We start from the raw sequence: 57671 nt of genomic DNA, 5'->3' as shown, positions 1-57671 counted from the left end.
CCGCTGCAGGCAGGCCCCGTCATCATCGAGGATAACTGCTTCATCGGCGCGCGCGCCGAAGTCGCCGAAGGCGTGGTGGTGCGCGAAGGCTCGGTGCTGTCGATGGGCGTCTATCTCGGAGCCTCGACCACCATCATCGACCGCGCGACCGGCGAGACCATGCGCGGCGAAGTGCCGCCCTATTCCGTCGTGGTGTCGGGCACCATGCCGGGCAAGCCGCTGCCGAACGGCCAGCCGGGGCCGAACCTCTATTGCGCGGTGATCGTCAAGCGCGTCGACGCGCAGACCCGTTCCAAGACCTCGATCAACGAGTTGCTGCGGGATTGAACCGCGCCGGCGATTCCGGCGACTGACCCGTACCGGAAACGGCGGGCCGTCATGAACCTGATCGCGCTGCTCACAAGCTTTGACGGCCGCATCGCCCGCAAGTCCTACTGGCTCGGGTCGCTGATCATCATCGGCGCCGTCCTGGCGGTCGCGATCGCCATCGTCACGACGATTGACGAGGCGGCCTTCGACAGACCCGACGGGGGAAGCAGCGCACTCGGGCACGCACTCGGCTGGGTGCTGCTTTTGGCGTCGGTGCCGATTTCGGTGAAGCGGCTCCACGACCTGAACCGGTCCGGCCATTACCTGTGGCCGATGGTCATCCTCGATGCCCTGCTGACCGCCGGCGACGTCACCGGCTGGACCGGGACGCCGACCGAGCCGAACGCGCTTGGCTGGGCGATCATCGCGCTCTACGGCATCTATTCGCTCGTCCTGCTGATCCATCTCGGCTTCTATCGCGGCAGCACGGGCCACAACGATTACGGCCGCGATCCGCTGGCGCCCGAAGAGATCCCCGCCACCGTCAGCTTCTGATCGAACCGGTCGCTTCCCTGGCGCGACCAACCTGCAGGTTGGAATTCAGGGGACGTGTGATGACGATTTTCTCGCTGCTGTTCGGCTTTCACGGCCGCATCGACCGCCGCCAATGGTGGCTCGGCATGGCGATCGTGGCCACGGCTGCGTCCTCGGCCATCGTCGGGATCGGCCTGCTGAAGATACACCCGATCGTCTTCCTGCCGTCCGCGCTTCTGTCGACGTTTCCCGTCTTCGCGCTGGGCATCAAGCGGCTGCACGATCGCGACATGACCGGCTGGTACATCGCCTGGATCACGATCATCCCCGCCATGCTGCTCCTGCTCGCCGGCCGGACCGGCGACGGCAGCATCGCCGGATTGGTACTGACCTGGTCCGCACTTCTGTTGATCGGTCTCGGCGTGGCCGGGCTCGGTTTCAGCCGCGGCACCGACGGCGCCAACGAATACGACGACGCGAGCGGGGACGAGACCGCTTCCGCTTTCGCCGACCTCTAGGACCGGAGCCGATCATGCCGACGCTTCCGGCGCGGCACCGACGGCGAGAACGAGTACGGGCCCGATCCCTCAGGACGCACGAGGTCAAGCCCGCTGCCGTGTGATCATTGACGGTGTCCGGTGCGTCCCGGTAAAGCCGGGGGATGACACCAGCCGATCCGATCGCCATCGCGCAAAACCTGTTGCGCTGTCCCTCCGTGACACCCGCGGAAGGCGGTGCGCTCAGCTACCTCGAATCATTGCTGAAGGCCGCGGGCTTCACCACCCATCGCATGACCTTCTCCGAACCCGGCACGCCGGATGTGGAGAATTTCTATGCCCGCATCGGCACCGGATCGCCGCACCTGATGTTCGCCGGCCATACCGACGTGGTGCCGCCCGGCAACGAGGCCTCATGGACGCATCCGCCCTTCGCCGGTGAAATCGCGGACGGTGTGCTCTACGGCCGCGGCGCCGTGGACATGAAGGGCGGGATCGCGGCCTGCATCGCCGCCACGCTGGATTATCTCGCCGCCCATGGCGGCAAGCCGCGAGCGGACGGCAAGGGCTCGATCTCGTTCCTGATCACCGGCGACGAGGAAAGCGTTGCGATCAACGGCACGCCGAAGCTGCTCGACTGGGCCGCGCAGCTCGGCGAGACCTTCGATCACTGCATTCTCGGCGAGCCGAGCAATCGCGAAGTCCTCGGCGACACCATCAAGATCGGACGGCGCGGTTCGCAGAACGGCACCCTGATCGTGCATGGCAAGCAGGGCCACGTCGCCTATCCCGAGCGCGCCGACAATCCGGTGACCGGCCTCGTGACGTTGATCGCCGCATTGAAGGGCGAGCCGCTCGACAAGGGCACCGACCTGTTCGACCCGTCCAATCTCGAATTCGTCTCGATCGATATCGGCAACAAGACCGTCAACCTGATCCCGGCCGAAGCGCGCGCGCGCTTCAACATCCGCTTCAACAACCTGCACAGTCACGAATCGCTGAAGGCGTTGCTCGAACAGCGTGCGATCGCAGCCTCCGGCGGCAAGATCCGGTTCTCGTTCGAATGGGAGCCGTCCAACGCCGATGTGTTCGTGGTCGAACCCGGCCCGTTCACGGACGTGGTGGCAAATGCCGTGACCGAGGTGACGGGCCGCAAGCCGGTGCTTTCGACCACCGGCGGCACGTCCGACGCGCGCTTCATCAAGAATTACTGCGCGGTGGTCGAATTCGGCCTGGTCGGCCAGACCATGCATGCGATCGACGAACGCGTGCCGGTGACGGAGCTTGTTGAGTTGACCGCGATCTACCGGAAGATTCTTGATCGCTACTTCGCGTGATGCAGGTCGCGGTTCTCGTCGCGCAGCATTGCCAGCGCGAGGATGATCGCGGCGGCGACGCCAAGCGCAGTGCGCACTGCATGGAGCTGACCCCAGTTCACCAGTAGCGCCCGCGTCGAAGCTCCCGCCTGCGTCGCCGGAGTCGTAAGCAGCGTGTCGTTTAGCGGCATAAGCCAGATCAGCGTGAACGGCCAGTTCGCGACCGCCAACGCGGCCCCAATCAGCCACAGCCAGTTGCGTGTGCGGTACCATAGCCAGCCGCCGAGTGCGGCGCAGAACAACGCGAGCCCGCCCTGAATCTTCATGGCGGCCGGAAACCCCGACGCCCATTGCATCAACGCCGCCTGCGGTTCGAGCAGGAGCCGCGCCGGCTGCTCGACCACACTGATGTAGATGGCGATGGCGGCGAACGCGGCTGCGGCCATCAAGGCGATGAGTTTCAGATACTTGGTCATGATACATCCTCCGTTCGACATGGGCTGCGCGTCAGCGCCCCACACCCATCCGCGCCAGCAACCGGTCGCCGCGGATGAAGTGGTGGTAGAGCGCGCCGGCCACATGCAGGATGAGCAGCGCGATCAGCACGCGCACGCCGATGCCGTGCGGAATGCGCGGCGGCACGTTCCAGAAATCCGGCAGGGAGCCCGATGCGCCGCCAAACACGATCGGACCCGCGCCCGACAGCACCATCATGCCGATGCCGCTCGCGGCCAGCCCGATGATCACGATGTAGAAGATGAGGTGCACGGCGCTCGCCGCGCGATGCGGCAGAGCCGGCTGTCCCGCGACAGGGAGCGGCTTCCGGTCGGCGAACCACCACCACGCGATGCGCCCGAGTGTCAGCGCGAGGATCGCAATGCCCATTAGCGCGTGAAAGCGCAGGAATGCGGCCTTGGCCGCGGGATCGGCAGCGCCGCTCACGCGAAAGCCGGTGACGAGCAGCGCCACGATCAGCGCTGCGGCAAGCCAGTGAATGGTGATTGCGACCGCGCCATAACGGTCCTGCGTAGACTTCAAGGCCATGACACACTCCTATTTCTCGTCCTGCGAGAGGCGTTGCCGCACGCGCCGCAAGGTCGCGAGCGATGTTTCGATGTCCTTCAATGAACTCGCCCCGGCGAGCATTTGCGCCTTCGGCTCCCAGCGCGCCGTGGCCGCGGCATAGGCGGTCTCGCCCTTGCGCGTGAGCAGCACGAGCTTCGCGCGCTGATGATTGGGATTGGGGGCGAAGCGGATAAAGCCTTCGCCTTCCAGTTCGTTGGCGACCCGCTGCACCGCCTGCCGGGTCAGGCCCATGTTGCGGGCGATTTGCGCGATCGGCAGCGGCGTGTTGGCGAGCGCGATTGCGCCGATCACCTGCCAGCGCGCGCTGGTGAGCCCGATATCGCCGACCAGCGCATCGCCCATGGCGATCAGCTCGCCGTTCAGGCGAAAGATTTCGAGCACCAGCTCGGTGATTGCGTCGGCCAGTCGCTGCGGCATGACCCATCCTTAAATCGACAGTATATTGTCAATATGACAGTATATTGTCAATTAAGGCGAAGATCACGAATTGGCGATCCGGAACACGGTCAGCCCGGGTAATCCACCTTGACCAGATACAGCCCCTCGGCCGGGGCTACCTGCCCGCACAAGGTGCGGTCGCGCGCTTCAAGGATGCGGGCGATGTCGTCCGGCGTCCACTTGCCTTCGCCGACATGCACGATCGATCCGACCATCGAGCGCACCTGATTGTGCAGGAACGAGCGCGCCGACACGGTGATGTTCACGTTCCAGCCGTCGGTCTCGATGTCTAGTTGATCGAGCGTCTTCACCGGCGATTTCGACTGGCACTCGGTCGAGCGGAAGGTGGTGAAATCGTGATTCCCGATCAGCCGCGTCGCCGCCGCGCGCATCGCCGCGATATCCAGCGGCCGTCCCACCCGCCAGGCACGGCCGAGATCGAGCGCCAGATCGGGCCGCCTGTTCACCACGCGATAGAGATAATGCCGCCTGGTCGCCGAGAACCGCGCATTGAAATCGTCGCCGACCCGCTCGGCGGCGAGGATCGCGACCGGCTGCGGCCGCAGATAAAAATTCAGCGCATCGCGCACCGTGCCGCCGTCGTGCTCGCTGCGCAGATCGCAATGCGCGACCTGTCCGAGCGCATGCACGCCGGCATCGGTGCGGCCCGCGCCTTGTATGGTGACGCGCTGGCCGTCGAAGCGCGCAATCGCGTCCTCGATCGCGCCCTGCACGCTCGGCGCATCGGCCTGGTATTGCCAGCCGCGATAGGGCGCGCCGTCATATTCGATGAGGAGTTTGTAGCGGGGCATCAGCGCAGAGCCGCGCCGCGGGACAGCCTGTTCCCGCGCAGAAACTCGTCTGCCTTCATCGGCTGCTTGCCGGCGCGCTGCAATTCGATGATGCGGATTGCGCCTTCACCGCAGGCGATGGTGAGATTGTCGTCCAGCACTGTGCCGGGCGCGGCATGTCCGGCAGCCAGCGTCGAACGCAGCGCCTTGACCCGCACCGGAGTCTTCTCGTCGGGCATCTCGAACCAGGCGCCCGGAAACGGCGACAGCCCGCGGATGTGGTTGTGCACATCGCGCGCAGCTTTGGCCCAGTCGATCCGGGTCTCGGCCTTGCTGATCTTCTCGGCATAGGTCACGCCGTCGGCTGGCTGCGGCACGATCTGCAGCGAGCCGCGCTCCAGCGCGCCGAGCGCGCGATGCATCAGGTCGCCGCCGATTGCGGCCAGCCGGTCATGCAGATCGCCCGCGGTCATGTCGGGACCGATGGCGACGCGCTCGATCATCGCCATGCCGCCGGTATCGAGCCCCTCGTCCATCTTCATCACGGTGACGCCGCTCTGAGCGTCGCCCGCCATCACCGCGCGATTGATCGGCGCGGCGCCGCGCCAGCGCGGCAGCAGCGATGCATGCAGATTGAAACAACCCAGCGGCACGGCGTCGAGCAAAGGCTTCGGCAGGATCAGGCCATAGGCCACCACCACCGCAGCATCGGCACCGAACGATGCAAACTCCGCCTGTGCCGCTTCGGTACGCAGCGTCTTTGGCGTTAACACGGTGAGGCCGAGCCGCTTGGCCTCGCGCGCCACCGGCGTATCCTGCAATTCCATGCCACGACCGGCCGGCTTCGGCGCACGCGTATAGACCGCGACGATCTCATGGCCCGCGCCCGCGAGTTCGATCAGCGTTGGCACCGCGAAATCCGGCGTGCCCATGAAGATGAGGCGGAGCGGCATGGATTGGTCCTTTCCCTCTCCCGGCTTGCGGGAAGAGGGAAGACGGTGAGCGACTAGTCGGCGCCCTGCTTGGCCATCTTGGTGTATTTCTTGATGACGCGGTCGCGCTTCAGCTTCGAGATATGATCGATGAACAGCACGCCGTTGAGGTGGTCGATCTCGTGCTGGATGCAGGTGGCGAACAGGCCGTCCGCCTCGACCTCCTGCGCCTTGCCGTCAATGTCCAGATATCTGATCCGCACCTTGGCCGGCCGCTCGACGTCCTCGTAATATTCCGGGATCGAGAGGCAGCCTTCCTCATGCAGGTTCATCTCCTCCGACGACCAGGTGATCTCCGGATTGATGAACACCTGCGGCGCTTTCTCATCGTCCTTTTTCGACAGGTCCATCGTCACGAGGCGCAGCGGCTCGCCGATCTGGATCGCGGCCAGTCCAATGCCCGGCGCGTCATACATGGTCTCGAGCATGTCGTCGGCGAGCGCACGAATGGACGCGTCGACCGTCGCCACCGGCTTGGAGACGAGGCGGAGTTGCTTGTCGGGCAGGATGAGGATGTCGCGCAGGGCCATGCGCGCGATGTAATTATTGGGACAGGCGCGGTCAATTCGTTCTTCGCTGGCCCCTCCTTCTCCCGCCCCGACATTGCGCCCTCTCCCCGCGCACTGCCGTCCTTCCCTCTCCCCGCCTGCGGGGAGAGGGTGCCGAGCGTATGCGAGGCGGGTGAGGGGCTGATCGCCAAGACGAAAACACGAGCCCCTCACCCGGCTCGGACCTCCGGTCCTCGCCACCCTCTCCCCGTTTCACGGGGAGAGGGAAAGGATCGCGGCTTCAGCGCCCCCGGCCATAAGTTCTCTTTTTGTTCTTGACGTATTCCGAATCGTGCTAAAAGGGGCGGATGGACATTTTCGCTCTGATCCGCGACCGGCTCGCCGGCCTCGACCCGCTCTTGGTGGTCGCGGTCATTGCCGCGGTTTGCGCCTTCATCCTCGCCGCCACCATCGGGGTCACGATCCTGCTGATCGGGCGACGCCGGCGGCGGGCCGAAGAGGCCGCCGAAGCCGAGCGCCTGGAGGCGGAGGAGAACGAGGCCCGGATGGCGGAGCTTCGCCGCCTGCAGGCCGAGACCACCGGGCTCGTGCGCGCCATGGGCGACATGCTGGCGAACCGGCAGTCGCAATTCGAGAAAGCCTTTTCCGAGCGGCTCGACACCGTCACCCACCGCATCGGTCAGTCGATCCAGCACACCACGCAGCAGACCGGCGAAAATCTCAACCGGCTGAACGAACGGCTCGCGGTCATCGACTCGGCGCAGAAGAACATCACCGCGCTCGCCTCGCAGGTGACGTCGCTGCAGGGCGTCCTGTCCAACAAGCAGCAGCGCGGTGCCTTCGGCCAGGGCCGCATGGAAATGATCATCCAGGACGGGCTGCCGAAGGGCTCGTTCGAATTCCAGTTCACGCTGTCGAATGCAACGCGGCCGGATTGCGTGATCCATTTTCCCGACCAGCGGCCGCTGGTGATCGACTCGAAATTTCCGCTGGAAGCGGTCACCGCCTTCCGCGACGCCAAGACCGACGACGAGCGCATGATCGCCGGGCGCATGCTGCGCCAGAACGTGACCAAGCACATCGCCGATATCGCCGGCAAATATCTGCTCCCCGGCGAGACCCAGGAACTCGCCTTGATGTTCGTGCCATCGGAATCGGTCTATGCCGAATTGCACGACCAGTTCGACGACCTGATCCAGCGCGCGTTTCGCTCGCGCGTCGTCATCGTATCGCCCTCGCTCTTGATGCTCGCGGTGCAGGTGATCCAGCAGATCCATCGCGATGCCCGCATGCGCGAGGCCGCCGACAAGATCCATGCCGAGGTCGGGCATTTCATGGAAGACCTCAAGCGGCTGCGCGAACGCGTGCGCAAGCTCGAGGCGCATTTCGGCCAGGCGACCGAGGACATCAAGCAGATCGTGGTCTCGACCGACAAGCTGGAGCGGCGCGGCTCCCGCATCCGCGACGTCGAGTTCGACGACGGCGACGACCAGAGCAGCGTCGTGCTTCCGAACCCGGTCGGCGCCCGGCGCGTGGTCGCGGCGGAATAACGCCGTTAACCATCAGATACCGCAACCCCTTCAGTGGCACCCGGGTACGGCGGCGGGCGGCTGGTTAAGCGCGGTTGCTTGGGCTAGATTGACCCGTGGTTAACGCTTGGTAAATGCGTTCGGGGTGGACATTGTGTTGAGGGGGATTGCCGTTTTCGCCGCGCTGGCGGCGACAGTTTTGTGTGCGGGCTGCGCCAACCGCCCGGCGCAGGGCGTGCTGATTCCCATGAAGGAACAGGTCGCCGGTACCACGCAGGTTCCGATCCTGGTCGCGACCACCCGCAAGAAATCCGTCGAAGATCCTGGCGAAATGTTCGGCGGCGACCGCGCCGACGCCATGTCCTACGCGGCCATCACCGTATCGATCCCGCCGGATGCCGACCGCAAGATCGGGCATGTGCAGTGGCCGGACGCCCTGCCCGGCGACCCCAAGCGCAATTTCATGACGGTCTCGGCCGACTATATCGATCAGAAGGCCTTCGCCGCGTCGATCGCCGCGACCGCGCGCAGGACCGGTCATCCGCGCGTGCTGATCTTTGTGCACGGCTTCAACAACCGGTTCGACGATGCCGTCTACCGCTTCGCCCAGATCGCGCATGACTCCAAGGCCGAGGCCGTGCCGGTGCTGTTCACCTGGCCCTCGCGCGGCGATGTGCGGCTGCGGTCCTATACCTACGACCGCGAAAGCGCGAATTATTCACGCGATGCGCTCGAGGAACTGATCGACCAGATCGCCGCCTATCCGCAGGTGAAGGAGATCAGCGTCCTCGCGCATTCGATGGGCAATTGGGTGACGCTGGAGGCGCTGCGCGGCCGCTCGCTGCGGCGCATGGCACGCCCCAACGCCGACAAGGTGAAGCAGGCGATGCTGGTTGCGCCGGATGTCGATGTCGACGTGTTTCGCGCCACCATCAGGCGCATGGGCCCCAACCGGCCGAAGATGCTGCTGTTCGCGTCTCAGGACGACGGCGCCTTGTCGCTGTCGAAGGAGATCTGGGGCGGCGTGGACCGGATCGGCGAAGTCGGCGCCACCGAACCCTATCGCACGCAACTCGAGGGCGAGCGGATCGCGGTATTCGATCTGACGCCGCTGAAGACCGTCGGCAGCAACGCCCACAGCCGCGCCTTCGACGATATCACCCAGGTGCTGGCGATGGTGCGCGAACGCAATGCGCAGCAGCGGAATCAGGTCGCACGCAGCCAGCCTGCACCACCGGCAACGGCGCCGTCGCAGACCGAAACCGTCGCGCTGCGGGATTGAACCGGTCACATTTTTTAGCGGGTATCGCCGGTGTCATGCCCTGCGCCGGCGGGGCATCCAGTAACCCTCTGCGCCGCTTGCATTTACTGGGTCGCCCGCTTTCGCGGGCGATGACAAATTGGTGCCACAGCACGATTCAATCCGTCGCCAACACGCGCTAGGCTCACCACTGCATGACCAGCCTCGAATCACCCGCCGCCAAACCCAAAATCTCATGGTCCGAAGCGCTGTCGGTCTATCTGAAACCGCGCGTGCTGATCGTCATCCTGCTCGGCTTCTCGGCCGGCCTGCCGCTGGCGCTGTCGGGCGCGACACTTGCGATCTGGATGACCGAGGCCAAGGTGAGCCTGGGCACCATCGGACTCTATGCACTGGTCGGCCTGCCCTACACCCTGAAATTCCTCTGGGCGCCGCTGGTCGATGCACTCGACATTCCGATCCTGTCGCGCGCGCTTGGGCGGCGGCGCGGATGGCTCGTCTTCTCACAACTCCTGCTCGCGGCCGCGATCGCATTCCTTGCCTTCCAGGATCCTGCAACCGCGCTATGGCCGGTCGCGCTTGGCGCAGTGTTGGTCGCCACCGCCTCCGCCACCCAGGACATCGTGATCGACGCCTTTCGGGTCGAAAGCCTCGATACCAGCGAGCAGGCGGCGGGGATGGCCGGCTATGTCGCTGCCTACCGCATCGGCATGCTCGCCTCGGGCGCAGGCGTCATTACGCTGACCTGGTGGCTCGCGAAGGTCGGCGTATCGGCTGAGACGGTGTGGATGTGGGGTTACCTCGCCGCCGCTGCGCTGGTGAGCGTCGGTATCGTCGCCACGCTGATGGCGACCGAACCCGCCGCTCCCGAGGGCTTGGTCGACCGGGCGCGCGACCCGATCAGCAGGGTTCTGATCACGGCTTTCGGTGCGTTCAGGGAATTCCTCGGCCGTCCCGAGGCGATCATCATCCTGCTGTTCGTGGTGCTGTTCAAGTTTTGCGATGCCTTTGCCGGCGTGCTGACCGGTCCCTTCGTGATCGGGATCGGCTTCGACAAGGCGACTTACGCGGCGGTGGTAAAAGGTGTCGGATTGGCCTCGGCGCTGATCGGCGGCTTTGCCGGCGGGATGGTCGCGGCTGCGCTGCCGCTGTCGACGAGCCTCTGGATCGGCGGCATTCTGCAGGCCATCTCCAACCTCGCCTTCGCATGGCTTGCGCTGATCGGCCCGAATGTGCCGGCGCTGACCGCGGTCGTCATTGTCGAGAATTTCACCGGCGCGATCGGTACCGTGATTTTCGTCGCCTATCTCTCCGCCCTGTGCGGGGTACGTGCGCATACCGCGACGCAATTTGCGCTGCTGACGGCGCTGGCCGCGGTCGGCCGAACCACCCTGTCTTCGGGAGGCGGCTTTATTGCGGAGAGCACCGGTTGGGTCTGGTTCTTCGTGATCTCGGCGCTGGTCGCGATTCCAAGCCTGATGCTGCTGGCCTGGCTGCAGATGCGGGGACATTTCCGCGAGCTGGACCAGCGCGCGCGATAGCGTTGGCGTGGCGGCCGGACTGCGATCCACGGGAGGGTTCATAGCCCGGCCGGGCTGATTCCGAATCAGGCCGATCGGTTGTAGTCATTCCGGTACGCGCATATCCGCGATACCGGAGCCGCCATGAACTTCACCAGCGTGATCGAGACCGTGGGCTATGCGCTCGATCTCACCGGCGTCGCGCTGATCGCGATCGGGCTCGTCATCGCCTTCGTGCGCTACATCACCGTTCCCGTCATACCGGGTGGCATCGACGCCTATCGCAGGCTGCGTCAGGATATCGGACGCGCGATCCTGCTCGGTCTCGAAGTGCTGGTGGCGGCCGACATCATCCGCACCGTGGCGGTCACGCCGACGCTGGACAGCGTCGCGATCCTTGGCGCGATCGTGGTGATCCGCACCTTCCTCTCGATCAGCATGCAGGTCGAGGTCGAAGGGCGCTTCCCGTGGCAGAGCCGGTCCGAGGCGAAGGAGGGATAAAGGCGTCCCAAGCGCTTCTTCCCTCTCCCCGGAAACGGGAAGAAGGAAGAAAGCCTACATCGCCGTGCGCTGCCGCATCGCCGCCGACAGCGTGCCCTCGTCGAGATAATCGAGTTCGCCGCCGACCGGCACGCCATGCGCAAGCCGCGTCACCGCCACACCCGCGCTGTGAAGCAGATCGGTGATGTAATGCGCCGTGGTCTGGCCATCGACGGTGGCGTTGAGCGCGAGGATCACCTCCGTCACCGCGGGATCATGCGCGCGCGTGACCAGCGCATCGATGGTGAGATCCTGCGGGCCAACGCCATCGAGCGGTGACAGCGTTCCGCCGAGCACATGATAGCGCGCATTGACTGCGCCGGCGCGCTCCAGCGCCCACAGGTCCGCGACATCGGCGACCACCACGATCACACTCGGGTCGCGTTTCGGGTCGGTACACACCGTGCAGGGATTTTGCGAATCGATATTGCCGCAGGTTCCACACACCGTGATGCGCTCCTGCGCCACCGCCAGCGCGTCGGTCAGCGGTCCCAGCAATTGCTCGCGCTTCTTGATCAGGTGCAACGCGGCGCGGCGCGCCGAGCGCGGCCCGAGCCCCGGCAGCCGCGCCAGCAGCTGGATCAGGCGCTCGATTTCAGGTCCGGCAACGGATTTCGGCATGACGCGTTCTGCGACTCGTGACTGCCGGCATATTGCGAGGCAAGGCCACAAAATCAATGGCCGCATGCCGGCCGGTCACTTCGCGGCCGCAAGGCCCCATCCGTCCCGCATCCGGGACAGGCTTGGGCGCATGGCCGGGCTCAGAAAGCCGGTGCTGCCCCATTCCTTGGCCATGCAATTATTCGGACCTGCGGGCGTCTCGCCCTTTCCCTCCATCACGGCCTTGAACCAGTCCCGATCGCGCAACCCGATCACGTCGCCATGCGCCTTCAGGAAATCGTCCTGGCCAATTTTCTTGAGTGCGACGACAAGGGCGGTCTTGTAACCATACTGATTGTACTCGTCGGCCGACGACAGGAATCGCCGTTGCATCTCGGCAATGGTTTCAGCATCGGCCGTACCGATCCTGCAGATCGCCAACACCGGCAGGTTTCGCAAAAACGTCCGGTTCATTTTTCCGGCGAAGAAATCCTGCTTGTAAAACGGCAAGGCATCCGGTCCCGCATCCGCCGCACGGACGTAAAGCGCGGGATAACGCCGCCATATCGCGTTGTGGTTATCCTGCACCTTGTCCTTGCTGACGATTTCGAACATGGCCGTCGCAACAGGCTGGAATGCGGGTTGGGGCAGCGTCACGATTGCGGATTGCAGAACCGACGCGCTGTCGCTCCCGCTTTTCGAACGGTCGGCTTGAAGGTCCGCAAACCGTGCTGCCATCTTCTCCGCGAGCGGGACGAGTTGTCCCGGATTCTGCGAGAGCGTATACGCCATAGCCCAAGGCAGTTGCTTCGGCATCTGACCGCTCAAGATCTGCTGCAACACCTCGAACGCTTCATCATAGACGCGCCCGGGCTCCTCGGCGGTGCGCGCAAGCACAGCCTCGTTCTGCGCAAAGCCCTTGAAGTTCGCCAGGTCGGTCGCCGTATACTTGCGCACACCCAGCATGATGCTTTCAGGTGTGTCGTATCGTGCCTTGTCTATGCTGTCGGGAACCGTGTCCAGCGTCTGAAACTTGCGCAGGAATTGCGCGCCGCATTCCCACGCCGGCTTGCTGCTGATAAGCGAGCAACCGATGAACCCCATCGGCAGCACCGGTAGCCGCCACGCTATGGCGCTGCAATAGGAGCCCAGAATCCTGCCGTCGACCACGATCTCGGTGAGCGACTCGCTGACGCCCGGCTTGCGCTTCCAGATTCCCGCATCTTGCGGACGCGATACCGTGACCACAGCATGGTTCGGGTCTTCCGGGAAACGCAACACGCACAGGTGAAACTTGCCCGAGACGTAAGTGATCAGGATGCGGTTCTGCGTATCGCGTTTGATCGCGTCGCATTGGTCGCGCCGCATCAGACGCACCGATGAGTAGTTTTCCGGCTTGTAGTTGGTGTTCGGCTCGTAAACGACCGGAATATCGTGCGTCTGCACGAAACTGCCCAGTTCCTTGCCGACGACAGAGTGAGCCTGCGGATTGAAGTCGAACACCTTGCCGGGGTTGCTGGCGCGCAACGCCGCCGCGCGTGCGGCGATCTCGCGGCCTTCCTGAACATACGCAACGTAATACGCGCCATAGGCCGCAACGGGCACGATCATGAGAACGCGTGGCAATCGGCCGATCGCGGCTTCCACGAAAAGGCTGATCAATGCCACGTGGATCAGGAGGACCGTGATCAGTCCGGCGCCGAACATCATGAGGTACACGCCGGGGATCGGCAGAACCTGCAGGAGAAACAGCACGACCGCGGCGACGAGCGCCCACAGCGATGGCGACGATTTAATGATACGCATCATGTGCCGGTGTCCAACCATTCGCACCGTAGCGGCGGGCCGTTAACTCGCCTCGAAGTTTCGCGACCGTCAGGCGGCCAAAATGGCCGCGATGGTATGCGGACGATGAATACCGTCCGCAAAAGTCGCGGTTTCGCGGACACCCGCTGGTGGCGGATGGCGTTCGCGCCTCTATATCCTCTGAAGGATGTATATGGACCGAACGATGAGCCCCCTCACCCGCCTTGCCACCCGCGTCGCCTATGGCGCGACCCAGCTCCCCCGCATGGCCTATTATGCCGGGCACGCCTATGCGCTGCAGCGGCTGGCGGCCGAAGCGCGCCGCCGCGAGGGCGAGGAACCGCCATCGCCGCCCCGACCAGGTGACAACCGCGCCCCGCTCATCAGCGACCGCAAACTCTACGGCGACATGGCGGAGCTCCTCGCCCGCGATCTCGCCAATGTCGAAGCCGGCATCTATCCCCTGCCCGCCGACCATGACGGGTCGCTGCCGACCCTGTTCCGCCGCTCGCGGCTGTTTTTCGACGATCTGCCGGATGTGTATCGCCGCCGCAAGGATCGCCGCCACGACGAGGTGCTGACCGAGGACGTTCGCGGCAAGCGGCCGGATTACTACCTGCAGAATTTCCACTTCCAGTCCGGCGGCTGGCTGACCGAGGATTCCGCCGATCGCTACGACACCCAAGTCGAGGTGCTGTTCAAAGGCACCGCAAATGCGATGCGCCGCATGGCGCTGCCCGAGCTGCACGAACATTTCCGCGGCCGCGACCAGCGCACATTGCGCCTCACCGACATTGGCTGCGGCACCGGGCGCTTCCTCGATTTCGTCAAGCAGGCCTGGCCGCGCCTCCCGGTCACCGGCATCGATCTGTCGGACGCATACGTCAAGCATGCGCGACATCACCTGCGGCGCTGGTCGCGCGTGAACACGCTTGTCGCCAAGGCCGAGAGCCTGCCGCTGCGCGACGCCAGCCAGGATGCGGTGACGTCCGTGTTCATGATGCACGAATTGCCGCCGCAGATCCGCCGCGAGATGATCGGCGAAGCCGCGCGCGTCCTCAAACCCGGCGGCCGGTTGGTGATCGTGGATTCGCTGCAGCGTCGCGACATCCCGGATTACGAGGGTCTGCTCGAGCGCTTCCCGCAGAATTATCACGAGCCGTATTTCGAGAGCTATCTCGACGAGGACTTCGCGCATATCGCGCGAGGCGTCGGCCTCACGCATGTGCGCGACGAACCGGCTTTCGTGTCAAAGGTGATGGTGTTCGACAAGATCGCGTAACCTCCGGCAGGAGCGCTGACAAGCCGCGCGCATTGTGTCACTCAGGCCCCTCCTGCCAGCCGGGGCCATGATGGACGCCACACTCAGCGACACGCTGCTCGGAATTATTTTCGTCGCCATTGCGATTGTGTATGCCTCGGTCGGGCAGGCCGGGGCCACCGGTTATATCGCCGTCATGGCGATCGCCGGCCTCAGCCCGGATGTCATCAAGCCGACCGCGCTGGCGCTCAACATCGTGGTCGCCGCCATCGGTACGATCCGGTTCGTGGTAGCCGGGCTTCTCACATGGCGCACCTGCTATCCCTTCGCGATCCTTGGCGTGCCGTTCTCGTTTCTCGGCGGCGCACTCAATCTGCCCGGCATCCTCTATATGCCCGTGGTCGGGTTGCTGCTCCTGCTTGCGGCCTGGCAGATGATCCGGCCCATGCGCGCGGCATCCTCGCCCGAGACCGCGCTTGACGATCCACCGTTCATACCTGCGCTCGCCGCCGGCGGCATCATCGGCCTTATCTCCGGCGTCACCGGCATCGGCGGCGGCATCTTCATCGCGCCGCTGATCATCGCGCTCGCTTGGGCCACCACGCGGCAGGCCGCGGCGATCTCGGCGAACTTCAATCTGTTGAATTCAGCCGCGGCGCTGACCGGCGCCTGGGCGACCTTGCCTGGCCTGCCCCCGCAATTGCCGCTCTGGATGCTCGCCGCCGCGATCGGCGGGCTTATCGGCTCATCGCTTGCGCTCAAGCGCCTGCCGCCGGCGATGCTACGGATGATTTTGTTCGCGCTGCTGACGGTGGCCGGGCTACGGATGCTGTGGACGTGGGTGGAGATGATGTGGGGCGCGAGTTGAATGTGGCGCCTCGAGCAAAATGAAGCGACGCGTGCGTCCCTCTCCCCGTTCTGACAGGGAGAGGGGCGAAGAACTCACACCCCCGATGCCGTCGCGTTCGGGAAGAACAGCTGATTGCCGTTGATCTTGTACTCGGCGATCGCCTTCTGGCCTTCCGGCGACACGATCCAGTCGATGAACGCCTGGCCTTCCGCCTTCTTCACATTCGGGTGCTTCTCCGGATTGACCAGGATGACGCCGTACTGATTGAACAGCTTGTTGTCGCCCTCGACGACGATGTCGAGATCGCCGCGATTCTTGAACGACAGCCAGGTGCCGCGATCGGCGAGCACATAGGCGTTCGCGGCCGACGCGGTGTTGAGCGCGGCGCCCATGCCCTGCCCGATCTCCTTGTACCACGCGCCCGATCCCTTCGAATCTTTGTCGGCGCCGGCGATATCGATGCCGGCAACCTTCCAGAGATTGAGCTCGGCGGAATGCGTGCCGGACTTGTCGCCGCGCGAGATGAACGGCGCGGACTTCGCCTTGATCGCCTTCAGCGCCGCGGCGATGTCCTTGCCGCCCTTGATGCCGGCTGGATCGCTCTTCGGCCCGATCAGCACGAAGTCATTATACATGACCGGAAAGCGCTTCACGCCGAAGCCATCGGCGACGAACTTCTCTTCCTGCGGTCGCGCATGCACGAACACCACATCGGAATCGCCGCGCCGTCCGGTTTCCAGCGCCTGCCCCGTACCCTGCGACACCACCTTCACGTCGATGCCGGTCTTCTTCTTGAACAGCGGCAGGATGTGATTGAACAGCCCTGAATCGGTCGTCGATGTGGTCGACGAGACGACAATGGATTTGTCCTGCGCAAGCACCGGGCCCGCGAGCGCAAGCGACGCAGCCGCACCCAGCGCGACGATGAAACGGCGTGTGATCATGGCAGTCTCCTTTTTTTGTCAGACGAGCAATTCACCGGCGACGAAGCGTCGTGCGGCGTCGGTTTTCGGCGACGTGAAGAAGGTTTGTGCGTCGGCGACTTCGATCACGCGACCTTTATTCATCAACACGATCTCGCCACCGAGGCGGCGCGCCTCGCCGAGATCGTGCGTCGCCATCACGATCTTGATGCCGCGTGCGGCGATGCCGGCGATGATGTCCTCGGTCGCCTTGGTGGCGGCGGGATCGAGCGAGGCGGTCGGCTCGTCGAGAAACAGGATCTCCGGCGCCTTGGCGAGCGCGCGCGCAATCGCAAGCCGCTGCTGTTCGCCGCCCGACATGCGGCGCGCGGGGCGATCGCTCAGTGCGCCGAGGCCGACACGATCGAGCAGTTCCTGCGCCGCCGCATCGCGTTCGGCACGCGGCACACCCGCCGCCGCCAGCGCGTAAGTGAGATTGCCGGCCGCGCTCCTCCGCAACATCACCGGCCGCTGGAACACGATCGCGCGGCCGACCGGCGGCACATTGCTGCGTCCGCCATAGGTGACCCGGCCGCTCGAGGGGGAACTGAGCCCCATCGCGATTCGCATCAGGCTCGATTTGCCGGAGCCGTTCGGCCCGACGAGCATCGTCGGTTCTCCGGCGGCGAAGGTGAGCGATACACGGTCGAGGATCGTCACCTCGCGCGCGAGCAATGACACCTCTTCGAGCATTAACGGCAGATCGGAAGCGGGTGCGCGCATCGCATTCATCCCGCAAAGCGTTCGCCGGCGCGGCGCACGCCCCAGGCCAGAGCATTCACGAACAGCACCAGAACAAGAAGGACAATGCCCAGACCAATGGCCAGAGGCAGGTTGCCCTTGGAGGTTTCGAGTGCGATCGCCGTCGTCATCACGCGGGTGAAGCCGTCGATATTGCCGCCGACGATGATCACCGCGCCGACTTCCGCCGCCGCCCGCCCGAAGCCCGCGAGCAGCGCGGTCACAAGGGAAAATCGCGCGTCGGTAATCAGGGTCGCAATCCGCCGCAGCGGGCCGGCATTCATGGCGTCGAGTTCGTCGCGATACTCAACCCAGAGATCCTCGATGGTCTGCCGCGACAGCGCCGCGATGATCGGCGCCACCAGAATGGTCTGCGCCACAATCATCGCCGCCGGCGTGAACAGAATGCCGAGGCTTCCGAGCGGACCGGACCGCGACAGAAGAAGGTAGACCATCAGGCCGACCACCACCGGCGGAAGGCCCATCAGCGCGTTGAGCAGCACGATGACGCCGTTGCGGCCGGGAAATTTCGTCAGCGCAATCAAGGCGCCGAGCGGTATCCCGATCAGCGCGGCGCAGGCGACCGCGGACAGGGTGACGATCAGCGACAGCTTGACGATTGCGAGCAGAACCGGATCGGCGCGCAGGATCAGGTCAAGGGCTGAGGCATCGGTCGGCACCTGATTTGTGTTGCATTGGACGCCGAATGGGTCAATTTTCGGAGCAAATTCACTTCAATGCAGGCATATTCATGCGCGAGTTTCTCAATACCGACGAAGCCGCGGCGTATCTTCGGCTGAGTGAGCGCAAGCTCTACGAGCTGGTGGCGGCCGGCGCCGTCCCCTGCAGCAAGGTCACTGGGCGATGGCTGTTTCCAAAGGCGGCGCTCGACCGCTGGGTCGTGTCGGGGATGCCCAATGCGTTGAAATCGCTCGAAGAAACCGCACCGCCGATCGTTGGCGGAAGCACCGACCCATTGCTGGAATGGGCGCTGCGGGAGAGCGGCTCGGGGATCGCGAGCCTGCCGGAGGGGTCCGAGGCCGGCCTGCGGCGGCTGTCGCGCCGCGAGGTGATCCTCGCCGCGATCCATCTGCATGCGGGCGAAAATGACGGCTCATCGGCCAATGTTGCGGCGGTGCGCGACGCGCCCGGGCTGCATGATGCGGTGGTGATCGGCTTCGTCCGGCGCGAGCAGGGCCTGCTGGTGGCGCCTGGAAACCCGCATCGGATCGGCGATCTGGCACAGCTTGCCGGCACCGGATTGCGGATGGCGCAACGTCAACCGGGCGCGGGCGCGCAATTGCTGCTGCTGACCCTGTGCGCCAAGGCGCAGATCGACCCCGGCGCGCTCCTTACGGTGAAGCCGGCTTGCGCGACCGGCAGCGACCTCGCGCAGGCGATCCGCGCCGGACATGCCGATTGCGGCATCGCCACCCGCGCGGTGGCGGACGCAGCCGGGCTCGATTTCGTGCCGTTGCTCTGGGAAAATTTCGACCTTGTTCTGCGCCAGCGCGACTATTTTCTGCCCGGACCATCTGCGCTGTTCGGTTTTGTTCGGTCGGACCGTTTCCGCCAGCGCGCCGCGGAGCTTGGTGGCTACGATCTCTCGGTATGCGGCGCGATCCGGCTGGTCGCCTGAGCCAAATCTTTCGAATCTGTCGGAAAATGGTCCCCGGGCGCTTGAAAATGCCGCCCGCCACGGCCACAAGGACGCCCACGGAGAGGTGGCCGAGTGGCTGAAGGCGCACGCTTGGAAAGCGTGTATACGGGAAACCGTATCGAGGGTTCGAATCCCTCTCTCTCCGCCACTTTAATATATAAATTGTTGATTTATAAGTACAATATCAGACAATCTGATTCCTGCCCCAACTTCTGCCCTAATGAGCACTTTTTGCAGGTACCTGCAAATTCGCGATTTTGAAACAACGCCGGCCAGTGGGCTCCAGCGCGCGGCGAATAGCGATCATGTGTCCCTTTGTTTCCCTCACTTATTCCGCGTACATTTCCGGCGCGCCACTCGTAACCGCACTCGCCGACGGATAACCGTCGCTCCTCTTTTGCACCAATTCGTTCGTAGTGCGCTGACCGCGCGCTGACGCTTCTAACTGCGACGCATTCTAATGCCGCCGAAAAATCAAAACCCCGAACAGTTGGCGCGAGACAAGATCGACGCCCTTTTGGCCGAGGCGGGCTGGCACGTTCAGAACATGAAGGACCTCGACTGGTCCGCCGGCCTGGGCATCGCCGTGCGCGAATATCAGACCGACACCGGCCCCGCCGACTATGTGCTGTTCGTGGACAAGCGTGCCGTCGGCGTGATTGAGGCCAAACCTAAAGACTGGGGCCACAAGATAACCGCGGTGGAAGACCAATCGGCTGGCTACGCCGGAGCCAAGCTCAAATGGGTCGCCAACAGGGAGCCGCTGCCCTTCATTTACGAGAGCACAGGCGTAATCACGCGGTTTACCGACCAGCGCGACCCCAAGCCCCGTTCGCGCGAAGTGTTTACATTCCACCGGCCGGAGACGATGGGTGAGTGGCTTTCAAAGCCGAAATCACTGCGGTCGCGATTGCAAGATATCCCTGTGCTCAACACGGCGGGTCTGCGTGATTGCCAGATCACTGCCATCCAGAACCTCGAAAAGTCGTTCAAGGAAGACCGGCCGAGGGCGCTGGTTCAGATGGCGACCGGTTCCGGCAAGACCTTTACCGCCATCACCTCTGTCTATCGCTTGCTCAAGCACGCCGATGCCAAGCGCATCCTGTTCCTGGTCGATACCAAGAACCTCGGCGAGCAGGCCGAGCAGGAGTTCATGTCGTACCTGCCTAATGACGATAATCGCAAGTTCACCGAGCTATATAATGTCCAGCGCCTGAAATCGCCGTTCATCGCTGGCAGCAGCCAGGTTTGCATCAGCACCATTCAGCGGATGTACTCCATCCTGAAAGATGAGCCGCTGGATGAAAGCGCGGAAGAAGACAACCCGGCTGAACGCCTTGTGCGCCCCAGAGACGCGCTGCCCGTGGTCTACAACAAGAAGATTCCGCCGGAATACTTCGACTTCATCGTCATCGATGAGTGTCACCGTTCGATCTACAATACTTGGCGTCAGGTGATTGAATACTTTGATGCTTATCTGATCGGGTTGACCGCGACGCCCGACAACCGCACTTACGGTTTCTTTCACAAGAACGTGGTCAGTGAATACGGCCACGACCGCGCGGTTGCCGATGGCGTGAACGTCGGCAACGAGATTTACGTCATCGAGACCGAGGTGACCAAGCAGGGCGCGAAGATCAAGGCGCAGCAGCAGGTCGAGCGCCGCGAGCGTCTCACCCGCCAAAAGCGCTGGGAACGGCAGGATGACGACGAGGACTACACGGCCAAGCAGCTAGACCGCGAGGTCGTCAATCCTGACCAGTTGCGCACGGTCATCCGCACGTTTCGTGACAAGCTACCGGAGATATTCCCTGGCCGCGAGGAAGTGCCGAAGACGCTTATCTTTGCCAAGACCGACAGTCATGCAGATGACATCATTCAGATTGCCCGCACCGAGTTCGGCCAGGGCAATGATTTTTGCAAGAAAATCACTTACCGATCAGAAGAAGAAGACCCTAAATCGGTGCTGACGCAGTTCAGGAACAACTACAATCCGCGCATTGCGGTGACGGTGGACATGATTGCCACCGGCACCGACATCAGGCCGCTGGAATGCTTGCTGTTCATGCGCGACGTGAAGAGCCGCAACTACTTCGAGCAGATGAAGGGACGGGGAACCCGCACGCTGGACGCGGATAACCTCAAGAAGGTGACGCCGTCGGCCACGAGTGCGAAAACGCATTACGTCATCGTCGATGCGATTGGTGTGACTAAATCGCTCAAGACCGCCAGTCAGCCCCTCATCACCAAGCCGGGCGTTCCCTTAAAGGACCTCGCAACCGGCGTGATGATGGGTGCGCGCGACGAGGACACTGTGAGTTCGCTCGCGGGTCGCTTGGCGCGGCTGGACAAGCAGCTCGATGACAAGGATCAGGACCGCATCCGCGAGGCTGCTGGCGGCCTCTCCCTGTCAGATATCGTGCGCAACTTTGTGGATGCCATCGACACCGACCGCATTGAGGAGGTGGCCACCCAGGAAGCGAAAGGGGCAGAGCCTACCGATGAGATGCGCGCGAGTGCGCGGGACAAGCTGGTCGGCAAGGCGGCCAATGTGTTCACCGGCCCGCTGATCAACCTCATTGACGGTATCCGCCGTGAGAAAGAGCAGACCATCGACCATGATAACCTCGATACGTTGACCGAGGCGGGCTGGAGCGGGGATGCCAAGGAAAACGCCGAGGCGTTGTCTAAGGACTTCGCGGCCTATCTGGAAGAGCACCGCGACCAGATCGAGGCGCTGTCGATATTCTACAGTCAGCCAGCAAGGCGCTCTGAAGTCACTTACGCGATGATTAAAGCGGTTTTGGACGCTTTGAAGACCGATCGTCCTAAACTTGCACCTCTCCGCGTTTGGCGGGCATATGCGCTGTTGGACGAGTACAAGGGAGCCGACCCGGCCAATGAGCTGACCGCGTTGGTCGCGCTCATCCGCCGTGTCTGTGGAATCGACAGTAAGATTGCCCCCTATGCCGACACGGTGCGCCGAAACTTCCAAACTTGGATTCTGAAGCGACACAGCGGGGCGGGCGTGAAATTTACAGGCGAGCAGCTCGAATGGCTGCATATGATTCGTGACCATGTCACGAGCTCGATTCATATCGAGCGTGATGATCTGGATATGGCACCCTTCGATGCCAAGGGTGGTTTGGGGAAGATGTATCAGTTGTTCGGGGAGGGCATGGACGCCGTGATCGAGGAATTAAATGAGGCGCTGGCGGCATGAAGTTGGAGAAAGAACTATCGCCGGGGTGGATTACAACCACTCTTGGTCAGCTTTTCTTAAATCCGAAGGCAAATATCGTTGACGGACCCTTTGGTTCACACTTAAAGGCCTCCGAATATCAACCGCAAGGAACTCCCATATTGCGGATACAAAATATAAAGCGGCTCAAATTCGTCCCAAAAAATATCAAATATATAACGTCCAAGAAAGCCAGGGAGCTTACCCGTCACTCATATCTTCCTGGCGACATAATAATTACCAAGTTAGGGGACCCTCTGGGTGAGGCATGCATTGTGCCCTCCACCGTTAAAGAAGGCGTAATTGTCGCTGATTTAGTACGCCTTCGACTGGACAATGGACACATTGACAATAGGTGGTTGTGTTACGCGATAAATGCCGACGGCATCGCGAATCAATTGAAGATCGCAACCAAGGGGACGACCCGCCCACGTGTCAATCTTACGCACATTCGAGAACTACGGATTGATGTTCCGCCGCTCAACGAACAGCGTCGGATTGTTTCCAAGGTCGACGAGCTTTTCTCTGAACTTGACAAGGGCGTCGAGTTCCTCACCGCCGCCCGCCAGCAACTTAAAGCCTATCGCCAATCCGTCCTAAAAGCCGCCCTCGAGGGGAAGCTGACTACTAACTGGAGAGCCAAAAACAAAGGCAGAATTGAACCTGCGACCAACGTCCTCGCAAAGCTCAAGGCAGACAAAAGCAAACGTGCGAAAGCCAGAAAAGACGTTCCCAATCTCACGCAAGACGAACTTTCTGAACTACCGAGCATCCCGAATGAATGGGGATGGTGCAAATTGAACGATCTTGCGGTCAAGATCACGGATGGAGAGCATTTCCGACCTGTAACACAAGAGCGAGGCGTATATTTCCTATCGGCAAAAGATGTAAGAGAGAGCGGCGTCTCGCTTGAGGCCCCCTTGTTTGTTTCCGAAGAGACGGCGCGCAAGGCCCGCAAGAGATGCGACCCTGAAAAGGGCGACCTACTAATTGTTAGCCGGGGCGCTACGGTTGGGAGAATGTGTGTAGTCGATATTGATGATACGTTCTGCCTTTTGGGAAGCGTCATTTTAATTAAGGTCGCGCCAGGATTGGCAACGTCGTTTCTAATTTCGGCCCTGAAGTCTCCCCGGATTAACCGAACGATCGTGACAACCTCTGGATCTACTGCGCAGCAAGCAATTTATCTGAGAGATGTGCAACACGTTGCGGTGCCCATTTGCTCATTGGAGGAGCAAAACGAGATAGCGCGGTTGTTGGATGAAAAGCTCACAAACGCTGATGAATTAGAAGCGGCAATCGATCGTGAAATGATGCGAGCTGAGAGCCTTCGCCGATCTATTATTAGACGTGCATTCTCCGGTCAGATTGTCGCGCAAGACCCGGCCGATGAATCAGCGTCGATTTTACTGGAACGCATCCGCGCCGAACAGATCGATCGCGGCGAAAGAAGGCGGCGCGCTAACAAGAACAACAAGAAGGAGGCCGCATGAGCACATCCCCCATAGTTTCCAAGGTTTGGAGCTTCTGTAATACGCTGCGCGATGACGGCGTGGGCTATGGCGATTACCTGGAGCAGCTCACCTATCTCATCTTTCTTAAGATGGCCGATGAGTACGCGAAGCCGCCCTACAAGCGCGATGTCGGCATTCCGGAAAAGTACAGTTGGGCTGCCTTAAAGGCGAGGCGCGGCGCGGAGTTGGAAGTCCATTATATTGAGCTGCTGCGCGAGTTGGGTAAGCGCAAGGACGTGCTCGGACAGATTTTCACTAAGGCGCAGAACAAGATTCAGGACCCGGCCAAGCTCTACCGGCTCATCGATATGATCGATGAGGTTCAGTGGGTGAGCATGGAGGCCGATGTAAAGGGTGACATTTACGAAGGGTTGCTGGAGAAGAATGCCGAGGACACCAAGTCTGGTGCGGGGCAGTACTTTACGCCTCGTCCGCTTATTCGCGCGATGGTGGAGTGTGTGCGGCCCGAGCCCGGTAAGACCATTGCCGACCCTGCTTGCGGCACCGGCGGGTTCTTTCTGGCCAGCTATGACTTTCTTATCAACCCGAATAACTTCGAGTTGGATAAGGCGCAGAAGGCCCAGCTCAAGCATAAGACGTTCTACGGCAACGAGATCGTCGCAAATACGCGCCGTCTATGCCTGATGAACATGTTCTTGCACAACATCGGTGAAATCGATGGCGACGTCATGATTTCACCGAATGATGCCCTGGTAGCGCCGAGCGCCCAGTCCTATGACTACGTGTTGGCCAATCCGCCGTTCGGCAAGAAAAGTTCAATGAGCTTTACCAATGAGGAAGGCGAGGAAGAGACCGACGACCTGACCTATAACCGCCAGGACTTCTGGGCGACTACGTCAAACAAACAGCTCAACTTTGTTCAGCATATCCGGACCATGCTGAAGATCACCGGGCGGGCCGCCGTGGTCGTGCCGGACAATGTGTTGTTCGAGGGTGGGGCGGGCGAGACCGTGCGCCAGAACCTGCTCAAGACCACCGAGCTTCACACCATCCTGCGCCTTCCCACCGGCATCTTCTATGCCAATGGCGTGAAGGCGAACGTCATCTTCTTCGATAACCGGGAAGCGAGTAAGGACCCTTGGACCAAGGAGGTCTGGTATTACGACTACCGGACCAATATCCATCACACGCTGAAAAAGAAGCCGTTGCGTTTCGAACACTTGGCTGAGTTCATTGAATGCTTCAATCCGAAGAACCGGCATAAGCGCAAAGCGACCTGGGACGCTGAGAAGAATCCGGAGGGCCGCTGGCGCAAGTTCACCTACGAAGAGCTTGCCGCGCGCGATAAAACCAGCCTTGATGTGTTCTGGCTGAAAGACAAAAGCCTTACCGACCTCGATAACCTGCCGGAGCCGGACGAGCTCGCCGAGGAAATCATCGAGAACCTTGAGGCGGGGCTCAACAGCTTCCGCGAGGTGTTGAGCGCGCTGAAGAAGGCGTCTTAAGCCTTCGCACAGCGGCTTTTGCAGATACCTGCAAACTAGGTAGAAAACTGTATGCGACTATGGATGGTTCGGCTCGGCAGGCACGGCGAACAGGAGGCCCATGCGCTCGCAACCTCCGATCTTACGATCGGGTTCAAGGTGGGGGACCTGCGTGGTGCAAAAGATCGGGATGCTATACTAAAGCTGTTGTTCTTAAATAGTCCCGACGGCTCACGCAAAACGCTATTGAACTTTGCCGCGCAGCTAAACCAGTTCTGCAACGAAATGAAAATTGGCGATCTTGTAGTCGTCCCGCTGAAGACAACGCGGCAGATGGCTATTGGAAAAATTGTCGGCGACCTCACTCTTATCGACGGACGGCCATCTCGAAAAGTCAATTGGTTGAAGACCGATTTGCCTCGCTCAGCATTTAAACAAGACCTACTGTTTAGCTTCGGTGCCGCAATGACCGTTTGCGAGATTAAACGCAACGATGCGCTCCGCCGAGTAGAAGTCGCGGCTAAGAAAGGAATCGATCCCGGATACGAGACAGCTATTACAATTGTCGAGCCCGGGCACGTTGCCGATATCGACGCTGACTCAGCAAATTCGGATTTAGCTGAGATCGCACGCGATCAAATTGAACGTCGCATCGCGAGCACATTTGTCGGACATGACCTTACGCGGCTTGTTGCAGCCATTCTCACCGCTCAAGGCTACCTTGTAAATGTTTCACCACCGGGGCCTGACAAGGGAATTGATATCGTTGCGGGTCGTGGACCCAGTGGATTCGAACCCCCGCGGCTGGTCGTGCAAGTAAAGTCCGGCAATGCGCAAGCAGATCAGCCTACTCTACAATCTTTGATCGGGGCTGTGCAGGACACGCATGCAGATCAAGGCCTTCTCGTGTGTTGGAGCGGGTTCAAAAGCACGGTAGAGTCCCGAAAAAACGAGCTATTCTTCAGAATTCGGCTTTGGGGGCGGGTCGAGATAATCGATAACCTTCTTAATGCGTACGACAAGCTACCAGAAGAAATTCGAGCAGAGCTTCCGCTACAACAAATTTGGACCCTCGTATTGACCGAGCAAGAAGAGTAACGCTCGCCTGGTGCACGTCACAAGGTAACCGCACTGAACAGTCCAGGCACCTACAAAAATGGCGCGACGACCTTGATTGGTAAGCAAGCGACTGCGTTCAGGAGCGCTCGTGTTAAAAGGTCTGAACGCGCGGACTAGTTCTGGGCGCGTCAGTCAAATCCATCGAATCACGTCTAGCGCGGCGATGTAAGTATCCTGTTGCAGTGATCCGGTGCCCGAGCTTCAGTAACCCAGCCTTTTCCATCTCGGTAAACGCGTTGGCTTCCATGGTGAAGGTGACTTCCTTACCACGAACCGATTGATACACGACGGTTGAACGCTTATCGTTGACTTGAATGATGCGGCCGGTGTCGGTGATTGGTCTAGCCTCTACCAACTTTCGCGCCCTAACAATTTTATCTCCTGTCTCATGGGAGACCAGAACAAACGATCGTCGCTCATCGGTGTTTGAGGTTATAGCTAATTCTGTCAGCTTGTTCCGTTCAGTTGGAACTATTGATTTAATTTGCTCAAGTGTTGAAAATTTTGCTTGAGCAACTGCAAGCGAAATCTCACCGTTGGACGCAGAATCTGACAACTCAGCGATGTTTTGCACGAACTCATCGCTGTTGCTTTCGATCTCCGAGGTCAGCCCTTCAATCGCGTTGTCCTCTGGGCGACGATCAAGGACGCTTCTCTTGAATAGAGGATGTTTCAGTGCAAGGACCAAACTACTGAATTTGGGCGGTGAAATTTGAAAATCGATGCTGGCACTCTTCAGGCCAGCTAGATCCGGTGGCACAAGAATTCGGCGGGCCGCTTCGTGCGTTTTGCTTATGAGGGCGGTGAGCATACCGAGCGGCATTTCCGACCGTCCCAGCGAAACTCCTCGGAAAGTCAGCGCTAACAGCGCTCTCGCTTCGTCAAGAGAGTCCCAGATTGGGCCCGCTTTCGCGGATAGTCCAACCCGCCTCACCGGCAATAAGCTTTCCGACCACTCTCCAATCTCTTCTGGCCAATAGCGCGCAACGCGAAAGTCCTGACCGATCTCCACGACAAAAGCTTGCCCGGAAAGCAATGCGCCGCGTAGGGAGAGTTCGTTAGCTTTTAGAGCCTGCAAGTATTCGTCGCTGATGGGACACGCATAGAAGTAGTTTGCATGGTCGTCAGTTTCGGCAAACTTTACAAATAGCGTATTTGAAAGCCCAACCCGTGAAGAGAAGACTATAGGCTCATCGAATGCGAAGAGCACTTCTTCCGGAACGATCGGAGCATCCGTCCAAGGAGCCAAGCCCGGCCCTTTTGGCTTCCAGATCATGTGCTTTCTGGCTCAATAATGCTTGCAAAGCGTTCGCTCGGTAACTGCAAGCCGTGCCTTTTCCAATAAGTGTGATGGCCGGGTTGATCGTCTGAAGGTGTTGGCAGCAGAACCCCGTCGGTCAATCCAAAATCAACACGGACAATATAACACTTTCGGAAAAACGGCACTAGCGCACGCGCATGAAGCGCGTCCTCTTTCTCCAACCAAACAGATAGACCCCAGCTCTTGCAATCGCTTGGGTTACACTGGCGACCCTGCTCCCAAATCGACTTCATGTCTCGCTCAGACGGCGGCATAGTCCTGGCGGCTCGGAGCACCGGACCTTTGAATGCCTTCGCAGCGGAGGGCGGGCAGTGCGTTGGGCATTCAGGATGATACGGGCTGACCATTTACGATTTCACTTATCTGCGTATGCCTCATATCCCATAGTTGCAGTCGTATCAAGATGCCACTTTGGGGACACTACCGTGTTTGTCCTTCGAACCTCGCGTCTTTGTTGGGAGGCTGTAGTGCCCCTTTGCCCAGCTCAGCATGGCATTCGAAGTGAACTTCGTCCCGTTGTCTGAGACGGTCAACCTAGCTTCCCGCGCGCCTCGACCAGCATCCTCGCGGGCCACCAGTTTGCCCGAGATCAAGGTGTCGCAGATTGGTGTCAGGCGTTAACGCGTGACGTCGTCCACCATGTTGAGGATGAGAACGCGACGGCTCCCGGCGAACTGGTCATGCACGAGTCGAGCGACCAGCGAGCGTTGACCCTGGCTTCGATCAGGATCGCAGTGCGCGTCCCGCTGGCCCTGCCCTTGCGCACTGTGAGTCTTTCATCGCGGCAGATTCGATAGATGCGGTTGATGCCTGACGGTTCACCCTCTTCCCACAGCAAATTGAATAGCCAAACCGGCGACGCTGGTTGGCTTGATCGCGCAGGCGACTGTCCATCTCAGAGGGCAAGAGCGATAGCGGACCTCCCTGCGATCGGCAGTTATGAGCGTGCAGGCGCGACACTCACTTTTAAGCACCTTCCGCACGTGAGCGATAGCACCACTCTTGGCGGCGGGCCTACCTAATCTGTCACAGCCCCTTCAGCGCCGCCTGGTTGAGCATCGATTTCGCCAGCAGATTCTTCAGCTTCCGGCTTTCGTCTTGCAGCGCGCGCAGGCGTTTCGCATCCGACACGTCCATCGCGCCTACTTGGCTTTCAATTTGTACAGTGCAGCCTCCGAGAGCCCGTTCTTGCGACCAGGTCGGGAGTCTTCGCACCAGCCTCACGCTCTCGCAGCACCCGCTATGATCTGCCCCTCGGTGAACTTCTTGCGCCTCATCGTCCGTCCCCATTCCAGCGGCCCGTCATCTGATTGCAGCTAGCTGCAATTAGTCGCTGATCAGACAAAGTGGTTTTGGAACTCACAATTGCTGGATATCCATCAAAAGGTGCACCCCACGCAGATTAGAAGCCGGCCTTTTAAGCCTGAATTCGAACGGCCTTATGCGCGATTGCACACGACCTTCCGTTATTGCCCCTGCTTAACTTCTTGGCTAAAGTGTTCGAGTGAGTAGTTTTGACTGCGGACATCTGCATGACTGCCCTTTAAAAAGCCGCGAAATCAGTAACGGGCCTATAATCCAGAACTGAACAGTCATGATCATCAAACGCGAATTCAATCGGCGTTCATTTTTAAAGCAGCTTTTGACGACAAGCGCATCGTTAGGCCTAGCGTCGCCAGCTGTGCTTCTCGCTCAGCCGGCGAGAGCGGTTGACCCCATGACGACGGCCGCTGTGGCCATGGCGGTTTATGGCGCTATCCGTTCGATGAATGCTAAGGGGGGTGGCATCGGGCTGCAGTTTGCTGCTCTCAATTTGAAAATCGATCAGATTTTATTGAATCAGATCTACACGCTGCAAGCTATTGCAGAGGTTCAGAAATCAATTGAAATCCTTGAACGTCAAGTAAGCGGGCTGTTCGTACAAAATCGATACCTCGATCTAACGATCGATATCCTTGCCTTAGAGTCCGATACAAAACGTTTCTTAGAAAGCCTGCTCTTGCTGCCCGAAGGCGCTAAACTGAACCAAACCAAGGCGTTTGAGTACAACAAACTTATAAGTGAGTTGGGGCATCTCATCTCAAAAACAGAAAGGACTGTGACTCTTACTAAGCTTGATCGCATTACCACCGAGCAGAGGGGTATTGCCGCTCTGCTCGCTCTTCTGCCCGCGCTGCCGATACTGATAACTCTACTCGACGCGTTCCGACAGATCGAAAACTTTCATTCCGATTTCGGTTGGGAGAGGTCCGCTTATCTGTCGGCGTCCAGATCGCTCAAACGCACGATGATAGCACTGAAAGAACAGCGCATGACGGAGGTGTTGAGCGTTCATGTTGACGAAGCAACCAACGCTTACAAATTAATGTCCGCAGTCCCGTTTTGGGGGGCCATTTCAAAGCATTTTCCGTCTGAAGACGAAGACGAAGAAAAGCACCGGTCGGTGACGCGATGCTTGAAAACACCCGAGATGTCCGGTGTTTCTCATTTAAATTATCCCTACATGTACCAATATTCCCAGGAACTAACTTATCACTACATCAGCACTCGAATTCCTGGCGCAAAGCCTTCCGAGATTGTGTTTCTGAACGTTAGGCTGGATGATTTGAAGGCGCATGAGGGTTTTTCATGGGGAAAGCAAGGGCAGAATAAACCAAGAGAGACAATCGCGCATTGCGAGGACGGATTGCCGACGTTTCAAGGAAGAGAGGACTGGGTTGAACCTAACGGAATCGTCCTAAAGCAAACTTTCGACCGATTCGCTCAAAGCTTACCTGCGTTCAATCAAGCCCTCATATATCAGGGTCAGACAATCAAGATGCAAGAACTGATGGACGTCCTGGTTCGGGCACTCGAAAAATTTGACTCTGCGGTTATAAGCGACAAAAACCTTCAATCGCCTTCGAGCTTGCCATGAACAAGAGGCTATTTACCTTTGGGGCGTACCTTTTAGGCTCCGTCATTTTGACTCAGACTCCGGTCCGCAGCCAAAGCTTGGATATACATTTATCTGAAGCAATAGCGGGCGTTAAAGATAAAGACTTCAAGACAGCGATCGAGGGCACGAGCAAGGCTGTCGGAAGACTTCGGGAGCTTTACAGGGTTGCCGAAGACTATGCGCAACCAGTCCAAACGCTCGCTGATGAGCTGGAGAAGGGACTTGACGTCTTCACAGGAGCTCCCAGGGAGTTGGAGCAGCTCAATAACCTGATCAGAAACGACACAGCGATCATTGAGGCAAGGACAATTAGCTCTCCCACGTTAAGCGATCCAATGCAGGGAGTGTCGAGAGCTGATTTATACGGTTCAGATTCCGCTAAACATCGCGAAGCACTCGGGAGGTTGCGGTCTCAGACAAGGGAGTTGCGACGGGAGCACGGACAACAGTTAGCTCGCCTGCAACGAGAGCGAACGGAAGCTGTCAGATTGCGTGACGAGTCCAGGGAAACCCTTGATCGCGGACTCCAAATGGAGCGGGTACTCGAAGAAGTTAACAGCAGTGCGGCCAGCCCCCTCTTGAATGCATATGGTGGTCGTATCGGATTCATGCTCTTAGATGTGACGGAACACATTAATCCGTCTCTGACTGAGCGTTGGCAGGCCGCCACCAATTTAGTCAGAAAGTACGACCTTGTTATCGGTGAGGTTGAAGATGCTGGCAAACCAATCAAAGCTTTAGAGGATTGGACAGGATTTTATCAGTGGCAGGAAGCTGTACGCACCCAGGCCCCATTTACGAAAGAAATGGACGAAGCGAATCGGCTTCAAGAAGAAATTCAGTCTACAGGGCGACGGAGTGTGCCGGGAGCGTCAGCTCAGGCCCAATTCATTAACAAACTCGCTGAGCGAATGCATCAAGAGACGGGCATTGCAATCACCAGGGCGAAAGATTTGATCGAGCAGGCGCGTCGGCGTGACGCTGCCGCTGCCAGGCAAGCTGAGATGGATGCGTTGGTTAACCTTGCCGCTACCATTGGGGGAGCCGCAGCTTCGGGACCACGCAGTACCGCCGCACCTTCGCCGCCCGCGCGAAACAACATTTTAATCGAGTCTAGTCCGCCCTATACGCCTTCAGAACCCGCGCCGACCCTCCGTCCGCGTCTTTAGATTCAAAGGACAAGTTCAATCAGGTTCAAAGCGCCGGACCAGCGCATCTAGACGGCAAATAAGATTTGCACGTTACTGCAAATGGTGGCTGATTCCATGCAACCACCGTTGCATACAATGTCATGGAACGCCTGCCTTGCCTCTCAAACGGTACGTCGCCTACTACCGGGTCAGCACCGAGCGCCAAGGACGCTCCGGACTAGGCTTACTGGCGCAGCGGAGCTCCGTAGCTGAATACGCGGCGGCCCAGAGAGCTACCCTCATCAACGAGGTTACGGAGGTCGAAAGCGGCCGCCGTAGCAGCCGCCCGGGCCTCGCAGAAGCGTTAGCAACCTGCCGCGTACACCATGCCACCTTGTTAATTGCGAAGCTCGACCGGCTCGCTCGAAACGTTGCCTTCGTGTCGAACTTGATGGAGGCCGGGGTCGACTTCGAAGCCGTTGATTTTCCTCAGGCCAATCGTCTTACCATCCATATTCTCGCAGCGGTAGCGGAGCATGAAGCAAAGCTGATCTCTGAGCGAACGCGGGCAGCGCTAAGAGCGGCGAAGGATCGCGGCGTGGTGTTGGGTGGCTTCCGAGGTAGGTCTGGCAGCAAGGACGACTGCGAAAAGGCGCGGGCGATGCGTACGAGAGCGGCCACTCAGCGCGCAATCGATCTACTGCCAACCATTGAACGCCTCAGGCGAGGCGGAGGGGTGACCCTAGCCAAGGTAGCGGCTGAATTGAATAAGGCGCAGATACCCACAGCCCGGCGCGGTTGCTGGTCTGCGGCGCAGGTTCGACGCGTATTGGCTCGTGGAAGGCAGGCGGTTAAGGATCAGCCAGTTTGACACTAACCTAAGAGCCGCGACGTATAAGGCCTTAGCATGCGATCGGGCAGTCAATAACGCACGTACGTCAATTGTAAGCAGGAGTCAGAACAAGGGTTTGCGGCTCAGAACGACGAAAAACCATCATCCTTCCGGATCGCGGGCAGGCTCGCAGCTGCTCAGCAAAGAATTCGATAGTTTAGCTCTTGCGACATAAGGGAAAAACCGTCACAGACCACAGATACCCTCCCCATTTGTACAGATACAAAAATTTTCGGCGAAAATCCGCACAGCTGGGGTGTATTACAAATGACATACCAGCGACAGCAGCTAACTGTCATTTCGGCGCAGCAAAAGGCGGCGTAGCCTCGGCGACATCAGCCGCCGTATGGTCTCTCTATAGTCCTCCATGAGGCCCCTGCTGGCTTCGCATAGTACGAACGCGCTCGACCATGAGCAAATTCGAGACCATGAATCGAGGAGCTCGCGATCGTTCCTCGCATTAGCAATCCGTCCAGTAAATTCGGTCCTTTTCTGCTCTAGCTTTGCTGCAGGCACAAAGGCGCGAGGCGCTCGGCCCCTGGAGTTGACGAAATTGTAGCCGAGAAATCGAAATGGCGTGTCTACTCGGCTCACACTTGCTCTTGTTTGAAAACCACCGGCTTCATGCGCCGCGAACGACGCAGTCAAAGACTCCTGCAATACAGCCGCCTCTCCAGATTGACATAAAATGCCAAAGTTGTCTGAGTAGTTGATGACGCGACACATAGCGAGCTGACCAGCAAAATCTCGCAAAATTGCCGCAACGACATACTCAGCGACTAAGGAGGAGGCTGCCGAGCCTTGGGGAATACCCAGCCGGTGGCTTTCTCTGTCTTCCTCGTGCCGCAAAAAGGCATGAGCCTCCGCACACCCATTAAAGGACATATCATCCCACATTAGGATGGTATTACGTATCCGGTTGATAGGTAGCGGTAGATTTCCCCCGAGTAGCCATCGGTGCGATATCCGATCATAGAACGAACATACGTCGATGTGCAGAAACACTGCGTCGTTCGACGCCGCATCTAGCGCCCTCAGGAGATCTTCGCAGGCTGCTGATCGTCCGCGCCTAGCAGCGTACTGCGAGGGGTGGAAGCTTGCGAAGGGAACCAGGGCAAGAGCGGAAAGCTGCCTTTGCGCTCTGCCCAATGGGGTAAATCTGTATATGTGGCGAATCGAGCCATCTTCCTTGCGCTTTGGTGCATATTTGGCATCTCGGATAGGCTCGCAGCGTGCAAGCTGGTTCGCCAACGGGACCACTCTTGCGAGATCGCAATTGCTGAAGCTCATCTCCCAGCCGTACCGGGCAGCGTACACCCGGGCACTAAAGCACCTTAGTAGTTGCCTTTGCTCGCGCCGAGCTAGCCTAAAGCGGCCCGCGGAAATGTAATCCCTTATCCTTTGCTGCCGAAGGCGCACCACTTCATGCGCGTGTTTGGACACCAAATATGCTTCTGGCGAGGTAACGGAATTAGGGTCTATTTGACCCGTTGATAAGCCGCGAAGCAGAGAAGCAATAGGCCGCGTCATATCGAGCGCTCCAGAACTAAACGCCAGTAATGCACCGCTAGCGCCGCGTTAGGATGTGCGGGCCTGGTAGGCTGGGAGGGAGCGCAACCATTCCTCGGCTGCGTCTTCAGTAATTAGAAGAACGCCGCCGGATTTTTTAGCCTTCAGTTTGCCTGCCTTCAGCTCGGCGTAAAATTTTGTTTCCCCGATGCCGTACCTTGCGCAAAACGCTTTGGGACGGAGAGCGCCGCGCGTCGGTTCGTGAGCCATGATCGCCATCCTTCGTGCCAGCTTGGATGGCCTCGTTATCGTTCAAGTGCGTCGCGTTGTCGGTAACTTTATTTCTTTTGATTATTGTTACGCTGCCTCAAACCTAGCAACACCTTGGCGTCTTCCAAGGCTCTATCCTGCCTCATCTGCGCTGCTACTTCGTCCTTGTATCTGCGGTACTGAACTCGCAAACTATCTGCACCCGCCTTCCATTTGATGGCTTTTGCGATTTCTGGAAAAGTTATCTGCGGCTTATCCTGCCGCATGCGGTGCACTTTCAACATATCGGCTTTGTGCTGGACCTTTACGCTCGGCCGACCGACCCTGGTTAATCCAAACAATTTTTCAATATTCTTCCCGCGCAAAACGATCCCAATCGTATCCACCAAAAATTCCGCTAAATCACGCCTGAGAACAACACTTATTCGATCTTGATCTTGGCATTCCTTTAACGTGTCGTGCACTTCGACGCGAAGGCTCTCTAGCCTCGCTTCAATCGAGGCGCGAGTTACGCCATCGCTCTTATTTGGCAAGCGTCCGTCCCTCACAAAAATCCGCCCAATCTTTCATCAGCGACACGCGTTTGTCGAACAGGTGACCGCGGCGATACGCGGCCTCTGCCTTATCTTTGATGCCATGTGCCAGAGCCTTTTCTAATACCTCGTTGGCATAGGGCGTGGTCTCTGCCGCCCAATCCCGAAAGGAGCTTCTGAAGCCGTGCACCGTAACATGGGCGCAATCCATCCGCCTCAGCAGCGCAAGCATCGTGTTCTCCGACTGAGGAATGCCGGGTTTCGCTCCCGGGAAAATCAGTCCATCGGACTCTTCACCAAGCTGCTTCATTGCATCTAAAACCGCAGCGCAGCTTGCACTCAATGGAACGCGGTGCTCTTTACCCATTTTCATACGCTCGGCTGGTATTATCCAAAGGCGTTCTTTTAGGTCTATTTCGCGCCAGCGCGCCCCTGTCACCTCAGATGTTCGGGTCGCTGTCAAAATCAAGAAAGAAAGCGACCGAGCAGCGATGCCATTTTGCATCGCCAGCCGTCTGAAAAATTCAGGCACCTCGCTGTAAGGCATTGCGGGATGATGCCTAACCTTGGATACCGCAGCACGTTTAGCCAAAAGCTTTTGAAGATGTCCGCGCCATCGCGCGGGGTTCTCGCCAGAGCGATATTCACTCACCCGCGCCCAATCTAATATTGCCTCAATCCGACCGCGCAATCGGGCAGCTGTTTCGTTCTTGTCGGCCCAGATGGGCTGGAGGCAACGCATCACCGCTGCGGTATCGATCTCGTTTACAGGCTCAAGGCCAATTTTCGGGTAAGCGTATGTGCTTAGTGTGCTAGCCCACTGCGCCGAGTGTTTTGAGTTCTTCCAACCAGCTTTATGGGCGGCGATATATTGCTCTGCGCATTCTTGAAAGGTGAGGCCTGCCTTCCGTCGTTTCACCGATAGGGGATCGGAGCCAGCCGCTAGCTCGGCTCGATGCGCCAGCGCTTTCTTCCGAGCCAGCGCGAGACTGACCTCTCGCGCGCTGCCCAAACCCAATTCTCTAAGCCGTCCACCTCGGCGATAAAGAAAGACCCACCGCCGACCACCGTTTGGAGAAATTGAAAGGTAAAGCCCCGCTCCGTCAGCATGCCGACCGACCCTGGTTTCCGTCTCTACCTTGCGAGCCGAAAGTCGGTTAACCGCCCGTGCCATAGATCGTGCCCTAATTTCTGCCCCAACTTTTTACGCCGGATCATAGCGAAGTGGAACGAAGCAGTGCAATGCGCTTAAAGGAAAAAATCCATGTTTCTGAGTGACTTCGCGAGGGGCGGCGAAGCGCGACGATCGCCTGCGGTCCCCTATTAGGCGGACTCTCTCTCCGCCACCGGTCCAGACAACTGCCTTCTCTGCCTCGCAACTCTCCCTCCAGAATCGCCGCGATAGCCGCCGGTTGGCCTGCAGGCTCTGTACTCTCGAACGCCACCGGACGAGCCAATCCATTCTCTGTCGCGCGAAGACGTTTCTTCGCAATCACGCTGATGCGATAGCGGCTATCGATATGTTCGTCGTACCGACCCTGAATTCTGACCGCCTATTAGCCTTTCTCGTGCTGGGCCACGGCCAAAAGAACCGTACAATTTCAACAGGTCAGGCGCCGAAGGCCTTCAATGACGTTTGCCAGGCGCTTGATGATAGGCGCCGTTCGCGATCGCCACAGTCATATCGGTCATCGCCGAGCCGATGCACAGACCATCATGACGTGCCGCAGCCAACATCATCCGGGTCAGCGGCGTCTGCATCGAAGGCGGCAAAGCTTCGTATTCTCGCTGAACAGCGGCGGCCCGCCAGTATTTAGCGAAGGCGTCGTTACCTTTGCTGTCCGGTTTCAGCATCAGATTACCCTGCCGCCTATTCTGCTCGGTCAACGCGAAGACCGTCTGCCCCTCCTTGATGGTCTCGACAACCTTCAACTGATCGAGCCGCTCTGGATCGATGGTGGTTGGATCGGCCGACAGGATGATGAGGTCTGCGAGTTTGCCGACTTCAATCGAACCCTTTCGGCCTTCCTCGAAGTGCTGATAGGCCGGCCAAATGGTCATCGACTTGAGTGCGGTGATAACGTCGACTCGCTGATCCGGCCCGAGGATGTCGCCTGAGCGCGAGCGCCGCGTGACCGTCGCGGACAGAACGCGCATGGAATCGGGAAAGGCTACAGGCGCATCGTGATGGCTTGAGAAACGCATGCCGCGCTTTACGGCCCATCCGGTCGGCGAAATATTGTCGGCGCGGGCCGGTCCCACAGTATGATCGCGGTGCCAGTCGCCCCAGTAGAAAGTGTGCATCGGAAACAGCGACGGAAACACTTCGAGGCGCTTGAAGTTATCAATCTGGTCCTCGCGGGCGAATTGCCCGTGTATCAGGACCGCGCGCCGGTCGGCCTCCGTGCCATACGTGTTCCGAGCCCTTTCCACCGAGGCGATCAGCAGGTCCATCGCCGCTTCGCCATTCGCGTGGGTGATCACCTGGACATTGTTCGCAAAGGCCCAGTCGATCGCTTCCACCACCTGTTCCCGGGTTGCGGCAGGGTAGCCAACATAGCCCGGCGGATAGTTGCCGACAGGCTTGTAATATGGGCGATCGCGCCAAGCGGTGAAACCTTGCGGAGAACCGTCGATCGTTAGCTTGGCGCCGCCGACCCTGAACCGGTTCCTGTAGTCTCGGCTCTGGTTGGACTTTATAAACTCGCGATCGACCAAGACGTCGGGGTAGGTCACGACGTCGACCTTGAATTTGCCTTCGGCGGCTGCCTCACGCAGCGCAATTGCGATCGGTGGGAGCGAGCGCCCCTCTTGCGTTGTCGTATACCCAAATCGGGTCCATAGCTCGCTACCCGCCTGGGCTAGAGTCTTGATGCCACCTGTTCCGATCTTGGCCAGAATCTTCGGCAAGACGGCGAACATAGCCGTTTCCTCGAGCACGCCGTTGGGTTCTTTGCCGTCCGCACGTCGCTGTATGACGCCGCCTGCGGGATTGGGCGTATCCTTGGTGTAGCCGAGTATCTCGAGCCCTTTGGAGTTTACGACACCGAGATGACCCGACTGGTGCACTATGAAGACCGGAATATCTTTTGAAATTGCGTCGAGATCGTCTCGCGTCGGGTGACGCAGCTCCTTCAGTTGCGAGTTATCGTAACCGAACCCGATGATAAGGCCTGCGTCCTTTACCGCTTTATCGTTCGCGGCAGTCCAATCTCTTAGCGTCTTCTGCAACGAGGCGATGTCGGTCACGCTGCCATCCGGCGGCGCCAGCAGATTGGCGGACAGCGCCTGGATGCCGCCCATGAAAATGTGACCGTGGGCATCCACGAAGCCGGGGGTCATGGCGCGACCCGCAAGGTCGATGACCTTGGTGCCCTTGCCCTGAAGCTTGATGACTTCAGCCTTGGAGCCGACAGCGATAATCTTCCCATCCCTCTCGGCGACAGCCTCCGCGCGCATTGCGCGGTCGTCCATTGTAAGTATCGGACCACCCGACCAGATGCGATCCGCGATATCCTGAGCAATCGCAGGCGCGGCGATCAAGATGAGTATGAATATCAGGGCAGTCGCAACGGGAGCAGATCGGATCGATTGCTTCATGTGCTTCACTCCCGCTCTCGCACGCATTGATTGCGTCCGATCATCGACATTACATAGGCGACAGCGGGTTTTCGAATCGAAACTCGTCGATCTGCCGATCCACCACTGGTTGTGTGAGCCAGAATGCGCAAGATCGCCTTTGAATTATGGCAGTGCGATCACTGACGCGGGTGTCGCGAATGTCGCGCTTCCGGTTCTGACCCGATCGGATGCATTCCGTCTGTGGAAACGAGGCTACGGGTCCGATCGCCACCTCTGTGTTGAAACCATGCCTCGACGCATGCTGTTGCACGCTTCACAACACGGAACCTATAATTAGCGAAGACGTAGCTGTAACCCATGCGAGTAAGCGTTATGAAAACTCGTGCTGCGATAGTTGCCTTGTTGTCGGCGTCCGTGTTGGCCCCCGACATATCAGAAGCCTGCAGCCGTGCTGTTTACTTCGGCAAGGATGGGCAGACCGTCACCGGCCGAACCATGGACTGGTTCGTCTCGGACATGGATACAAATCTCTGGTTATACCCGCGCGGGCTTGAGCGGTGCAGCAACACCAAGGCGCCTTTTACCTGGAAGAGCAAGTATGGCAGCGTCGTGACAACGATCTATGAGGGCGCGACCGCCGACGGGATGAACGAGCGCGGCCTCGTCGCGAACCTGCTTTACCTCGCCGAATCCAAATATCCGGAGGCGCGTGTGGACGACAAGCGTCCCACCCTCCCGAATTCGGCGTGGGTACAGTATGTGCTCGACAACTATGCCACTACCGCCGAAGCCGTCGAGGGCCTGCGTAAGGAAGAATTCCGTATGGTCCCCATCCAAGCTCCCACGGGCGAGCCCGGTACCGTACACCTGTCCGTCTCCGACGCATCCGGCGACTCGGCCATCTTCGAATACATCGACGGCAAGCTCAGAATTCATCACGGCAGGCAGTACCAGGTGATGACCAATTCTCCGACCTTCGATCGGCAGCAGCCCCTCGTCGACTACTGGAAGGAGATCGGTGGCTCGACCTTCCTGCCGGGGACCAATCGTGCCACGGATCGCTTCGCACGCCTCTCCTACTACGTGAACGAGGCCAAGCAATCCGCCGACCCGCGCGAGGCGGTGGCAACGGTCTTCAGCCTGATGCGCAATGTCAGCGTACCAATCGGCATCAAGATCCCGGGGAAACCGAACATCGCCGACACGCTGTGGCTGACGGTGTCAGACCAGAAGAACAAGGTCTATTACTACCAGAGCACCAACAGTCCGAGCATCGTCTGGGCCAAGCTGAGCGAACTTGATTTCAAGGAAGGGTCAGGCGCCCGCAAATTGCAACTTGACGGCAATCCGGACGTCGCTGGGAACCAGACTGGCAATTTCAAGCCGGCTGAGGTGTTCAAGTTCATGACGCCCAAAGACTGAAAACGCTGAGAGCGTCGTTGGATGGGGTTCTCCCAGAAAACCCTGAACTTGCGCCGATCCGATACGCCATACCCCGATGGGAGATAGAACTATCAAAAAGCAGAACAATGCCCCTTTTCGCGCTCGATTTCAGAGAGTGTTGGATCCCAGTTCCTCTCGCTCCGCCAAGTCCTACAAGATCTGATCTCTCCCTGTACCGGCGCGGTTAACCGCTATTGTTCGGTTTTCCAATCAGACGTCAGTCCCGACCCACTCCTGGCGGGTTCCATAAGCATTCTCTCAAATGCCGTTTTTCGCTGGACATCGGACTTCGTGTGCGAAGTCCCGAGGTCCGGAAAGGCGGGCGGCAAGGATGCATACCCGGTTCACGCGCGAGCAGATCCCAGCGCAGAGCGCGTGGCGCGCGCTGGAGCCGCGCGCTAACCTTTATCCTGCCGCTCGCCGCAATCAAACCACGGCCCAAGATTCACGTTCATGGCTCAAGTCAAAAAACCCAAGGTCCGGGACGCCATCGTCGCCAGCGCCTACGAGCTGTTTCGCGACCAGACCTATCTTCGCACCTCGGTCGCAGAGATTGCCCGCAACGCGGGAATTGTTCCGTCGAACGTCTATGTCTACTTCGATTCGAAGTTCGAGATTTTCTACGCGGCGTACGAACCCTGGCTTAAAAAACGCCTGATGCGGCTCGAGCGCCAGTTGTCGAAAATCGAAGACGCCGATCAACGCCTGGTTCGCATCATTCAGGCGTTGTGGATCGACATGCCGGTCGAGGACAACGGATTCGCCAACAACCTGATGCAGGCCGTGTCCACGACGGACAAGGACGAGCCCTATCGCAGCGACCTGTTGTCGCGTTCCGAAAAAACTCTGTCGCAACTGCTCCGCCGCGCCCTACCCGAGGCGCGCATGGACGACGGCGAGTGCGACCGTTTGGCTCATATCCTGCTGATGGCCTTCGACGGCTTCATTGTCCGCAACCATGTAGGAGGAACGCGCCCCGACATGTCGCGCATCGTAACTACGATGGCAAAACTCGTGACCGGCAGACCGATCTCCGATGCCGCCTCCCTGAACGGGGCACGCCGCCGCAGGCCGGCGCGGGGCAGAAAGACCCAATTGACGCGGGGCCATTAATGAACATCATTCTCTATTGACGCCGCCATCGCGGCGCTGGAATACTTGTCAATCGGTATCCTGCAAGTCACCCCGCTGGAGACGGACATGATTGCGTCTGCGATTAGATCGACCGAGATCAACCCCGGCAAGCTCGGCTTCCTGTTCAAGAAGCAGTTCGAGATGTCCAAGGTGAAGCCGGGAGAGACCATCGCCCTGGTCAGCGACCTCGCCACCCGCATCGAATACATCGAAGCCGCGTTCGCCGCAGCGGAACAACTCGGCGCAGACGTCTACGACATGCGGGTCAACTCGATCCCGTCATGGACCAAGGTCGGCGTACCCACGATCGGCAAGTGCAAAGGCACGCTGGAGGCGGTGAAGGCCGCCGACCTGATCGTGATCTTCCATGTTCCGCTGTTCACCAAGTGGCTGAAGGAGGTCATGGACGGCGGCACCCGCGTGCTGATGATCATCGACGCCCCCGACGAACTCGAGCAATTGATGTCCCCGCCCGGGCTGAAGGAGGCGCTGAAACACGCCGAGCAGCGCTACCGGAAGACCCGCGAAGTCCGCGTCACATCGGACGCCGGCACCGACCTGACCTATTCATGCGGCGAGTATCCGGTCATGACCCAATGGGGATATGCGGATGAGCCCGGCCACTTCGACCACTGGGGCGGCGGCCATATCCATACCTTTCCGAATGAAAGCTCGGCACGCGGAACGGTCGTGATCCAGCCTGGCGACATCATCATCCTGCCCTACTGCCGTTACGTGCAGGACGCCATCCATCTCGACGTAAAGGATGGGTTCATAACGAAAATCGACGGTGGCCTCGATGCCAAGCTGATGCGGGACTGGCTGGAGGACGGCAAGGCCGACGAGAACGACCGCGACCCATATGCGCTGTCGCATCTCGGCTGGGGTCTCAATCCGCAGGCTCGCTGGTATTCGCTGGCGATGAATGGCGACGAGCCCGAGCGCCATCGCGCCGGAGCGCGGGTGTTCGCGGGCAATTTCCTGTTCTCGACCGGGCCGAATTCACAGGGCGGCGGCAAGCGCACGACGCGCGGGCATTACGACGTGCCGATGCGCGACTGCACCGTCATGCTGGACAACGAGATCATTATCGACAAGGGACGCGTGGTCGATCCGAAAATGCGGGTTGCGCGCGTCCAGGTAAGCTGAAGCAGGCGCGGGCCGCGAGACAGGCCCGCTGCCCGCAATTAACAAGAAACGAACTGCGCAGAACGAAGCGGCGGTCGAAACCGCCGTCCCGACCACGAGAGGCGTTGCGTGACGCTCGACGAGTATCCGCCGCAGGAGCCGTTCACGGCGATCGGCGCCCGCTATCATGACGAGGTGCTGCGACGTGGCGCATCAGTCACCGGCGTCGAGTCCCGCTATGGCGCGGATCCCTATTGCTCGCTGACGATCGTTCCGGCGGCAGAGCCGAATGGCGACGTGCTGGTCGTTTTTCACGGCGGCGGATGGACCAACGGCTATAAGGAGTGGATGCTGTTCATGGCGCCGGCGCTGACCGCGCTTGGCGTCACCTTCGTGACCGCCGGATACCGGCTCGCGCCTCAACACGTCTACCCGACCCAGCTTCACGACGCATACGATGCGATCGCCGCAGTCCATCGCCTCATTCCGGAATACGGCGGCGACCCTGACCGCATCTTCGTGGGCGGCCATTCCGCCGGCGGCCACCTTGCTGCGCTGGCCGGCTTGCGCACAGGCTGGACCGCATCACGGAATTTGCCCGACAGGGTGATCCGCGGCGCGCTGCCGATTTCCGGCACCTATCTCTTCGGTCCGCAGTCCGGATTAGCGATGCGCCCGCGTTTTCTGGGACCCGAGGGCAACGGCCAGGAGCATGATGCGTCCCCGCTGTCGCATGTCGGACCGCGCATGCCACCGTTGCTGGTCAGCTACGGCGCCAACGACTTCCCGCATCTGCGCCAGCAGGCGCAGGATTTTATCGCCGCCATGCGCGCGCACGGTAACGACGTGACCGAGTGCGAGTTGCCGGACTGCGACCATCTGGGCGCGAGCTACGCAAGTGGCGAACCTGCATCCGGCTGGAGCAGCAAGGCGGCGGCGTGGATGCGGGAGCATTGATATGACCGCCCCCGCCGATCTCGCGCCACCCTTGGGCAATGCCATTACGGTCAGCGGACTGACAAAGGCATTCGGCGCCACCAGAGCACTCGATTCGGTCGACTTCACGCTCAACTTCGGCGAAACGCATGCGCTTGTCGGCGAAAACGGCGCTGGTAAATCGACCCTGATCCGCATTCTCGGCGGCGTGCATCGCGCCGACGGCGGTACGATCGCGATCGCCGGGGAAGTACGCAGTTTTGCCAGTCCGCATGACGCCATCCTTTCGGGTGTCGTCACCATTCCGCAGGAATTGCGGATGGTGCCGGCGCTCTCGATTGCGGAGAATATCGCGCTCGGACAGCTGCCGACGCGTAGGCTGTTCGGCATCCTTCCTGCCATCGATCGCCGCCGGATGCGCGAAGAAGCCCGCCTTTATCTCGACCAGCTCAATTTCACCGCCGATCTCGACCGCCCGGTCCACAGCCTGAGCTTTGCCGAACGCCAGCTCGTTGCCATAGCGAAGGCGCTGCGGCTGAAATGCCGGATCTTCATTCTCGACGAACCGACCGCCGCGCTGGAAGACCGCGAAATCGAACGGCTGTTCGAAGTGATCGCGCGGATGAAGGCCCAGGGCACCGCGATCATCTATATCTCGCACCGGCTCGATGAAATCGTCACCCTGGCCGACCGCTGCACCGTCCTGCGCGACGGCAAACTGGTCGGCACCCGTTCACGCGGGACGTTCACCACGGCCGACCTCGTCGAGGACATGACCGGCAAGATGGCGCAGGATGTGGTGACCGAGCACGTGACGCCCGGCCCGCCCCTCGTCGAGGAGATCGACGAGCGGGCCGACCGGATGATGGTGCGGGAAAATGAAGCGGTCGGCCTGGCGGGGCTGCTTGGCAGCGGCAGCGACAGGATTGTCCGGCGGCTGTTCGGACTTGGCTCAGACCGTCCTCAGGTCCGGCTCGCCGGCGGAAACGTGCGCCGCTTCACCCGGCCCGCCGACGCCATTGCTGCCGATATCGGTTTCGTGCCGGGCGAGCGCGCGCTGGGCCTGGTGATGAATCTATCGGTCAGGGACAATATCCTGCTGCCCTCGCTGACCCGGGACAATCATCTGCTCTGGGTCAACCGCAAGGCCGGCGATGCGGTCGTGACCGCATTGATGGACCTACTCGATATCCGGCCGCGCCGGCCGGAATTGCGGGTCGGCTCGCTGTCGGGCGGCAACCAGCAGAAAGTCATTATCGCCAAGTGGCTGGCGCGAAAGGTCACGACGCTTCTGCTCGACGAGCCTACGCACGGAATTGACATTGCCGCGAAGATGCATGTCCACGCGCTGATCCGGCAATTCACCAAAGACGGCGGCGGGGTGATCGTCAGTTCGAGCGATCTCGCCGAACTGGCGCGCATCTGCGACACAGTGCTGTCGGTCAAGAACCGCCGCATCGTCAGCCGGATCGAGCGGCGGGATGGATTGGACGAGGGACGCTTGCGCGCCTCGATCGGAGGAAAGCACTGACTATGACTCAGGGCGCCAATGTCTCGTCGCGTCTGCTTGGACAGATTCCGCTGCTCACGCTCATCGGGCTGTGCGTCGTGACCACGCTGCTGACGGATCGTTTCCTCTCGCCGATCAACCTGAACAATATTCTTGTTCAGTCCTCGATCATGGCCGTGATCGCCATGGGAATGACCTTCGTCATCATCGGCGGCGGGTTCGATCTGTCAGTCGGATCGACGGCGGCATTGTCCGCCTGCACATCGGCCATGGTGATGCTGGAGGCAGGTATCGGTGCCGGAGTGGTGGCAGGCATCGCGGTCGGCGCCGGCGTCGGGTTGGTCAACGGCATCATCATCGCCTATCTGAAGGTCAATCCCTTCATCACGACCCTCGGCACCATGGTGCTGTTTCGCGGCGTCGTGTTCCTGATCACCGGCGGCGCGCCGGTGGAGGGCGAATACGGCCTGCCCTCGAGCTTCGTCGCCTTCGGCTCCGCACGATTTCTTGGCATCCATGCACTGGTCTGGGTGCCGATCATCCTGCTGATCGTGCTGTCCTGGGTGATGCACGCAACGCCGTTCGGCCGGCAGATCTATGCCACCGGCGGCGGACGTGAGGCCGCCTTTCTGTCGGGCGTGCCGGTCAATCGCATCACCGCTTCGACCTATGTCATCTGCGGCGCTCTCGCCGGCGTCGCCGGCGTCATGCTCGCCGCACGCCTGCAATCCGGGCAGCCGACCGCGGGCGAGTTCTACGAGTTGACCGCAATCGCGGCGGTCGTACTCGGCGGCGCTGCCCTGCATGGCGGCGAAGGCACGCTCTACAAGAGCGTGATCGGCGTCTTCATCATGATCATTCTCGGCAACAGCCTGAACCTGCTGAATGTCGATTCCTATTGGCAGCGCGTCGCTATCGGCGCTGTCATTATCGTTGCTGCGGCAGCGGATAGCCTGCGATCGAAGCGTTAACGGAGAGGGACAATGAAAAAGCTCAGTTTGCTGTTTGCGTCTGCACTTGCGGTAGTCGGGCTGGCCCTGGCTCCCGCTGACAATGTCCATGCCCAGGGCAAGACCACGATCGGTGTGGCCTTCCCGCAGGATGACAACCCCTTCTATATCGCCATGCTTCGCGGGGTGCGCGCACGTGCGCAGGAGCTGGGCTGGGAGGTGGTCGCGGTATCGTCTAATGAAGACAAGCTCAAGCAGATCAACGGCGTCCAAGATCTTGTCGCCCGCGGCGTCAAGGGAATCCTGATCTCGCCGATCGATGCAACCGGCGTTAACGCGGCCTATGACGCAGCGGCCGCCGGCAAGGTGCCGATCGTCTCGGTCGCCCGCGGATCGACCTCTCCCAATCAGACGCTGCATGTCGCCATGGACGAGAAGCAGATCGGCCGCGATATCGCCGAATGGACGGCAAAGCAGGTCGGCGGCAAGGGCAAGGTCGCGATGCTGCTCGGCCCGTCGGGCGCTCCTACCTTCCGCAACCTCGCGGAAGGCTATACCGAGGTTATGGCCAAGTATCCGGATATCAGCATCGCCTTCCGCACCGACGGACCGCTCACGCGCGAACGGGGCCTGAAGAATGCGGAGGATGCACTGGTCGCGCATCCGGATCTCGTCGCGATCTACACCGCCAATGACGACGTCGCGCTCGGTGCGACCCAGGCCGTGCTCGCCGCCAATCGCAAGGGCAAGACCCTGGTCACCGGGATGAACGGCGTGCCGCCAGCGTTGCGCTCGCTGAAGGAAGGCAATCTCGGCATGACCATCGAGCTCAATCCGGTGCTGTGGGGCCGGATGGGAGTGGATGTGCTGTCCGAATATCTGAAGGGCAGCAAGATCGAACCGCGCGTCTTCATCAAGCACGTCATTATCGACAAGGACAACATCGACCAGAAGCTGCCGAAGAGCTGAACCAGGAAATGTGTGGCGGGCGATCGGCCCGTCACACCTTTCTATTGTCCAACAAGCGGCGAAGCCGCGGCCCCTGACTTTCTACGGAGACGATCCCATGGCGCATGCAGCCGCCGAAATTGGCGCCGGCACCCCTTACGTTCGCGAGGTCGAACAGGCGCAATTGCATCCGCTCTGGGACCGCTACAAGCGCATCACCCCGATGCAGCCGCGTCCGGCCGACACGCCGTATCAATGGAAATGGCAGGTCACGGAAGAATTCCTGCACCGTGCAGTGGCAGAAGTGCCGATTGAGGATATCGAGCGGCGCGCCCTGATCATGTCGCATCCCTGTTTTGGCGACGAGACCGCCACCACCGGCACCCTGCTCGGCGCGTTTACGGTTCTCGATCCCGGCGAGCAGGCCCGGCCCCACCGGCACACCGGCGCCGCAATCCGATTTGCGACGCAGGCCGACGGCGCCGCAACCATCGTCAACGGCCGCTGGTGCGACATGAAAGCCGGCGATCTGATCCTGACGCCGCCGATGGCGTGGCACGGCCACATCAATCCGAGCGAGAAGCGCATCATCTGGTTCGATGCGGCCAACATGCCACTCCTCCGCGGCCTGAACGCGCATTTCTTCGAACCGGGCGATCCAAAAAACGAAAATTTCTGGAAAGTCGATGAGGGCGACGAGCGTCGCTGGCGCGCCGCAGGACTCGCGGTCGCCAACGCGCCGACCGGTCAGCCAAGTTCGCCGAAATATCGCTATCCCGGTGACGTCACCCGGCAGGCGCTCAGCGAGATGTCATCAGGCCCGGATGGATCGCGATTGCTGCGCTATATCAATCCGGAAACCGGCGGCGCAGTGATGTCGACGCTGGATTGTTATGCCATGCGACTGAGCAAGGATGTAGAGACCCGTCCGAAGCGCGGGGCTTACTCCATGATTTGTCTTGTGGTCTCGGGTCAGGGCCGTTCGCAGATCGGCGACAAGACCTTCGAATGGTCCCAGCACGATGTCTTCACCGTGCCGTCATGGTCCTGGGCGAGCCATCGCGCCATCTCCGGCGACGCCGATCTTTTCATCGTTTCGGACAAGGTCGTGTTCGAAAAGCTCGATGTTCTCCGAGAGGAAGTTCAGTAGCGCGGATGGCCGAGGACGCCCCCGGTAACACCGAGATCGGCGATCCCGCCGATGCAATAGGCGCGCCGCTTCGCCGGGTGGAGGATATCCGCTTTCTGACCGGCCAGGGCCGGTATGTCAGCGACATCGAATGTGCGGGCGCACTTCATGCGGTCTTCGTCCGATCGGTGCATGCGCACGCGCATATCCGCAATATCGACAAAGACGAAGCGCTGTCCCTACCGGGCGTCGTGGCGGTGTTCACCGGGGACGACATGCGCGCCGACTCGGTTGGACCGATGCGTGCGATGTGGGCGATCAAGGGCCCCGACGGCACGCCGATGGCCGAGCCGGATCGCTTTGCGCTGGCGCGCGGAACGGTGCGCCATGTCGGCGAGCCGGTAGCAGTCGTCATCGCGAAGACGCCGAATGCGGCACTGGACGCCGCCGAGCGCGTCGACGTCGATTACGACGTTCTGCCCGCGCTGCCAAGCGCAGCGGGTGCGCTCGCCGCAGGCGCCCGGCAGATTCACGACGTCGCACCTGGCAATGTCTGCTTTCGCTGGCTCCGCGGCGATCACCAAAAGGTCGCCGCCGTTTTTGAGAGCGCCGCTCATGTCGTGCGGATGGATATCGTCAACCAGCGCATCGGCGGCGCTGCCATCGAGCCCCGCGCATTGATTGCGTTACCCCCGCGCGGGCAGGACAAGCTGACGCAGTATAGTTCAACGCAGGTGCCGCATCACATCCGCCGCCTCGTCACGGAGCAGCTTGGAATCAGCGAGGCCCGGATGCGGGTGGTCGCGCCCGATGTCGGCGGCGGCTTTGGCTACAAGGGCAAGCTCTATCCCGAAGAATCCATTCTGCCATGGGCCGCGATGCGGCTCGGCCGGCCGGTGCGCTGGAGCGCGACGCGGTCGGAAAGCTTTCTGTCGGACTATCAGGCGCGCGATCATACGACGCATGCGGAACTGGCCGTTAGCGCTGACGGCGATTTCCTGGCCCTGCGTGTGCGCACCATCGCCAATGTCGGAGCCTATGTTTCAACCTTTGGCGCGGCCATCCCGAGCGCGATCTATTCGGCCCTGCTTGCGGGCGTCTACCGCACCCCCGCCATCAGCGTGGAATGCTTTGGGGTGTTCAGCAACACCGTGCCGACCGACGCCTATCGCGGCGCCGGGCGGCCGGAAGCCTGCTACGTGCTGGAATGTCTTGCGGACCGCGCCGCTGCCCAACTCGGCCTTGATCGTGCTGAAATTCGGCGGCGCAACCTGATCCCGACAGAGGCGATGCCCTATCAGACCCCGATTGGGCCGAGCTACGACAGCGGCAACTTCCCGCGCCTGTTCGACCGCGCACTCGCGGCCGCGAACTATGATGGCTTCAGCGACAGACGTCGCGAGACCGAGCGCCGCGGTCGGCTGCGCGGGATCGGCCTGGCCTGTTTTGTTGAATCGTCGGGCGTCGCACCATCGCGCTTTGCCGGCATGCTGGGCGCCCGGGCGGGCTTTTACGAATCTGCATCGGTCACGATGGAGCCCGATGGCTCAGTTTATGCTCGTCTCGGAACCCATAGCCATGGCCAGGGCCATGAGACCAGCATGGCGCAAATCCTGGCCGCGCGCCTCGGCGTCCCGTTGGAAAAAATCGCGATCGTCGAGGGGGACACCGACCTCGTGCCCTACGGAACCGGTACGTTCGGATCGCGCAGCATTTCGGTCGGCGGCTCGGCGTTAACGCTTGCGGCTGACAAGGTTGTCCGGAAGGGCAAGCTGATCGCCGCGCATCTGCTCGAGGCAGACCAGGCCGATGTGGTTTTCGATCGCGGGCGCTACAGCGTGACCGGGACAAACCATTCGGTGGCGATCAATGAGGTCGCGCGCGCCGCCTACATTCCGCATAACTTTCCGCTCGAGACACTCGAGCCCGGGCTTCAGGACATCGCGGTCTACGACCCGAAAGCCTTCGCGTTCAGCAACGGCGTGCACATCTGCGAAGTCGAAATCGATCCGGAGACAGGAAAGACGTGGCTCACTCGCTACGTCGCGGTGGACGATATCGGAACCGTCATCAATCCGATGATCGCCACCGGACAGGTGCATGGCGGCGTGGCGCAAGGCTTCGGACAGGCCGTGCTCGAGCACGTGGCCTACGATTCGGACTCGGCGCAGGCGTTGACCGGCTCGTTCATGGACTATGCGGTTCCCCGCGCCAGCGACCTGCCGTTTTTCGTTTCCGAGTTCGATCAAAGTCAGCCGTGCACGCACAATCCTCTTGGAGCCAAGGGCTGCGGCGAAGCCGGAACGATTGCGGCTCCCGCAGCGATCACCGGTGCCGTTCTCGACGCGCTCAGTTCACGTGGTGTCATCGAAATCGATATGCCGATCACACCATTTCGCGTCTGGAAGGCGATACAGGGTCATCGAAACCTGCCGTGAACAGACCCCATCGCATAACTCATTTCAGTCCCGGACGAGCTTGATCGTGCGCAGTCTCTCACTTGTGTTTTCGGTGCAGCGGCTGGAATTCCAGACGCCGTCTGACACTGCCAGCCAGTGAATGGCGTGGGATGCGCGTCATTCCTGCGAGCCAAGCGTCCTGAACCATTCGGCATACGGTGTGGTCTTGACCAGGTGCCGGTTATAGTCAGGCGCCCCGTCAGTCCACCATGGCGGCCCCGCTCCCCCAACGCTATTTTGGTTTTGTTCACCTCCGCGCGCGCACGCGCAAGCGCCTGCTTGTCCCCATTTGCATCGCGCACGGCGCGCCTGGCGGCCATGAGCGCGAGGACCAGCGTGCGCCGCAAGCTGTCCGAGATATTCGGATTGGAACAGCGCCATAGTCGCTTTGCGACAACGAAATATCGTCCGTCCGGGGTTATGGGGTAGGACTTACGGGCCGGTGGCATGTCCAAAAATCGTTCTACCGCTGATCGGTCGATTATCTGGACGCACAGCTAGGCGAATAGTTCCTCAAGTCAGTGTTCGGCCGCAGTCCTGCATGGAAAGGCTTCGGGTGCCGTGCGCTGAGCGATCCGACCATTACGGCGTCGGCGCAGGATGTTGGTTCAGGGCTCGCAGATTGATGCACCGTGCAGCATGTCCGGATTCGACGGGCTCCAGCGATATGTCTCCGCGTGCACAGTCCGGCACGGCGAACGAACAGCGCGGCTTGAACGCGCACCCGGTCGGGACCGCATCAAGCCGCGGTGGCGAGCCGGGGATCGCCTCAAGCCGATGGCCGCGCTGCGCGCCATGCATGGTCGACGACAACAACCCGCGCGTATAGGGATGGGCCGGCTGCTTCACCACCTGGCGCAATGAACCGGTTTCGACAATGCGGCCAGCATACATCACGGCAATCCGGTCGCTGATCTCGACCGCGACGCCGATATCGTGGGTCACGAAGATCACCGCCATCCCGAGTTCGCGCTGCAGTTCCCGCAGCAGCAGCAGCACCTGGATCTGTACCGTGGCGTCGAGCGCCGTGGTGGGCTCGTCGGCAAGCAGAACCTTGGGACGGCACGACAAGGCCAGCGCGATCATGGCGCGCTGGCGCATTCCGCCGGACATTTCATGCGGGTAGTTGTCGAGCCGCCGCTTTGCGGAGGGAATGCGCACCCGTTCCAGCATTTCGAGCGCGCGCGCGCGGCCATCGGTGAACGAAACCTTGTCGTGCTTAACCACCGCTTCCGCGATCTGCTCGCCGATGGTGTAGACCGGATCAAGCGCCAGCATCGGTTCCTGGAAAATCATCGACACCACGCCGCCGCGCAGGTTTTCCAGCGCAACGGGATCGAGCGTCATCACGTCCCGCCCCTCGACCTTGATGCTGCCGCGCAAATCCGTGCGCTTCGGAGGCAGCATGCGAAGCAAAGCACGCAGCGTCACGCTTTTGCCGGAGCCAGATTCGCCGAGCAGTCCCAGCACCTCGCCCTGCGCGAGCTTGATGTCCACGCCGTTCAGCGCATGCACGGTCCGCTCGCCCTTGAAGCGGACATGCAGGTCGGAGATATCGACGATCGGATTTGCGGCTACGGTCATTGCGGCAGTTCCGGTACGCGAAGATGATGATCGGTGACCTGCTGGAATGCGCGGCCGAACGCCACGCAGGTCTCGTCTCCGAACGGCCGTCCGATCAGTTGCAGGCCGATCGGCAGCCCCGACGCGCTGCGCCCGGCCGGCACCACCAGCACCGGCAACCCGAGATAATTCACCGGTCGCATGAACCGCATGACGGCGACCACCAGTTCCTCTGCATTCGGGCCGCCGCCGACATCGGTCTCGTCGATCCGCGGCGCCGCCGAACGCGATGCCGGCGCCAGGATCACATCGACATCGCCGATCGCGTCGAGATGCGCCTGCAACGCCGGCCCGCGCCAGCGCAAGGCCTCGAGATACTCGATGGCGCTGTAGGCCAGTCCATTCTCCAGCCGGTTGCGCACCTGCGGCGTGTAATCTTCAGGCCGCGTGCGCAGCCAGGGCGCATGCAAGGCAGCGGCTTCCACCGCGAGCACGACGAGTGCGGCGGCCGCAACCGCGGTCTGATCCGGCAAATCGATCTTGACGATGCGCGCGCCGAGTTTCTCGAACTGCTTGATCGTGCTGTCGAGAGCCGCAGCCACATCCGGCTCAAGGCCGTCGACATAAAAGCTTGTCGGTACGCCGACGGTGAGACCTGTCACGTCGCGTTGCGCGGCGGCTTTGTCCCAAAGCGGCGAACCATCCGTAACCGGATCGAGCGGGTCGGGTCCGGCGATGGCTTCGGCGACCAGTCCGCAATCCTCGGCGCTGCGCGCCAGCGGGCCGACGGTGTCGAGCGTGAACGACAGCGGCATGGCGTTGGCCCGGCTGACGCGCCCGCTCGTGGTCTTCAATCCGGTGACGCCGCAGCAATGCGCCGGCATGCGGATCGAGCCGCCCGTGTCGGAGCCGAGCGCGGCATAGGTCATTCGCGCTGCAACCGAAGCGCCCGATCCGGACGACGAACCGCCGGTGATGCGATGCGGGTCCCAAGGATTGCGCGCGGGACCGAGATAGGCGTTGTGCCCGGTCGGGCCATAGGCGAATTCCGCCATGTGCAGCGCACCGATGCGGATCGCGCCCGCGTCTTCCAGGCGGGAGATTGCAGTCGAGGTGGCGGGCGCAATCCAGCCCTCTCGGACTTTCGATCCGCATCCGGCCGGCTCGCCCTTGATATAGTACATATCCTTGTGCGCCAGCGGCACGCCGTGCAGCGACCCCTTCGGCCCGGATGCCGCCAGTTCCGCGTCTGCATCCCTTGCCGCCTGCAAAGCCGCATCCTTGTCGACCCGGACGAAGGCATTCAGCAGCGGTTGCCACTTGTCGATTCGCGCCAGCAGCGCCTGCGTCGCTTCGACCGACGACAACCTGCGCGCACGAATAGCGTCCGCCGCATCCGCGAGCGAGAGCAGCGCCGGATCGCTCACGGCTTCACCCCGCTCTTGGCTCCGCGCCGCGCGATCATCGTGTAGGTCGCAGGTTCGACCTCGAATGCGATCGCGATATCCTCCTGCGCCATACGTGCGGCCACCGGCGTAACCGCCTTTGCGATCCGCGCCGGCGAGCCGTCGGGCAATGGAATGCGCGCCGCCTTCGCCATCATTGCAACGCGCTCCGGGGTGACATCAGCCATGGTTCGCCCCGCGGCTGCCGGCAAGCGAGTGCCCGGAATTCGGGTCAACCATGAAGCAAGCCGCGACATGCCGATCCTGCCCTGCGGGATACAGCTGCGGCGCCTTTGCGCTGCAGACATCCTCGGCAAAGGCGCAACGCGTATGGAATCGGCAGCCGGATGGCGGATTGATCGGATTAGGAGGGTCGCCCGCGATCGGCGGATTTTGCGTGCGGTTATCGGGATCGAGTGACGGCATCGCCGCAAACAATGCCTCGGTATAGGGGTGGCAGGGTGTGTTCCACATCGCCTCGACCGGCCCGCTTTCCACCACCTCGCCGAGATACATCACCACGATCCGGTCGCTGATGAAGCGGATCACGTTGAGGTCGTGCGAAATGAAGATGTAGGTCAGACCGAATTCGTTCTTCAGATCGATCAGCAAATTGATGACCTGGGCCTCCACCGACTTGTCGAGCGCGGAGACCGCCTCGTCGAGGATCACCAGCCGCGGCGATAGCGCCAGCGCGCGGGCAATGTTGACGCGCTGTTTTTGTCCGCCGGACAATTCGTGCGGATAGCGGCCCGCGAACACGGCAGGATCGAGCCCGACCTTGCGCAGCAATTCGTGCGCGCGCTCGCGTGCCGCATCCGCAGCGAGCCCGTGCACGCGCGGTCCGAACGCCACGGTATCCTCGACCGTCAGGCGCGGGTTGAGCGAGGCATAGCTGTCCTGAAACACCATCTGGACCCGGCGGCGCAGGTCGCGCATCGACAGCGCCGAACCCACCGCCTCTCCGTCGAACAGAATGCGGCCCTGGTCATAGGGCATCAGCCCGACGATCAGGCGAGCGGTCGTCGATTTGCCGCAGCCGGACTCGCCGACAAGCCCCACCACCTCGCCCTTGTCGACGGAGATCGAAACGTCGTCGACCGCGCGTACCACGCTCTTGCTGCCGAACGGTCCGCCGCCGACATTGAAATGCTTGACCAGGTTCTGCACCTGTAGGAGCGGCTGGGCCGGACCGCCGATATCGGCCGCGGGCGCGAGCGTCTCAGCTTCTGACATCCATAGCACTCCGCAGGCCGTCGCTCAGAAGGTTGAAGCAGATCGAGACGGCAAAGATCATCACCCCCGGCAACGCCGCCACCCAAGGATTGACGTAGATCGCCGTACGTAGCGTGTTGAGCATCAGTCCCCATTCCGGCTCCGGCGGCCTGGTGCCGAGACCGAGGAATGAAAGCCCGGCGGCGAGGATCATGCACACGCTGATCAGGCTGGTGGTGTAGACGAAGATCGGGCCCAAGACGTTGCCGAGTACATGCACCCGCATGATAGTCAGGGCATTGGCGCCGGACGCGCGCGCGGCATCGACGAAGTCCAGATTGCGCACGCTGGTGGTGACACTTTCGGCGACGCGGACGATCGGCGGAATGAACACGATCGTCAGCGAGAGCACACTGTTGAAAATACCTGCGCCAAGCGCGCCCGAAATGGCGATGGCCAGCAGCACCGACGGAAACGCGTAGAAGATGTCGATCGTGCGCATGATCATCTGATTGACGACGCCACCGACATAACCCGCGGTCGCGCCCAGCGTGGTCCCGATCAGAAACGCGAGGAACACCGGAAACAGTCCGATGAACAGCGTCAGCCGCCCGCCATAGATGAGGCGCGAGAGCATGTCGCGGCCGAGTTCGTCGGTGCCCAGCGGATAGCCGGGCGTCCCGATCGGACGGAGCCTGCGGATCATGCTGCCCTGATAGGGATCGGCTAGGCCGAGCCAGGGTGCGAAGATTGCGGCCAGCGCGATCAGCAGGATCACCAGCGCGCAGCCAACGCTGACCGGGTCGCGCGCGAGCCGGCGCGTAACGCCGCCCCAGTAACCGCGCGCGCGCGTCGGTGGGATTGGCTCGACGACGTCCTCGGCCATCACGCTCATTGCTTACGCCCGCTTGATGCGTGGGTCGATCGCCGCCTGCAGCACATCGACAATAAGATTGAGCACCACGAAGAACAGCGCCAGCACCAGGATCGTGCCCTGAAGCAGTGGCAAATCGCGCTGGAATATCGCCGAGTTGAGCAGGAAGCCCGTGCCCGGCCAGGAGAATACGGTCTCGATCAGGATCGAACCGCCGAGCAGATAACCGAGTTGCAGGCCCATGACCGCGATCGCGGTCGGCGCTGCATTCTTGAGGATATGACGAAACACACGGACTTCATCCAGGCCCTTCGAGCGCAACGCCAGCACAAATTCCTGCGACAGCAGATCGCCGACCAGCGCACGCACCGTACGGCTGACAATGCCCATCGGGATCACCGACATGGTGATCGCGGGCAGGATCAGATACTGGATGTGATCCCAGTCCCAGGCCCAGCCGCCCGGCCCTGCGCCCACCGCCGGAAGCCAGCCCAGGATCACCGAAAACACGATCACCAGGACCATGCCGAGCCAGTAATGCGGGGTCGACACACCTGCGATCGAAATCGTGGTGACGACCTTGTCGATCCATGAATCCCGGAAATAGCCGGCCAGTATTCCGAACAGCAGTCCGAAGAAGAAACCGATCAGGCTCGCGACCACCGCAAGCCGGAGCGTATTGACGACCGCGCGCATCACCTCCTCGGTGACGGAACGTCCCGAGGCGATCGATGTGCCAAGATCGCCGTGCAACGCGTTCCAGATCCAGATGCCGAATTGCACCGGTAGCGGCCGGTCGAAGCCGTACGCCTTGCGCATCTGCGCGGCCAGTTCCTGCGAGGCATCGGGCGGCAGCACCGACACCAATGGATCGCCGGGCGCGATATGGACGAGGAGGAAGCAGACCAGAGCCACGGCGATCACCACCGGGATGGCAAGGACGATGCGCTTGACGATATAGACAAGCATCGAAATCTCACTTCCGAACTGGCATAATTCCAGACTGCCGCGCGTATGTCCGCATCTTATTGTCCCCCAGTCAATGGCCGCCGCGCCGCGTCACCGGGCCACTTCCCGCGCAAGCTCACCGCGCCATCGTGATCGACGAGAAGTTCTGGAACCAGTTTTTCGCCTGCACGAAGCCCTTGACCTTGGGGCTCATCGCACGCGGGTTCACGTCGTGGGTGACCATGAGGAACAGCGCATCGTCGACGAATTTCTCATGCACTTTCTGCAGGACCTTGGTCTGTTCCACCGGGTCGAAGGTGGTGCGGATCGCATCGAACATCTTGTCCATGTCCGGATCGCAATAGTGACCCCAGTTGGTGCCGCCGGGCGGGGCGAGATTGCATTGCAGGTGCCGGATGAAGCCGGTGAACGGGTCCTGGATGAAGTAGCTGTAGTTCATCGCCGTGCCGCCGCGCGTCGACGCATCCTTCGCACCGGCGCGCCAGATATTGATCAGCACGTTCCATTCGACGACTTCGAACGCGACCTGGATTCCCGCCTCCGCCAGGTTCTGCTGCACGAATTCGTTCATGGTGAGCGGCTGCATCTGGCCGGAGCCGGATGTCGAAATCAGAATCTTGGTCTTGAGCGGCTTGCCCGGGCCGTATCCGGCTTCAGCCAGCAGTTTCTTCGCCAGCGCGAGATCGCGCTTCAGCACGAATGACGGCTTGCCGAACCACTGGTGACCCGGCGGAAAGAAACCCTCAGCCGGGATCATCAGGCCGCCCAGCAACTCCTTCATGCCCTCGCGATCGACCGCGAGATTGGCCGCCTTCCGGACGCGGATATCGTTCCAGGGCGAGCCTTCGATGCGCGAAAAATGCCAGGTCCAGTTATGCGGATAGGCATTCGCCACGATTTCGAAGCCGGCCTTCTTCAGGGAGGGGATGGCGTCGGGCGATGGCGCCTCGATCCAGTCGACCTGACCCGATCGCAGCGCCGCGACGCGAGTGTTTGCTTCCGGCAATGGCAGCAGAACCAGCCGGTCGAGTTTCGGACGGCGCGTCTCATCCCAGTATTCCGCGTTCGGCACGAGTTCGGCCCGCTCACGCGGGACGAACGCCGCCAGCTTCCACGGGCCTGTGCCGGACGGCGTCTTCGCAAACGCATCCCAGCTCTTGCCGACCTTCTCCCACTGGGCCGGCGATGACATCATGATCCACGCGATCTGATACGGCAGGGTGGCGTCGGGAGACTTGGTAGTGATCTCGACCTGGTATTTGTCAATTGCCC

At 60.8% G+C, this 57671-nt stretch carries 51 protein-coding genes and 1 tRNA gene (2 of these 52 cut by a window edge); 28 read left to right on the top strand and 24 right to left on the bottom strand.

Going from position 1 to position 57671, the window contains the following annotated elements:
• The 4 genes from dapD to dapE form a co-directional block, all read left to right on the top strand.
• On the top strand, positions 1-327 hold the 3' end of the coding sequence (gene dapD, locus AC5I5I_RS19675; protein WP_495975779.1) for a 2,3,4,5-tetrahydropyridine-2,6-dicarboxylate N-succinyltransferase. 519 nt of this gene lie to the left of the window's left edge; the window shows 327 of its 846 coding nt (coding positions 520-846); the start codon falls outside the window, past its left edge; its stop codon occupies positions 325-327.
• Between the two features lie 51 nt (positions 328-378).
• Entirely contained in the window at positions 379-864 is a 486-nt protein-coding gene (locus AC5I5I_RS19670) for a DUF805 domain-containing protein (RefSeq protein ID WP_495975777.1), read from the top strand.
• 59 nt (positions 865-923) lie between these two features.
• On the top strand, positions 924-1361 hold the full coding sequence (locus tag AC5I5I_RS19665; RefSeq protein ID WP_495975775.1) for a DUF805 domain-containing protein: 438 nt from the start codon (positions 924-926) through the stop codon (positions 1359-1361).
• Between the two features lie 143 nt (positions 1362-1504).
• Positions 1505-2677 (top strand): succinyl-diaminopimelate desuccinylase, encoded by a 1173-nt coding sequence (dapE, locus tag AC5I5I_RS19660; protein WP_495975774.1) that lies wholly within the window; start codon positions 1505-1507, stop codon positions 2675-2677.
• On the opposite strand, the gene AC5I5I_RS19655 is transcribed toward dapE, so the two are convergent.
• The 6 genes from AC5I5I_RS19655 to AC5I5I_RS19630 form a co-directional block, all read right to left on the bottom strand.
• Entirely contained in the window at positions 2665-3132 is a 468-nt protein-coding gene (locus tag AC5I5I_RS19655; protein ID WP_495975772.1) for an anthrone oxygenase family protein, read from the bottom strand. The two genes, dapE and AC5I5I_RS19655, sit on opposite strands and share 13 nt — an antisense overlap.
• 31 nt (positions 3133-3163) lie before the next feature.
• Complete coding sequence (locus tag AC5I5I_RS19650) at positions 3164-3700, bottom strand: cytochrome b (protein WP_495975770.1); 537 nt, start codon at positions 3698-3700, stop codon at positions 3164-3166.
• A gap of 9 nt (positions 3701-3709) precedes the next feature.
• On the bottom strand, positions 3710-4159 hold the full coding sequence (locus AC5I5I_RS19645; protein ID WP_495975768.1) for a MarR family winged helix-turn-helix transcriptional regulator: 450 nt from the start codon (positions 4157-4159) through the stop codon (positions 3710-3712).
• An 89-nt stretch (positions 4160-4248) separates the two neighbouring features.
• Positions 4249-4992, bottom strand: a complete 744-nt coding sequence (gene truA / locus AC5I5I_RS19640) for a tRNA pseudouridine(38-40) synthase TruA (protein WP_495975766.1) — start codon at positions 4990-4992, stop codon at positions 4249-4251.
• Positions 4992-5924: a methionyl-tRNA formyltransferase gene (fmt, locus tag AC5I5I_RS19635; protein WP_495975764.1), complete on the bottom strand. Its 933-nt coding sequence runs from the start codon at positions 5922-5924 to the stop codon at positions 4992-4994. The genes truA and fmt overlap by 1 nt, the downstream gene beginning before the upstream one ends.
• 53 nt (positions 5925-5977) lie before the next feature.
• Entirely contained in the window at positions 5978-6493 is a 516-nt protein-coding gene (locus AC5I5I_RS19630; RefSeq protein WP_495975762.1) for a peptide deformylase, read from the bottom strand.
• 326 nt (positions 6494-6819) lie between these two features.
• Between AC5I5I_RS19630 and AC5I5I_RS19625 the strand changes: the two genes are divergently transcribed.
• The 4 genes from AC5I5I_RS19625 (at position 6820) to AC5I5I_RS19610 (ending at position 11283) form a co-directional block, all read left to right on the top strand.
• Positions 6820-8022: a DNA recombination protein RmuC gene (locus tag AC5I5I_RS19625; protein WP_495975760.1), complete on the top strand. Its 1203-nt coding sequence runs from the start codon at positions 6820-6822 to the stop codon at positions 8020-8022.
• Positions 8023-8236: 214 nt separating this feature from the next.
• Positions 8237-9283 carry an alpha/beta hydrolase gene (locus AC5I5I_RS19620; protein ID WP_495975758.1) on the top strand — a complete coding sequence of 349 codons (1047 nt, stop codon included), beginning with the start codon at positions 8237-8239 and terminating at the stop codon, positions 9281-9283.
• Between the two features lie 173 nt (positions 9284-9456).
• Positions 9457-10803, top strand: a complete 1347-nt coding sequence (locus tag AC5I5I_RS19615; RefSeq protein ID WP_495975756.1) for an AmpG family muropeptide MFS transporter — start codon at positions 9457-9459, stop codon at positions 10801-10803.
• A gap of 123 nt (positions 10804-10926) precedes the next feature.
• A complete protein-coding gene (locus AC5I5I_RS19610; protein ID WP_495975754.1) occupies positions 10927-11283 on the top strand; it encodes a DUF1622 domain-containing protein in 357 nt (118 codons plus the stop codon).
• Positions 11284-11337: 54 nt separating this feature from the next.
• On the opposite strand, the gene recR is transcribed toward AC5I5I_RS19610, so the two are convergent.
• On the bottom strand, positions 11338-11943 hold the full coding sequence (recR, locus tag AC5I5I_RS19605; protein ID WP_495975753.1) for a recombination mediator RecR: 606 nt from the start codon (positions 11941-11943) through the stop codon (positions 11338-11340).
• Positions 11944-12018: 75 nt separating this feature from the next.
• Positions 12019-13731 (bottom strand): hypothetical protein, encoded by a 1713-nt coding sequence (locus AC5I5I_RS19600; protein ID WP_495975751.1) that lies wholly within the window; start codon positions 13729-13731, stop codon positions 12019-12021.
• 202 nt (positions 13732-13933) lie between these two features.
• Between AC5I5I_RS19600 and AC5I5I_RS19595 the strand changes: the two genes are divergently transcribed.
• Positions 13934-15010: a class I SAM-dependent methyltransferase gene (locus AC5I5I_RS19595; protein WP_495975749.1), complete on the top strand. Its 1077-nt coding sequence runs from the start codon at positions 13934-13936 to the stop codon at positions 15008-15010.
• A 70-nt stretch (positions 15011-15080) separates the two neighbouring features.
• The gene (locus AC5I5I_RS19590) at positions 15081-15857 is read left to right on the top strand and encodes a sulfite exporter TauE/SafE family protein (protein WP_495975747.1); all 777 of its coding nucleotides are present in this window, start codon (positions 15081-15083) and stop codon (positions 15855-15857) included.
• Positions 15858-15931: 74 nt separating this feature from the next.
• On the opposite strand, the gene AC5I5I_RS19585 is transcribed toward AC5I5I_RS19590, so the two are convergent.
• Genes AC5I5I_RS19585 through AC5I5I_RS19575 form a run of 3 tightly spaced genes read right to left on the bottom strand, consistent with a single transcriptional unit; the run spans position 15932 to position 18222 of the window.
• On the bottom strand, positions 15932-16783 hold the full coding sequence (locus tag AC5I5I_RS19585; RefSeq protein WP_495975745.1) for an ABC transporter substrate-binding protein: 852 nt from the start codon (positions 16781-16783) through the stop codon (positions 15932-15934).
• A gap of 18 nt (positions 16784-16801) precedes the next feature.
• Complete coding sequence (locus tag AC5I5I_RS19580; RefSeq protein WP_495975743.1) at positions 16802-17524, bottom strand: ABC transporter ATP-binding protein; 723 nt, start codon at positions 17522-17524, stop codon at positions 16802-16804.
• 5 nt (positions 17525-17529) lie between these two features.
• The gene (locus AC5I5I_RS19575; protein ID WP_495975741.1) at positions 17530-18222 is read right to left on the bottom strand and encodes an ABC transporter permease; all 693 of its coding nucleotides are present in this window, start codon (positions 18220-18222) and stop codon (positions 17530-17532) included.
• Positions 18223-18293: 71 nt separating this feature from the next.
• On the opposite strand from AC5I5I_RS19575, the gene AC5I5I_RS19570 reads away from it, so the two are divergent.
• From AC5I5I_RS19570 to AC5I5I_RS19545, 6 genes are all read left to right on the top strand, one after another.
• The gene (locus AC5I5I_RS19570) at positions 18294-19181 is read left to right on the top strand and encodes a substrate-binding domain-containing protein (protein ID WP_495975739.1); all 888 of its coding nucleotides are present in this window, start codon (positions 18294-18296) and stop codon (positions 19179-19181) included.
• A 79-nt stretch (positions 19182-19260) separates the two neighbouring features.
• Positions 19261-19350 (top strand) — tRNA-Ser (locus AC5I5I_RS19565).
• Between the two features lie 312 nt (positions 19351-19662).
• Positions 19663-22425, top strand: a complete 2763-nt coding sequence (locus AC5I5I_RS19560) for a type I restriction endonuclease subunit R (RefSeq protein WP_495975737.1) — start codon at positions 19663-19665, stop codon at positions 22423-22425.
• Positions 22422-23936: a restriction endonuclease subunit S gene (locus AC5I5I_RS19555; protein WP_495975735.1), complete on the top strand. Its 1515-nt coding sequence runs from the start codon at positions 22422-22424 to the stop codon at positions 23934-23936. The genes AC5I5I_RS19560 and AC5I5I_RS19555 overlap by 4 nt, the downstream gene beginning before the upstream one ends.
• Positions 23933-25423, top strand: coding sequence for a type I restriction-modification system subunit M (locus AC5I5I_RS19550; RefSeq protein WP_495975733.1), 1491 nt, complete (start codon positions 23933-23935; stop codon positions 25421-25423). The genes AC5I5I_RS19555 and AC5I5I_RS19550 overlap by 4 nt, the downstream gene beginning before the upstream one ends.
• 63 nt (positions 25424-25486) lie before the next feature.
• On the top strand, positions 25487-26500 hold the full coding sequence (locus AC5I5I_RS19545; RefSeq protein ID WP_495975731.1) for a restriction endonuclease: 1014 nt from the start codon (positions 25487-25489) through the stop codon (positions 26498-26500).
• A 112-nt stretch (positions 26501-26612) separates the two neighbouring features.
• Here the strand turns inward: AC5I5I_RS19545 and AC5I5I_RS19540 are convergent, their stop codons facing one another.
• Positions 26613-27797 (bottom strand): hypothetical protein, encoded by a 1185-nt coding sequence (locus AC5I5I_RS19540; protein ID WP_495975729.1) that lies wholly within the window; start codon positions 27795-27797, stop codon positions 26613-26615.
• Between the two features lie 1639 nt (positions 27798-29436).
• Between AC5I5I_RS19540 and AC5I5I_RS19535 the strand changes: the two genes are divergently transcribed.
• The 3 genes from AC5I5I_RS19535 (at position 29437) to AC5I5I_RS19525 (ending at position 32781) form a co-directional block, all read left to right on the top strand.
• Entirely contained in the window at positions 29437-30759 is a 1323-nt protein-coding gene (locus AC5I5I_RS19535) for a twin-arginine translocation signal domain-containing protein (RefSeq protein WP_495975727.1), read from the top strand.
• A complete protein-coding gene (locus AC5I5I_RS19530) occupies positions 30756-31949 on the top strand; it encodes a hypothetical protein (protein ID WP_495975725.1) in 1194 nt (397 codons plus the stop codon). Before AC5I5I_RS19535 ends, AC5I5I_RS19530 begins: the two co-directional genes overlap by 4 nt.
• A gap of 136 nt (positions 31950-32085) precedes the next feature.
• Positions 32086-32781: a recombinase family protein gene (locus AC5I5I_RS19525; protein WP_495975723.1), complete on the top strand. Its 696-nt coding sequence runs from the start codon at positions 32086-32088 to the stop codon at positions 32779-32781.
• Positions 32782-33090: 309 nt separating this feature from the next.
• Here AC5I5I_RS19525 and AC5I5I_RS19520 read toward each other — a convergent pair whose 3' ends face one another.
• The 5 genes from AC5I5I_RS19520 to AC5I5I_RS19500 all read right to left on the bottom strand — a co-directional run bounded on the left by AC5I5I_RS19520 (position 33091) and on the right by AC5I5I_RS19500 (position 38714).
• On the bottom strand, positions 33091-34092 hold the full coding sequence (locus AC5I5I_RS19520; protein WP_495975721.1) for a reverse transcriptase domain-containing protein: 1002 nt from the start codon (positions 34090-34092) through the stop codon (positions 33091-33093).
• Between the two features lie 288 nt (positions 34093-34380).
• Positions 34381-34581, bottom strand: coding sequence for a DNA-binding protein (locus AC5I5I_RS19515; protein WP_495975719.1), 201 nt, complete (start codon positions 34579-34581; stop codon positions 34381-34383).
• Positions 34582-34649: 68 nt separating this feature from the next.
• A complete protein-coding gene (locus tag AC5I5I_RS19510; RefSeq protein ID WP_495975717.1) occupies positions 34650-35114 on the bottom strand; it encodes a hypothetical protein in 465 nt (154 codons plus the stop codon).
• Positions 35104-36288: a tyrosine-type recombinase/integrase gene (locus AC5I5I_RS19505; protein ID WP_495975715.1), complete on the bottom strand. Its 1185-nt coding sequence runs from the start codon at positions 36286-36288 to the stop codon at positions 35104-35106. Before AC5I5I_RS19505 ends, AC5I5I_RS19510 begins: the two co-directional genes overlap by 11 nt.
• A 452-nt stretch (positions 36289-36740) precedes the next feature.
• Entirely contained in the window at positions 36741-38714 is a 1974-nt protein-coding gene (locus AC5I5I_RS19500) for an amidohydrolase (RefSeq protein ID WP_495975713.1), read from the bottom strand.
• A 354-nt stretch (positions 38715-39068) separates the two neighbouring features.
• Here AC5I5I_RS19500 and AC5I5I_RS19495 point away from each other — a divergent pair, with 354 nt between their 5' ends.
• From AC5I5I_RS19495 to AC5I5I_RS19455, 9 genes are all read left to right on the top strand, one after another.
• Complete coding sequence (locus AC5I5I_RS19495; protein ID WP_495975711.1) at positions 39069-40118, top strand: linear amide C-N hydrolase; 1050 nt, start codon at positions 39069-39071, stop codon at positions 40116-40118.
• A 474-nt stretch (positions 40119-40592) separates the two neighbouring features.
• Positions 40593-41252, top strand: a complete 660-nt coding sequence (locus AC5I5I_RS19490) for a TetR/AcrR family transcriptional regulator (RefSeq protein ID WP_495975710.1) — start codon at positions 40593-40595, stop codon at positions 41250-41252.
• 87 nt (positions 41253-41339) lie between these two features.
• Positions 41340-42422: a 2,5-dihydroxypyridine 5,6-dioxygenase NicX family protein gene (locus tag AC5I5I_RS19485; RefSeq protein ID WP_495975708.1), complete on the top strand. Its 1083-nt coding sequence runs from the start codon at positions 41340-41342 to the stop codon at positions 42420-42422.
• Between the two features lie 108 nt (positions 42423-42530).
• Positions 42531-43358, top strand: coding sequence for an alpha/beta hydrolase (locus AC5I5I_RS19480; RefSeq protein ID WP_495975706.1), 828 nt, complete (start codon positions 42531-42533; stop codon positions 43356-43358).
• A 1-nt stretch (position 43359) separates the two neighbouring features.
• A complete protein-coding gene (locus tag AC5I5I_RS19475) occupies positions 43360-44868 on the top strand; it encodes a sugar ABC transporter ATP-binding protein (RefSeq protein WP_495975705.1) in 1509 nt (502 codons plus the stop codon).
• Positions 44869-44870: 2 nt separating this feature from the next.
• Entirely contained in the window at positions 44871-45818 is a 948-nt protein-coding gene (locus AC5I5I_RS19470) for an ABC transporter permease (protein WP_495975703.1), read from the top strand.
• A 12-nt stretch (positions 45819-45830) separates the two neighbouring features.
• Positions 45831-46766 (top strand): substrate-binding domain-containing protein, encoded by a 936-nt coding sequence (locus AC5I5I_RS19465; protein ID WP_495975701.1) that lies wholly within the window; start codon positions 45831-45833, stop codon positions 46764-46766.
• Between the two features lie 97 nt (positions 46767-46863).
• The gene (locus AC5I5I_RS19460; protein ID WP_495975699.1) at positions 46864-47895 is read left to right on the top strand and encodes a cupin domain-containing protein; all 1032 of its coding nucleotides are present in this window, start codon (positions 46864-46866) and stop codon (positions 47893-47895) included.
• Between the two features lie 5 nt (positions 47896-47900).
• A complete protein-coding gene (locus tag AC5I5I_RS19455; protein WP_495975697.1) occupies positions 47901-50312 on the top strand; it encodes a xanthine dehydrogenase family protein molybdopterin-binding subunit in 2412 nt (803 codons plus the stop codon).
• 603 nt (positions 50313-50915) lie between these two features.
• Here AC5I5I_RS19455 and AC5I5I_RS19450 read toward each other — a convergent pair.
• The 7 genes from AC5I5I_RS19450 to AC5I5I_RS19420 all read right to left on the bottom strand — a co-directional run.
• Positions 50916-51917 carry an ABC transporter ATP-binding protein gene (locus tag AC5I5I_RS19450; protein WP_495975695.1) on the bottom strand — a complete coding sequence of 334 codons (1002 nt, stop codon included), beginning with the start codon at positions 51915-51917 and terminating at the stop codon, positions 50916-50918.
• Positions 51914-53323, bottom strand: a complete 1410-nt coding sequence (locus tag AC5I5I_RS19445; RefSeq protein ID WP_495975693.1) for an amidase — start codon at positions 53321-53323, stop codon at positions 51914-51916. The genes AC5I5I_RS19450 and AC5I5I_RS19445 overlap by 4 nt, the downstream gene beginning before the upstream one ends.
• A complete protein-coding gene (locus AC5I5I_RS19440; protein ID WP_495975691.1) occupies positions 53320-53529 on the bottom strand; it encodes a hypothetical protein in 210 nt (69 codons plus the stop codon). Before AC5I5I_RS19440 ends, AC5I5I_RS19445 begins: the two co-directional genes overlap by 4 nt.
• Positions 53522-54577 (bottom strand): ABC transporter ATP-binding protein, encoded by a 1056-nt coding sequence (locus tag AC5I5I_RS19435; RefSeq protein ID WP_495975689.1) that lies wholly within the window; start codon positions 54575-54577, stop codon positions 53522-53524. The genes AC5I5I_RS19440 and AC5I5I_RS19435 overlap by 8 nt, the downstream gene beginning before the upstream one ends.
• The gene (locus AC5I5I_RS19430) at positions 54564-55451 is read right to left on the bottom strand and encodes an ABC transporter permease (protein WP_495758394.1); all 888 of its coding nucleotides are present in this window, start codon (positions 55449-55451) and stop codon (positions 54564-54566) included. Before AC5I5I_RS19430 ends, AC5I5I_RS19435 begins: the two co-directional genes overlap by 14 nt.
• Positions 55452-55454: 3 nt before the next feature.
• Positions 55455-56399 (bottom strand): ABC transporter permease, encoded by a 945-nt coding sequence (locus tag AC5I5I_RS19425; RefSeq protein WP_495975687.1) that lies wholly within the window; start codon positions 56397-56399, stop codon positions 55455-55457.
• A gap of 115 nt (positions 56400-56514) precedes the next feature.
• On the bottom strand, positions 56515-57671 hold the 3' portion of the coding sequence (locus tag AC5I5I_RS19420; RefSeq protein WP_495975685.1) for an ABC transporter substrate-binding protein. It continues 445 nt past the right edge of the window; the window shows 1157 of its 1602 coding nt (coding positions 446-1602); its start codon lies beyond the right edge, outside the window; its stop codon occupies positions 56515-56517.

It is taken from the genome of Pseudorhodoplanes sp. (assembly GCF_059499825.1).
The sequence above is the reverse complement of the archived record's forward strand: the minus strand, read 5'-3'. Positions and strand labels throughout refer to the sequence as shown.

What these genes read in the sequence shown, in the direction of transcription:
- AC5I5I_RS19450 (WP_495975695.1), bottom strand. Translation starts at nt 51,917, where the DNA reads ATGACCGTAGCCGCAAATCCGATCGTCGATATCTCCGACCTGCATGTC.
- AC5I5I_RS19615 (WP_495975756.1), top strand. Translation starts at nt 9,457, where the DNA reads ATGACCAGCCTCGAATCACCCGCCGCCAAACCCAAAATCTCATGGTCC.
- AC5I5I_RS19590 (WP_495975747.1), top strand. Translation starts at nt 15,081, where the DNA reads ATGGACGCCACACTCAGCGACACGCTGCTCGGAATTATTTTCGTCGCC.
- AC5I5I_RS19580 (WP_495975743.1), bottom strand. Translation starts at nt 17,524, where the DNA reads ATGCGCGCACCCGCTTCCGATCTGCCGTTAATGCTCGAAGAGGTGTCA.
- AC5I5I_RS19430 (WP_495758394.1), bottom strand. Translation starts at nt 55,451, where the DNA reads ATGAGCGTGATGGCCGAGGACGTCGTCGAGCCAATCCCACCGACGCGC.
- AC5I5I_RS19455 (WP_495975697.1), top strand. Translation starts at nt 47,901, where the DNA reads ATGGCCGAGGACGCCCCCGGTAACACCGAGATCGGCGATCCCGCCGAT.
- AC5I5I_RS19665 (WP_495975775.1), top strand. Translation starts at nt 924, where the DNA reads ATGACGATTTTCTCGCTGCTGTTCGGCTTTCACGGCCGCATCGACCGC.
- fmt (WP_495975764.1), bottom strand. Translation starts at nt 5,924, where the DNA reads ATGCCGCTCCGCCTCATCTTCATGGGCACGCCGGATTTCGCGGTGCCA.
- AC5I5I_RS19600 (WP_495975751.1), bottom strand. Translation starts at nt 13,731, where the DNA reads ATGATGCGTATCATTAAATCGTCGCCATCGCTGTGGGCGCTCGTCGCC.
- AC5I5I_RS19595 (WP_495975749.1), top strand. Translation starts at nt 13,934, where the DNA reads ATGAGCCCCCTCACCCGCCTTGCCACCCGCGTCGCCTATGGCGCGACC.
- AC5I5I_RS19655 (WP_495975772.1), bottom strand. Translation starts at nt 3,132, where the DNA reads ATGACCAAGTATCTGAAACTCATCGCCTTGATGGCCGCAGCCGCGTTC.
- AC5I5I_RS19550 (WP_495975733.1), top strand. Translation starts at nt 23,933, where the DNA reads ATGAGCACATCCCCCATAGTTTCCAAGGTTTGGAGCTTCTGTAATACG.
- AC5I5I_RS19560 (WP_495975737.1), top strand. Translation starts at nt 19,663, where the DNA reads ATGCCGCCGAAAAATCAAAACCCCGAACAGTTGGCGCGAGACAAGATC.
- AC5I5I_RS19585 (WP_495975745.1), bottom strand. Translation starts at nt 16,783, where the DNA reads ATGATCACACGCCGTTTCATCGTCGCGCTGGGTGCGGCTGCGTCGCTT.
- AC5I5I_RS19460 (WP_495975699.1), top strand. Translation starts at nt 46,864, where the DNA reads ATGGCGCATGCAGCCGCCGAAATTGGCGCCGGCACCCCTTACGTTCGC.
- AC5I5I_RS19650 (WP_495975770.1), bottom strand. Translation starts at nt 3,700, where the DNA reads ATGGCCTTGAAGTCTACGCAGGACCGTTATGGCGCGGTCGCAATCACC.
- AC5I5I_RS19495 (WP_495975711.1), top strand. Translation starts at nt 39,069, where the DNA reads ATGAAAACTCGTGCTGCGATAGTTGCCTTGTTGTCGGCGTCCGTGTTG.
- AC5I5I_RS19485 (WP_495975708.1), top strand. Translation starts at nt 41,340, where the DNA reads ATGATTGCGTCTGCGATTAGATCGACCGAGATCAACCCCGGCAAGCTC.
- AC5I5I_RS19435 (WP_495975689.1), bottom strand. Translation starts at nt 54,577, where the DNA reads ATGTCAGAAGCTGAGACGCTCGCGCCCGCGGCCGATATCGGCGGTCCG.
- AC5I5I_RS19555 (WP_495975735.1), top strand. Translation starts at nt 22,422, where the DNA reads ATGAAGTTGGAGAAAGAACTATCGCCGGGGTGGATTACAACCACTCTT.
- AC5I5I_RS19610 (WP_495975754.1), top strand. Translation starts at nt 10,927, where the DNA reads ATGAACTTCACCAGCGTGATCGAGACCGTGGGCTATGCGCTCGATCTC.
- AC5I5I_RS19465 (WP_495975701.1), top strand. Translation starts at nt 45,831, where the DNA reads ATGAAAAAGCTCAGTTTGCTGTTTGCGTCTGCACTTGCGGTAGTCGGG.
- AC5I5I_RS19645 (WP_495975768.1), bottom strand. Translation starts at nt 4,159, where the DNA reads ATGCCGCAGCGACTGGCCGACGCAATCACCGAGCTGGTGCTCGAAATC.
- AC5I5I_RS19570 (WP_495975739.1), top strand. Translation starts at nt 18,294, where the DNA reads ATGCGCGAGTTTCTCAATACCGACGAAGCCGCGGCGTATCTTCGGCTG.
- AC5I5I_RS19545 (WP_495975731.1), top strand. Translation starts at nt 25,487, where the DNA reads ATGGTTCGGCTCGGCAGGCACGGCGAACAGGAGGCCCATGCGCTCGCA.
- truA (WP_495975766.1), bottom strand. Translation starts at nt 4,992, where the DNA reads ATGCCCCGCTACAAACTCCTCATCGAATATGACGGCGCGCCCTATCGC.
- AC5I5I_RS19425 (WP_495975687.1), bottom strand. Translation starts at nt 56,399, where the DNA reads ATGCTTGTCTATATCGTCAAGCGCATCGTCCTTGCCATCCCGGTGGTG.
- AC5I5I_RS19490 (WP_495975710.1), top strand. Translation starts at nt 40,593, where the DNA reads ATGGCTCAAGTCAAAAAACCCAAGGTCCGGGACGCCATCGTCGCCAGC.
- AC5I5I_RS19515 (WP_495975719.1), bottom strand. Translation starts at nt 34,581, where the DNA reads ATGGCTCACGAACCGACGCGCGGCGCTCTCCGTCCCAAAGCGTTTTGC.
- AC5I5I_RS19530 (WP_495975725.1), top strand. Translation starts at nt 30,756, where the DNA reads ATGAACAAGAGGCTATTTACCTTTGGGGCGTACCTTTTAGGCTCCGTC.
- AC5I5I_RS19440 (WP_495975691.1), bottom strand. Translation starts at nt 53,529, where the DNA reads ATGGCTGATGTCACCCCGGAGCGCGTTGCAATGATGGCGAAGGCGGCG.
- AC5I5I_RS19540 (WP_495975729.1), bottom strand. Translation starts at nt 27,797, where the DNA reads ATGATCTGGAAGCCAAAAGGGCCGGGCTTGGCTCCTTGGACGGATGCT.
- AC5I5I_RS19535 (WP_495975727.1), top strand. Translation starts at nt 29,437, where the DNA reads ATGATCATCAAACGCGAATTCAATCGGCGTTCATTTTTAAAGCAGCTT.
- AC5I5I_RS19500 (WP_495975713.1), bottom strand. Translation starts at nt 38,714, where the DNA reads ATGAAGCAATCGATCCGATCTGCTCCCGTTGCGACTGCCCTGATATTC.
- AC5I5I_RS19520 (WP_495975721.1), bottom strand. Translation starts at nt 34,092, where the DNA reads ATGAGCTTCAGCAATTGCGATCTCGCAAGAGTGGTCCCGTTGGCGAAC.
- AC5I5I_RS19470 (WP_495975703.1), top strand. Translation starts at nt 44,871, where the DNA reads ATGACTCAGGGCGCCAATGTCTCGTCGCGTCTGCTTGGACAGATTCCG.
- AC5I5I_RS19505 (WP_495975715.1), bottom strand. Translation starts at nt 36,288, where the DNA reads ATGGCACGGGCGGTTAACCGACTTTCGGCTCGCAAGGTAGAGACGGAA.
- recR (WP_495975753.1), bottom strand. Translation starts at nt 11,943, where the DNA reads ATGCCGAAATCCGTTGCCGGACCTGAAATCGAGCGCCTGATCCAGCTG.
- AC5I5I_RS19625 (WP_495975760.1), top strand. Translation starts at nt 6,820, where the DNA reads ATGGACATTTTCGCTCTGATCCGCGACCGGCTCGCCGGCCTCGACCCG.
- AC5I5I_RS19630 (WP_495975762.1), bottom strand. Translation starts at nt 6,493, where the DNA reads ATGGCCCTGCGCGACATCCTCATCCTGCCCGACAAGCAACTCCGCCTC.
- dapE (WP_495975774.1), top strand. Translation starts at nt 1,505, where the DNA reads ATGACACCAGCCGATCCGATCGCCATCGCGCAAAACCTGTTGCGCTGT.
- AC5I5I_RS19475 (WP_495975705.1), top strand. Translation starts at nt 43,360, where the DNA reads ATGACCGCCCCCGCCGATCTCGCGCCACCCTTGGGCAATGCCATTACG.
- AC5I5I_RS19670 (WP_495975777.1), top strand. Translation starts at nt 379, where the DNA reads ATGAACCTGATCGCGCTGCTCACAAGCTTTGACGGCCGCATCGCCCGC.